The 54,048-nt window shown below is 66.0% G+C and carries 57 protein-coding genes and 2 tRNA genes (1 of these 59 only partly in view); 31 read left to right on the top strand and 28 right to left on the bottom strand.

The window, feature by feature from the left end; all coding sequences use genetic code 11:
- The first annotated feature begins 79 nt into the window (after window positions 1-79).
- On the top strand, window positions 80-1,684 hold the full coding sequence (locus tag ACF66B_RS12850) for a phosphoenolpyruvate carboxykinase (RefSeq protein WP_111429297.1): 1,605 nt from the start codon (window positions 80-82) through the stop codon (window positions 1,682-1,684).
- Window positions 1,685-1,751: 67 nt separating this feature from the next.
- Here ACF66B_RS12850 and ACF66B_RS12845 read toward each other — a convergent pair whose 3' ends face one another.
- Entirely contained in the window at window positions 1,752-2,777 is a 1,026-nt protein-coding gene (locus ACF66B_RS12845) for a GGDEF domain-containing protein (protein WP_111429298.1), read from the bottom strand.
- Between the two features lie 118 nt (window positions 2,778-2,895).
- Window positions 2,896-3,675, bottom strand: coding sequence for a sulfite exporter TauE/SafE family protein (locus ACF66B_RS12840; protein WP_111429299.1), 780 nt, complete (start codon window positions 3,673-3,675; stop codon window positions 2,896-2,898).
- Between the two features lie 247 nt (window positions 3,676-3,922).
- On the opposite strand from ACF66B_RS12840, the gene ACF66B_RS12835 reads away from it, so the two are divergent.
- From ACF66B_RS12835 to ACF66B_RS12820, 4 genes are all read left to right on the top strand, one after another.
- Entirely contained in the window at window positions 3,923-5,617 is a 1,695-nt protein-coding gene (locus ACF66B_RS12835) for an acyl-CoA dehydrogenase family protein (RefSeq protein ID WP_111429300.1), read from the top strand.
- Between the two features lie 95 nt (window positions 5,618-5,712).
- Window positions 5,713-7,380, top strand: coding sequence for an energy-dependent translational throttle protein EttA (gene ettA, locus ACF66B_RS12830; protein ID WP_111429301.1), 1,668 nt, complete (start codon window positions 5,713-5,715; stop codon window positions 7,378-7,380).
- Window positions 7,381-7,636: 256 nt separating this feature from the next.
- A complete protein-coding gene (locus ACF66B_RS12825) occupies window positions 7,637-8,218 on the top strand; it encodes a carbonic anhydrase (protein ID WP_111429302.1) in 582 nt (193 codons plus the stop codon).
- Window positions 8,219-8,515: 297 nt separating this feature from the next.
- Window positions 8,516-9,046, top strand: a complete 531-nt coding sequence (locus ACF66B_RS12820; protein WP_111429303.1) for a lipocalin family protein — start codon at window positions 8,516-8,518, stop codon at window positions 9,044-9,046.
- A gap of 34 nt (window positions 9,047-9,080) precedes the next feature.
- Here the strand turns inward: ACF66B_RS12820 and ACF66B_RS12815 are convergent, their stop codons facing one another.
- A complete protein-coding gene (locus ACF66B_RS12815) occupies window positions 9,081-9,413 on the bottom strand; it encodes a nuclear transport factor 2 family protein (RefSeq protein ID WP_111429304.1) in 333 nt (110 codons plus the stop codon).
- A gap of 160 nt (window positions 9,414-9,573) precedes the next feature.
- On the opposite strand from ACF66B_RS12815, the gene cutA reads away from it, so the two are divergent.
- Window positions 9,574-9,894 (top strand): divalent-cation tolerance protein CutA, encoded by a 321-nt coding sequence (gene cutA / locus ACF66B_RS12810; RefSeq protein ID WP_111429305.1) that lies wholly within the window; start codon window positions 9,574-9,576, stop codon window positions 9,892-9,894.
- A gap of 603 nt (window positions 9,895-10,497) precedes the next feature.
- Complete coding sequence (locus ACF66B_RS12805; protein ID WP_111429306.1) at window positions 10,498-10,707, top strand: cold-shock protein; 210 nt, start codon at window positions 10,498-10,500, stop codon at window positions 10,705-10,707.
- A gap of 465 nt (window positions 10,708-11,172) precedes the next feature.
- Here the strand turns inward: ACF66B_RS12805 and ACF66B_RS12800 are convergent, their stop codons facing one another.
- From ACF66B_RS12800 to ACF66B_RS12790, 3 genes are all read right to left on the bottom strand, one after another.
- On the bottom strand, window positions 11,173-11,505 hold the full coding sequence (locus ACF66B_RS12800) for a BrnA antitoxin family protein (protein ID WP_111429307.1): 333 nt from the start codon (window positions 11,503-11,505) through the stop codon (window positions 11,173-11,175).
- 131 nt (window positions 11,506-11,636) lie between these two features.
- The gene (locus tag ACF66B_RS12795) at window positions 11,637-12,449 is read right to left on the bottom strand and encodes an SDR family oxidoreductase (RefSeq protein WP_111429308.1); all 813 of its coding nucleotides are present in this window, start codon (window positions 12,447-12,449) and stop codon (window positions 11,637-11,639) included.
- 31 nt (window positions 12,450-12,480) lie between these two features.
- A complete protein-coding gene (locus tag ACF66B_RS12790) occupies window positions 12,481-12,777 on the bottom strand; it encodes an I78 family peptidase inhibitor (RefSeq protein ID WP_162683211.1) in 297 nt (98 codons plus the stop codon).
- A gap of 399 nt (window positions 12,778-13,176) precedes the next feature.
- Between ACF66B_RS12790 and ACF66B_RS12785 the strand changes: the two genes are divergently transcribed.
- Genes ACF66B_RS12785 through ACF66B_RS12775 form a run of 3 tightly spaced genes read left to right on the top strand, consistent with a single transcriptional unit; the run spans window position 13,177 to window position 16,223 of the window.
- Window positions 13,177-13,443, top strand: a complete 267-nt coding sequence (locus ACF66B_RS12785) for a hypothetical protein (RefSeq protein WP_392662820.1) — start codon at window positions 13,177-13,179, stop codon at window positions 13,441-13,443.
- The gene (locus tag ACF66B_RS12780; RefSeq protein WP_162683212.1) at window positions 13,440-14,948 is read left to right on the top strand and encodes a sulfotransferase; all 1,509 of its coding nucleotides are present in this window, start codon (window positions 13,440-13,442) and stop codon (window positions 14,946-14,948) included. The genes ACF66B_RS12785 and ACF66B_RS12780 overlap by 4 nt, the downstream gene beginning before the upstream one ends.
- Window positions 14,949-16,223 carry an arylsulfotransferase family protein gene (locus ACF66B_RS12775; protein ID WP_111429311.1) on the top strand — a complete coding sequence of 425 codons (1,275 nt, stop codon included), beginning with the start codon at window positions 14,949-14,951 and terminating at the stop codon, window positions 16,221-16,223. It begins immediately after the preceding gene.
- Between the two features lie 228 nt (window positions 16,224-16,451).
- On the opposite strand, the gene atpC is transcribed toward ACF66B_RS12775, so the two are convergent.
- From atpC to ACF66B_RS12745, 6 genes are all read right to left on the bottom strand, one after another.
- The gene (atpC, locus tag ACF66B_RS12770; RefSeq protein WP_111429312.1) at window positions 16,452-16,850 is read right to left on the bottom strand and encodes an ATP synthase F1 subunit epsilon; all 399 of its coding nucleotides are present in this window, start codon (window positions 16,848-16,850) and stop codon (window positions 16,452-16,454) included.
- 13 nt (window positions 16,851-16,863) lie between these two features.
- Complete coding sequence (gene atpD, locus ACF66B_RS12765) at window positions 16,864-18,291, bottom strand: F0F1 ATP synthase subunit beta (protein WP_111429313.1); 1,428 nt, start codon at window positions 18,289-18,291, stop codon at window positions 16,864-16,866.
- A 19-nt stretch (window positions 18,292-18,310) separates the two neighbouring features.
- Window positions 18,311-19,186: a F0F1 ATP synthase subunit gamma gene (locus ACF66B_RS12760; RefSeq protein ID WP_111429314.1), complete on the bottom strand. Its 876-nt coding sequence runs from the start codon at window positions 19,184-19,186 to the stop codon at window positions 18,311-18,313.
- Window positions 19,187-19,214: 28 nt separating this feature from the next.
- On the bottom strand, window positions 19,215-20,753 hold the full coding sequence (gene atpA, locus ACF66B_RS12755; protein ID WP_111429315.1) for a F0F1 ATP synthase subunit alpha: 1,539 nt from the start codon (window positions 20,751-20,753) through the stop codon (window positions 19,215-19,217).
- Window positions 20,753-21,313 (bottom strand): F0F1 ATP synthase subunit delta, encoded by a 561-nt coding sequence (locus ACF66B_RS12750; RefSeq protein WP_111429529.1) that lies wholly within the window; start codon window positions 21,311-21,313, stop codon window positions 20,753-20,755. Before ACF66B_RS12750 ends, atpA begins: the two co-directional genes overlap by 1 nt.
- 237 nt (window positions 21,314-21,550) lie before the next feature.
- Window positions 21,551-22,414: a methyltransferase domain-containing protein gene (locus ACF66B_RS12745; RefSeq protein WP_111429316.1), complete on the bottom strand. Its 864-nt coding sequence runs from the start codon at window positions 22,412-22,414 to the stop codon at window positions 21,551-21,553.
- 69 nt (window positions 22,415-22,483) lie between these two features.
- Here ACF66B_RS12745 and gloB point away from each other — a divergent pair, with 69 nt between their 5' ends.
- Window positions 22,484-23,251: a hydroxyacylglutathione hydrolase gene (gloB, locus tag ACF66B_RS12740; RefSeq protein WP_111429317.1), complete on the top strand. Its 768-nt coding sequence runs from the start codon at window positions 22,484-22,486 to the stop codon at window positions 23,249-23,251.
- A gap of 197 nt (window positions 23,252-23,448) precedes the next feature.
- The gene (gene clpA, locus ACF66B_RS12735) at window positions 23,449-25,773 is read left to right on the top strand and encodes an ATP-dependent Clp protease ATP-binding subunit ClpA (protein ID WP_111429318.1); all 2,325 of its coding nucleotides are present in this window, start codon (window positions 23,449-23,451) and stop codon (window positions 25,771-25,773) included.
- Between the two features lie 93 nt (window positions 25,774-25,866).
- Here the strand turns inward: clpA and ACF66B_RS12730 are convergent, their stop codons facing one another.
- From ACF66B_RS12730 to ACF66B_RS12720, 3 genes are all read right to left on the bottom strand, one after another.
- Window positions 25,867-26,451 (bottom strand): hypothetical protein, encoded by a 585-nt coding sequence (locus tag ACF66B_RS12730; RefSeq protein ID WP_162683213.1) that lies wholly within the window; start codon window positions 26,449-26,451, stop codon window positions 25,867-25,869.
- Window positions 26,452-27,219: 768 nt separating this feature from the next.
- The gene (locus ACF66B_RS12725) at window positions 27,220-27,831 is read right to left on the bottom strand and encodes a glutathione S-transferase (protein ID WP_111429320.1); all 612 of its coding nucleotides are present in this window, start codon (window positions 27,829-27,831) and stop codon (window positions 27,220-27,222) included.
- Between the two features lie 2 nt (window positions 27,832-27,833).
- Window positions 27,834-28,133, bottom strand: coding sequence for a hypothetical protein (locus ACF66B_RS12720; RefSeq protein ID WP_111429321.1), 300 nt, complete (start codon window positions 28,131-28,133; stop codon window positions 27,834-27,836).
- 205 nt (window positions 28,134-28,338) lie between these two features.
- Here ACF66B_RS12720 and ACF66B_RS12715 point away from each other — a divergent pair, with 205 nt between their 5' ends.
- Window positions 28,339-28,479, top strand: a complete 141-nt coding sequence (locus tag ACF66B_RS12715) for an entericidin A/B family lipoprotein (RefSeq protein ID WP_111429322.1) — start codon at window positions 28,339-28,341, stop codon at window positions 28,477-28,479.
- Between the two features lie 22 nt (window positions 28,480-28,501).
- Here ACF66B_RS12715 and ACF66B_RS12710 read toward each other — a convergent pair whose 3' ends face one another.
- Window positions 28,502-29,761 carry an Nramp family divalent metal transporter gene (locus ACF66B_RS12710; protein WP_392662812.1) on the bottom strand — a complete coding sequence of 420 codons (1,260 nt, stop codon included), beginning with the start codon at window positions 29,759-29,761 and terminating at the stop codon, window positions 28,502-28,504.
- Window positions 29,762-29,963: 202 nt separating this feature from the next.
- Here ACF66B_RS12710 and mntR point away from each other — a divergent pair, with 202 nt between their 5' ends.
- The gene (mntR, locus tag ACF66B_RS12705; RefSeq protein WP_392662810.1) at window positions 29,964-30,413 is read left to right on the top strand and encodes a manganese-binding transcriptional regulator MntR; all 450 of its coding nucleotides are present in this window, start codon (window positions 29,964-29,966) and stop codon (window positions 30,411-30,413) included.
- Window positions 30,414-30,588: 175 nt separating this feature from the next.
- Window positions 30,589-30,729 carry an entericidin A/B family lipoprotein gene (locus ACF66B_RS12700; protein WP_111429325.1) on the top strand — a complete coding sequence of 47 codons (141 nt, stop codon included), beginning with the start codon at window positions 30,589-30,591 and terminating at the stop codon, window positions 30,727-30,729.
- Window positions 30,730-30,750: 21 nt separating this feature from the next.
- Here ACF66B_RS12700 and mtaB read toward each other — a convergent pair whose 3' ends face one another.
- Both mtaB and dapF read right to left on the bottom strand, forming a co-directional pair.
- A complete protein-coding gene (gene mtaB / locus ACF66B_RS12695) occupies window positions 30,751-32,004 on the bottom strand; it encodes a tRNA (N(6)-L-threonylcarbamoyladenosine(37)-C(2))-methylthiotransferase MtaB (RefSeq protein ID WP_111429326.1) in 1,254 nt (417 codons plus the stop codon).
- On the bottom strand, window positions 32,001-32,852 hold the full coding sequence (gene dapF, locus ACF66B_RS12690; protein WP_111429327.1) for a diaminopimelate epimerase: 852 nt from the start codon (window positions 32,850-32,852) through the stop codon (window positions 32,001-32,003). The genes mtaB and dapF overlap by 4 nt, the downstream gene beginning before the upstream one ends.
- 103 nt (window positions 32,853-32,955) lie before the next feature.
- On the opposite strand from dapF, the gene ACF66B_RS12685 reads away from it, so the two are divergent.
- Window positions 32,956-33,031 (top strand) — tRNA-Lys (locus tag ACF66B_RS12685).
- A 28-nt stretch (window positions 33,032-33,059) separates the two neighbouring features.
- Window positions 33,060-33,134 (top strand) — tRNA-Lys (locus tag ACF66B_RS12680).
- A gap of 140 nt (window positions 33,135-33,274) precedes the next feature.
- Here ACF66B_RS12680 and ACF66B_RS12675 read toward each other — a convergent pair.
- Window positions 33,275-33,694, bottom strand: a complete 420-nt coding sequence (locus ACF66B_RS12675; RefSeq protein WP_111429328.1) for a DUF779 domain-containing protein — start codon at window positions 33,692-33,694, stop codon at window positions 33,275-33,277.
- A gap of 103 nt (window positions 33,695-33,797) precedes the next feature.
- Between ACF66B_RS12675 and ACF66B_RS12670 the strand changes: the two genes are divergently transcribed.
- Entirely contained in the window at window positions 33,798-34,397 is a 600-nt protein-coding gene (locus tag ACF66B_RS12670; RefSeq protein WP_111429329.1) for a cyclase family protein, read from the top strand.
- Window positions 34,390-34,932, top strand: coding sequence for an AAA family ATPase (locus tag ACF66B_RS12665; RefSeq protein ID WP_111429330.1), 543 nt, complete (start codon window positions 34,390-34,392; stop codon window positions 34,930-34,932). Before ACF66B_RS12670 ends, ACF66B_RS12665 begins: the two co-directional genes overlap by 8 nt.
- 7 nt (window positions 34,933-34,939) lie before the next feature.
- On the opposite strand, the gene ACF66B_RS12660 is transcribed toward ACF66B_RS12665, so the two are convergent.
- Together ACF66B_RS12660 and adh are read right to left on the bottom strand one after the other, a co-directional pair.
- Window positions 34,940-35,422, bottom strand: a complete 483-nt coding sequence (locus ACF66B_RS12660) for a DUF2127 domain-containing protein (protein ID WP_111429331.1) — start codon at window positions 35,420-35,422, stop codon at window positions 34,940-34,942.
- A gap of 393 nt (window positions 35,423-35,815) precedes the next feature.
- Window positions 35,816-37,348, bottom strand: coding sequence for an aldehyde dehydrogenase (adh, locus tag ACF66B_RS12655; RefSeq protein ID WP_111429332.1), 1,533 nt, complete (start codon window positions 37,346-37,348; stop codon window positions 35,816-35,818).
- Window positions 37,349-37,819: 471 nt separating this feature from the next.
- Here adh and ACF66B_RS12650 point away from each other — a divergent pair, with 471 nt between their 5' ends.
- The 4 genes from ACF66B_RS12650 to ACF66B_RS12635 all read left to right on the top strand — a co-directional run bounded on the left by ACF66B_RS12650 (window position 37,820) and on the right by ACF66B_RS12635 (window position 40,753).
- Window positions 37,820-38,101, top strand: a complete 282-nt coding sequence (locus tag ACF66B_RS12650; RefSeq protein ID WP_111429333.1) for a ribbon-helix-helix domain-containing protein — start codon at window positions 37,820-37,822, stop codon at window positions 38,099-38,101.
- Between the two features lie 90 nt (window positions 38,102-38,191).
- Complete coding sequence (locus ACF66B_RS12645) at window positions 38,192-38,587, top strand: VOC family protein (protein WP_111429334.1); 396 nt, start codon at window positions 38,192-38,194, stop codon at window positions 38,585-38,587.
- 50 nt (window positions 38,588-38,637) lie between these two features.
- On the top strand, window positions 38,638-39,162 hold the full coding sequence (locus ACF66B_RS12640) for a Twin-arginine translocation pathway signal (protein ID WP_111429335.1): 525 nt from the start codon (window positions 38,638-38,640) through the stop codon (window positions 39,160-39,162).
- Window positions 39,163-39,181: 19 nt separating this feature from the next.
- Window positions 39,182-40,753, top strand: coding sequence for a GMC family oxidoreductase (locus tag ACF66B_RS12635; protein WP_111429336.1), 1,572 nt, complete (start codon window positions 39,182-39,184; stop codon window positions 40,751-40,753).
- 12 nt (window positions 40,754-40,765) lie between these two features.
- Here ACF66B_RS12635 and ACF66B_RS12630 read toward each other — a convergent pair whose 3' ends face one another.
- Complete coding sequence (locus tag ACF66B_RS12630) at window positions 40,766-41,941, bottom strand: MalY/PatB family protein (RefSeq protein ID WP_111429337.1); 1,176 nt, start codon at window positions 41,939-41,941, stop codon at window positions 40,766-40,768.
- A gap of 108 nt (window positions 41,942-42,049) precedes the next feature.
- Between ACF66B_RS12630 and def the strand changes: the two genes are divergently transcribed.
- Complete coding sequence (gene def, locus ACF66B_RS12625) at window positions 42,050-42,568, top strand: peptide deformylase (RefSeq protein WP_111429338.1); 519 nt, start codon at window positions 42,050-42,052, stop codon at window positions 42,566-42,568.
- 68 nt (window positions 42,569-42,636) lie between these two features.
- Complete coding sequence (gene fmt, locus ACF66B_RS12620; RefSeq protein ID WP_111429339.1) at window positions 42,637-43,545, top strand: methionyl-tRNA formyltransferase; 909 nt, start codon at window positions 42,637-42,639, stop codon at window positions 43,543-43,545.
- Here the strand turns inward: fmt and ACF66B_RS12615 are convergent.
- The 5 genes from ACF66B_RS12615 to ACF66B_RS12595 form a co-directional block, all read right to left on the bottom strand.
- Window positions 43,538-44,170: a trimeric intracellular cation channel family protein gene (locus ACF66B_RS12615; RefSeq protein ID WP_111429340.1), complete on the bottom strand. Its 633-nt coding sequence runs from the start codon at window positions 44,168-44,170 to the stop codon at window positions 43,538-43,540. The genes fmt and ACF66B_RS12615 overlap by 8 nt on opposite strands.
- Window positions 44,167-44,649, bottom strand: a complete 483-nt coding sequence (gene rnhA / locus ACF66B_RS12610; RefSeq protein ID WP_111429341.1) for a ribonuclease HI — start codon at window positions 44,647-44,649, stop codon at window positions 44,167-44,169. The genes ACF66B_RS12615 and rnhA overlap by 4 nt, the downstream gene beginning before the upstream one ends.
- Window positions 44,650-44,993: 344 nt before the next feature.
- Window positions 44,994-45,941, bottom strand: a complete 948-nt coding sequence (ispH, locus tag ACF66B_RS12605; protein ID WP_111429342.1) for a 4-hydroxy-3-methylbut-2-enyl diphosphate reductase — start codon at window positions 45,939-45,941, stop codon at window positions 44,994-44,996.
- A gap of 87 nt (window positions 45,942-46,028) precedes the next feature.
- Complete coding sequence (locus ACF66B_RS12600; protein WP_111429343.1) at window positions 46,029-46,652, bottom strand: uracil-DNA glycosylase; 624 nt, start codon at window positions 46,650-46,652, stop codon at window positions 46,029-46,031.
- Window positions 46,649-47,215: an NYN domain-containing protein gene (locus tag ACF66B_RS12595; RefSeq protein WP_111429344.1), complete on the bottom strand. Its 567-nt coding sequence runs from the start codon at window positions 47,213-47,215 to the stop codon at window positions 46,649-46,651. The genes ACF66B_RS12600 and ACF66B_RS12595 overlap by 4 nt, the downstream gene beginning before the upstream one ends.
- Before the next feature lie 116 nt (window positions 47,216-47,331).
- On the opposite strand from ACF66B_RS12595, the gene folK reads away from it, so the two are divergent.
- The 5 genes from folK to ACF66B_RS12570 all read left to right on the top strand — a co-directional run bounded on the left by folK (window position 47,332) and on the right by ACF66B_RS12570 (window position 52,094).
- On the top strand, window positions 47,332-47,910 hold the full coding sequence (gene folK / locus ACF66B_RS12590; protein ID WP_111429345.1) for a 2-amino-4-hydroxy-6-hydroxymethyldihydropteridine diphosphokinase: 579 nt from the start codon (window positions 47,332-47,334) through the stop codon (window positions 47,908-47,910).
- Window positions 47,911-47,996: 86 nt separating this feature from the next.
- On the top strand, window positions 47,997-48,347 hold the full coding sequence (gene rpoZ / locus ACF66B_RS12585) for a DNA-directed RNA polymerase subunit omega (protein ID WP_111429346.1): 351 nt from the start codon (window positions 47,997-47,999) through the stop codon (window positions 48,345-48,347).
- 56 nt (window positions 48,348-48,403) lie between these two features.
- Complete coding sequence (locus ACF66B_RS12580) at window positions 48,404-50,551, top strand: bifunctional (p)ppGpp synthetase/guanosine-3',5'-bis(diphosphate) 3'-pyrophosphohydrolase (protein ID WP_111429530.1); 2,148 nt, start codon at window positions 48,404-48,406, stop codon at window positions 50,549-50,551.
- Window positions 50,552-50,598: 47 nt separating this feature from the next.
- Window positions 50,599-51,300, top strand: a complete 702-nt coding sequence (locus ACF66B_RS12575; RefSeq protein WP_111429347.1) for a DUF2062 domain-containing protein — start codon at window positions 50,599-50,601, stop codon at window positions 51,298-51,300.
- An 11-nt stretch (window positions 51,301-51,311) separates the two neighbouring features.
- On the top strand, window positions 51,312-52,094 hold the full coding sequence (locus ACF66B_RS12570) for a pyridoxine 5'-phosphate synthase (protein WP_111429348.1): 783 nt from the start codon (window positions 51,312-51,314) through the stop codon (window positions 52,092-52,094).
- 3 nt (window positions 52,095-52,097) lie between these two features.
- Here the strand turns inward: ACF66B_RS12570 and ACF66B_RS12565 are convergent, their stop codons facing one another.
- The gene (locus ACF66B_RS12565) at window positions 52,098-52,727 is read right to left on the bottom strand and encodes a LysE family translocator (protein ID WP_111429349.1); all 630 of its coding nucleotides are present in this window, start codon (window positions 52,725-52,727) and stop codon (window positions 52,098-52,100) included.
- Between the two features lie 181 nt (window positions 52,728-52,908).
- Between ACF66B_RS12565 and ACF66B_RS12560 the strand changes: the two genes are divergently transcribed.
- Window positions 52,909-54,048 carry the 5' portion of a pyruvate kinase gene (locus tag ACF66B_RS12560; RefSeq protein ID WP_392662799.1) on the top strand. Its footprint extends 348 nt past the window's final position, so 1,140 of the gene's 1,488 nt are visible here — the first part of the coding sequence; it begins with the start codon at window positions 52,909-52,911; the stop codon falls past the right edge of the window.

Below are 54,048 nucleotides of genomic sequence, written 5' to 3'. Positions count from 1 at the left end.
GGGACGGTCGTAGCATTTTTGCGGCAGGTCATCCCGGTAGCGGTGCTGACGACAGACATATCAGGAGTTGGGAGACACAATGGCAACGACGATGGTCAACCCGGAGATGACGCTCGAAGCAACGGGATTTCCCGGCGTCTCCAAGGTGCACTACAATCTGCTCGAACCGGCCCTCGTGACGGAAGCCGTCCGCCGCGGCGAAGGTGAGCTCGGCCGCGGGGGCGCGATGCTCGTCTCCACCGGCAAGCACACCGGCCGCTCGCCCAAGGACAAGTTCGTTGTCCGCGAACCCTCCGTCGAGGACAAGGTCTGGTGGGAAAACAACACCCCCATGGCCCCGGAGAGCTTCGCAGCCCTCAAGGCCGACATGCTCGAGCACATCAAGGGTGACGAGCTCTTCGTCGAGGATCTCTACGCCGGCGCCGATCCGACCTATCGGCTCAACGTGCGCATGATCACCGAGCTTGCCTGGCACGGCCTCTTCATCCGTCACCTGCTGCGCCGTCCGGAGCTCTCCGAGCTCGCGACCTTCGTGCCGGAATTCACCGTGCTCAACTGCCCGAGCTTCAAGGCCGACCCGGCCAAGCACGGCTGCCGCACCGAGACCGTCATCGCGATCTCCTTCGAGCAGAAGCTCGTCCTGATCGGCGGCACCGCCTATGCGGGCGAGAACAAGAAGTCGATCTTCTCGATCATGAACTTCCTGCTGCCCGAAAAGAACGTGATGCCGATGCACTGCTCGGCCAACCACGCCCGTGGCGATGCCGATGACGTCGCGATCTTCTTCGGCCTTTCCGGCACCGGCAAGACCACGCTGTCGGCCGACCCGAACCGGATCCTGATCGGCGATGACGAGCACGGCTGGTCCGACACCGGCGCCTTCAACTTCGAAGGCGGCTGCTACGCGAAGACCATCAACCTCTCCGCCGAAGCCGAGCCGGAAATCTTCGCCACCACCACCCAGTTCGCGACCGTGGTCGAGAACATGGTCTACGACCCGGTGACCTTCCAGCTCGACTACGACGACGACAGCCTGACCGCCAACATGCGCTGCGCCTATCCGCTGCACGCGATTTCCAACGCCTCCGACACGGCGATGGGCGGCATCCCGAAGAACATCATCATGCTGACCTGCGACGCCTTCGGGGTTCTGCCTCCGATCGCGAAGCTCTCGCCGGCACAGGCGATGTATCACTTCCTCTCGGGCTTCACCTCCAAGGTGGCCGGCACCGAGCGCGGCATCACCGAACCGCAGCCGACCTTCTCGACCTGCTTCGGCGCCCCCTTCATGCCCCGCCGCCCCGAGGCATACGGCGCGCTGCTGCGCGACAAGATCGCCGAACACGGCGCGACCTGCTGGCTGGTCAACACCGGCTGGTCCGGCGGCGCCTACGGCACCGGCCGCCGCATGCCGATCAAGGCCACCCGCGCGCTGCTGACCGCCGCGCTCGACGGCTCGCTCGCCAAGGCCGAGTTCCGCGTCGATCCGAACTTCGGCTTCGAGGTTCCGGTCGCCGTCCATGACGTCGACACGGAGCTGCTCGATCCCCGCGCCACATGGGCCGACAAGGCCGCCTACGACGCGCAGGCCGCCAAGCTCGTCTCGATGTTCTCCGAGAACTTCGCCCAGTACGAGCCCTATGTCGGCGCCGACGTGATCGCCGCGGCGCTCAAGGCCGCCTGAGCCTGACAAGACCTCGCCCCCATCGGCCGCTTGGCCGGTGGGGGCTTTCCCACTCCCCTCGCCCGCACTATCCGGCGAACGTCACGACCGCCCGGTCGCCACCCTCCGCCTTTGCAATCCTGAGCGCGTGCCGCACCTCCGCGAGCGCCGCCTCGAAGCAGAACGGCCCGAGATCCGCCGGCGGAACCATCAGCACCCCCGCGCTCACCGTGACCGAAGACTCCTCCTCCGCGGCCAGCGGAAGGCGTGCGGCGGAGACGCTTTCGCGCAGCCGCCGGGCAATCGCCAGCGCCTGGTGCCGCGTGACCTCCGAGAACACCGCGAGAAACACCCCGCCATCGAGCCGCCCGAGCACGTCATGCGCGCGGCAGGACCGTGCGAGCTGCTGCGCGACACTGCGGATCACCGCCTCGCCCGCCGCCTCCCCGCGCCCCGCCGCAAGCGCCTCCAGCCCGTCGATCTCGAGCAGGATCATCGCCGCCCCGGTGATGCCCGACCTGGCCCGGATGATGAGCCGCCCCGCCTGGGCGATCAGCGCCGTGCGACAGGCAAGCCCGGTCAGCGGATCGGGCCGCGCCGGCCGCTCGAGCCCGGGGCAGGCCTCCGAAAGCGCCGCCTGCAACTGTGCCGCCTCACCCGCATGGCGCCGCGCCTCGAGCTGATCCATCACCACCCCCGCCGCGAGGGTGAATTTCTCGCAGAGCGCCGCGGTAAGGCGCACCGAACGGCGGTCCATCCCGGCAATCACCCCGATCGCATGCCCCTCGGGCGTCAGGAGAGGTGCCGCAACCGCGACCCTGAGCCCCGCCGCCCCGGCGGGATCGGGTTCGGCAATGAGCCGCGGACAGTCCTGCGTCACCACGTCGGCGACGCGCATCACCGCATCGCCCAGCTGCACCGCATCGGCGCCATGCGCCGCCTTGACCCAGACCCGGTCGGCATCGACGAAGGCGACCACCGTCACCGGCATCGCAAGGAACCCTGCGGCCAGCTCGGCCAGGCGGTCGAAAACCGGTTCCGCGGGCGTGTCCAGAATGTCATAGCGGCGCAGCGCCGCCAGACGCAGATAATCCTCCCGGCCATCCAGAGCCATGATTCCCCTCTCCCCCGATGCGTGCTTCGCAAGCCCGGTCAATCTGGCGCGCCAGCGTTAAGTTTTCGCCAAGGAGACGCCGCGGAAGCGCGGCAAATTCGACCGAAATGCGCGTCGTTCAGCCGCCGAGCGCGCGGCGCAGCAGGTTGAGGCCCGCGACCATGAGCACCACCAGCGTCACCCGCCGGAACAGCTCCTGGTCGAGCCGGTCCTGCACCCGATAGCCGAGCAGCATCGCGGCAAACGTCGGCAGGACCAGCAGCATCGAGACCGGCAACGTCACCGGATTGAGCACGCCAGACTTGAGATGCGCCACGATCAGCACCACCGAGCCCAGCAGGAAGGAGATCGACTGGCTGCGCACCATCTCGACCTTCGGCACCCGCCGCGAGAGCAGATACATCACGATGGGCGGCCCCCAGACGCCGGAAATCCCGCCGAAGAACCCCGCCACCAGCCCGGTCGCCAGCTCCACCAGCCGGACGTGGTGCTCGGGCAGGTGCGGCGCCCAGCCGAGAAGCTGGCTGACCCCGAAGGCGGTGATCGTGACCCCGAGCAGCGCGAAGAAGAAGGCATCGGGCAGCGCCACCACCAACTGGGCCGCGAGCGCAATCGTGATGCCGAGCACGAGGTTGAGCCGCCAGAACCGCAGGAGGCTCGCAAGGGCCGCGCGCGGCCCGTTCCTCAGCGCCTGTGCGAGGTTCGAGGCCAGGGTCGGTACGATCAGCAGCGCCAGCGCCACCTGAAAGGGCAGGAAAGAGGCCATGAGGCTCAGCGCGATGAGCGGCAGGGCAAAGCCCACGACGCCCTTGGTAAAGCCGCCCGCGGCAAGGGCCGCCACTGCGCCGATGAGCGCAAGCCCGCCATGGGCCTCCATGAATCCCTCGAGCCCCGTCATGCGTGTCCCTCCAGCCGTCTTTTGTCCGGACTCTTCGCAGAGACGGCATCGTGCGGCAATCGCCGCTTTGCAACATTGCGCTGCGGTGGCGCGATGCTAATAATCTTCCGATTGACACCTTCGTTCTATTGCTTTCTTGCGCGATAATTGACAATGACGGCGCAGCAACCCAGCGTATGCGCGCGTGCAATATCCGATTCGGCGGTGCACAATGGGAGTCACCGCCCAACCGAAAGGCTCTCAGTTCATGAACCAGGCTGCCCGAACCCTGTCGTCCGAAACGCCGGTGCTGGCGGATATCCTTCCCGCCTGCGAAGAAGCTGTGACTGCCGCGAAGACCCTGCTCGCCGCGGCGGGCAAGGCGCTCGGCGTGAAGCTCTCGACCGGCGGGCGGATCTCCAACAAGGCGCTCGAGGCGGACCAGTCGGCAGCTCATGCGCTGTCCTGGATCGCGACCTATGTCGAAAGCCTGAAGGAAATGGCCTCCTGGGCGAAGGCGCTCGAGGCCGAGGGCCGGCTCGGCGAGATGGAGAGCCTCATCCTTCAGATCGCCTTCGGCGAATATCTCTGCCAGCTCCAGGGCGGCATCCCGATGTCCCAGGGCGAAATGGCCCGCCCGCAAGTGCTTGGCGTCGCCGCCGAAGATATCGCGGCCTTCATGACGCCCGCGGTGGTCATGCTCGCGTCCCTCGGCAACACCGATGCCGCGCGCAAGCGCCTCGTCGAGCTCATGATCGAGCAGGATGGCGCGGCGACCTTCGGCGCCACCGGGCTCGACGAGGAATACGAGATGATCCGCGACCAGTTCCGGCGCTTCGCCGAGGACAAGGTCGTGCCCTTCGCCCATGAATGGCACCTGAAGGACGAGCTCATCCCGCTCTCGATCCTCGAGGAGATGGGCGAGCTCGGCGTCTTCGGCCTCACCATCCCCGAGGAATACGGCGGGTTCGGCATGTCGAAGACGGCGATGTGCGTGGTCTCCGAGGAGCTCTCGCGCGGCTATATCGGCGTGGGCTCCCTCGGCACCCGCTCCGAGATCGCCGCCGAGCTCATCCTCTGCGGCGGCACGGAGGAGCAGAAGCAGGAATGGCTGCCGAAGATCGCCTCGGCCGAGATTCTGCCGACCGCCGTCTTCACCGAGCCCAACACCGGCTCCGACCTCGGAAGCCTCCGCACCCGCGCCGTGAAGTCAGGCGATGAATATGTCGTCACCGGCAACAAGACATGGATCACCCACGCGGCCCGCGCCGATGTGATGACGCTCCTCGTCCGCACCGATCCCGCGACCGACAACTATGCCGGCCTCTCGATGTTCCTCGCCCCGAAGCTTCGCGGCACCGAAGAGACCGCCTTCCCGACCGAAGGCATGACCGGCGGCGAGATCGAGGTGCTCGGCTACCGCGGCATGAAGGAATACGAGCTCGGCTTCGACGGCTTCAAGGTGCCGGCGGCGAACCTGCTCGGCGGCGTCGAGGGCCAGGGCTTCAAGCAGCTCATGCAGACCTTCGAGAGCGCCCGCATCCAGACCGCCGCGCGCGCCATCGGCGTTGCGCAGTGCGCGATGGAGCTCGGCATGCGCTACGCGCAGGACCGCAAGCAGTTCGGCAAGGCGCTGATCCACTTCCCGCGCGTCTACTCCAAGCTCGCGATGATGGCGGTGGAGATCATGATCGCCCGCCAGCTCACCTATTTCTCCGCCCGCGAGAAGGACGAGGACCGGCGCTGCGACCTCGAGGCCGGCATGGCCAAGCTCCTCGGCGCCCGCATCGCCTGGGCCTGCGCCGACAATGCGCTGCAGATCCACGGCGGCAACGGTTTCGCCCTCGAATACCAGGTGAGCCGCGTGCTCTGCGACGCGCGCATCCTCAACATCTTCGAAGGCGCCGCCGAGATCCAGGCCCAGGTCATCGCCCGCCGCCTGCTCGAACAGGCCGCCGCCTGAGCCCGCGCCCGGCCCCGCGCCGGGCCCCATCCCTTGCGCCCTCGGCCCGTTCCAGCTAGGGACGGGCCGAGATCCCCTTTCGAGCGAGTATTCCGATGGCCACGCCCCAATACGTCTACCACATGGACGGCCTCTCCAAGACCTATCCGGGCGGCAAGAAATGCTTCGAGAACATCCGCCTCTCGTTCCTGCCCGGCGTGAAGATCGGCGTCGTCGGCGTCAACGGCGCGGGTAAGTCGACGCTTCTGCGCATCATGTCCGGCCAGGACAAGGAGTTCCAGGGCGAGGCCTGGGCCGCCAAGGGCGTGACCGTCGGCTACCTGTCCCAGGAGCCCAAGCTCGACGACGCCAAGACCGTGCGCGAGAACGTCATGGAAGGCGTTGCCGCCAAGCGCGGGCTCATCGACCGGTTCAACGAGGTCGCCATGAAGGTCGCCGAGGATTACTCGGACGAGCTCATGGAGGAGATGACCGAGCTCCAGGACAAGATTGACGCCCAGAACCTCTGGGATCTCGACGCCCAGGTCGACATCGCCATGGAAGCGCTGCGCTGCCCGCCCGACGACGCGGATACCGCCAAGCTCTCGGGCGGCGAGCGCCGCCGCGTCGCCCTCTGCAAGCTGCTCCTCGAAGCGCCCGACATGCTGCTCCTCGACGAGCCGACGAACCATCTCGACGCCGAGACCATCGCCTGGCTCCAGAAACACCTGATCGAATACAAGGGCACGATCCTGATCGTGACCCACGACCGCTATTTCCTCGATGACATCACCGGCTGGATCCTCGAGCTCGACCGCGGCCGCGGCATTCCCTACGAGGGCAACTACTCCGCCTGGCTCGAACAGAAGGCCAAGCGGCTGGAGCATGAAGCCCGCGAGGACAAGGCGCGCCAGAAGACGCTTTCGCGGGAACTCGAATGGATCCGCCAGGGCGCCAAGGCCCGCCAGGCCAAGCAGAAGGCGCGCATCAACGCCTATAACGAGCTCGCCTCGAAATCCGAGCGCGAGAAGATCACCACGGCCCAGATCGTCATCCCGAACGGCCCCCGCCTCGGCTCCCGCGTGATCGACGTCGAGAACCTCTCGAAGCACTACGGCGACCGCCAGCTCATCGAGGATCTCACCTTCGCCCTGCCCCCGGGCGGCATCGTCGGCGTGATCGGCCCGAACGGCGCCGGCAAGTCCACGCTCTTCCGCATGCTCACCGGTCAGGAAACCCCCGACACCGGCACGATCGAGCTCGGCGACACCGTGGAGCTCTCCTATGTTGACCAGTCCCGCGACGCGCTCGATGCGAACAAGACCGTCTGGGAAGAGATCTCCGACGGGCTCGACGTCATCAAGCTCGGCGATGCGGAGGTGAACTCCCGCGCCTATTGCGGCGCCTTCAACTTCAAGGGCGGCGACCAGCAGAAGAAGGTGGGCCTCCTTTCGGGCGGCGAGCGCAACCGCGTCCACCTCGCAAAGCTCCTGCGCGCCGGCGGCAACGTCCTCCTCCTCGACGAGCCGACCAACGACCTCGACGTCGAGACCCTGCGCGCCCTCGAGGACGCCCTCGTCGATTTCGCCGGCTGCGCCGTGGTCATCAGCCACGACCGCTTCTTCCTCGACCGCATCTGCACCCACATCCTCGCCTTCGAGGGCGACGCGCATGTGGAGTGGTTCGAGGGCAACTTCGAGGATTACGAAGCCGACAAGATCCGCCGCCTCGGCCCGGACGCGGTGGAGCCGAAGCGGATCAAATACAAGAAGTTCGCGCGGTAGATCGCGTACACGATCTCAGCGCTGCGTTGCCACCCTGCACGATTTGACCCGCGGCAGGCGCTTCCGCGCCCGCCCGGGCAACCACTGACCGGTTCCAGCCGAACGAGGGCATCTCCACGCTCCGCGGCCGCCGCGCATATCGCTCCGCCCCGAAGTTCGCCCCCTCCCGTCTGGCCAGTCTTGATCCGCCACCCCGATTTGCGCCACCTTCCGACCAAGCGGCCCCACCAGAAACCGCCGCGCCGGGAGGACCACCATGACCATCAAATCGGACGTCGAATCCGCCAATGCCGCCTATGCCGAAAGCTTCGGCGACAAGGCCGACCTCGCCCTACCGCCCGCGCGCGGCTTCCTGATCCTCACCTGCATGGATGCCCGCCTGGACCCGGCGAAATACGCCGGCCTCGCCGAGGGCGACGCCCATGTCGTGCGCAACGCCGGCGGGCGGGCAACCGACGATGCGATCCGCTCGATGGTCATCAGCCACAAGCTGCTCGGCACGCGCGAATGGTTCGTCATCCACCACACCGATTGCGGCATGCTGTTCTTCGACGATGGCCTGATGGGCGACCTGCTGGCCGGATCGCTGGAGACCGCCGAACTCACCCCGGAGGGCTTCCGCAACCGCTCCGAGCCCGGCGGCTCGACGGAAGGACGCTTCGTCAAGTGGCACACGATCGCCGACCAGGAGGCATCGGTGCTCGAGGACGTCACCCGCATCCGCCACCATCCGCTGGTGAACCCCGCGATCCCGATCTACGGCTATGTCTATGACGTCAAGACCGGCCGGATGAACGAGATCGCCGCCGCGACCGGAGCGGGCCGGCCCAGAAGCTGACCGCGCCGCGGGTCCGGGTTGCCCGCGCCAATCGAACGTGTGGCAGCTTCAGCTCGAGGCGGCCGTCCGGCTGGCGCGCGAAAACCGTGGGGGGTAGTCCGCTCCGGAGCTGATCGCCCCCGGCCTCCTCTCTTCCCACGGCAAGCCGGCGCGCGGGGCCGCCCTCCGCATCGCCGCTCTTTCGGGTCTGCGACCCACTGCCGCGCAGCGAAAGCTCCTTCCGCCCCCCCGGAACCATCGCCTTCGCCGTGGCGTTCCGGCTATGATGCCCCGCCATCACTCGGGAGCCCGTTGCCCATGCGTTCCGTCCTCATCGCCCTCTGTGGCGCCCTCGCGGCCTGCACCGGCAGCAGCTACCGCGACACCGGAACACCGATTGTCGCGCAGAGCGACTTCCAGCCGGAGCGCTACCTCGGCCTCTGGTATGAAATCGCCCGCTACCCGGTGTTCTTCGAGAAGGGTTGCACCGCCACCACCGCGGAATACGGCCGGATCGACGCCGAAACGATCAGCGTCCTGAACACCTGCCGGAAGGACACGCCCGACGGCCCGGCGGAAACCGCCGCCGGCAAGGCGAGCATCGTCGGCCCCGGCAAGCTCAAGGTGAAATTCGACCGCGTGCCCTTCGTCCGCGGCGATTACTGGGTGCTCTGGGTCGACGAGAGCTACCAGACCGCCGTGGTCGGCGTGCCCTCCGGCAGCGCCGGCTGGATCCTCGCCCGCACCCCCACGATCGACGCCGCCCGCCGGGCAAAGGCCGAAGCCGTGCTGGAAGCGAACGGCTACGATCCCTCCCGCCTCTACGACGTGCCGCAAGCCGCCAAGTGAGCCGGCCCGCCCGACGCCGGGCGAGCACCCCGGATCACGTCGCGAGTGGCGTTGCCCCGGTCTCGACCCGGTTGATCTTGCCGTCCTTCAGCGAGCAGGCCATGAGCACCGCCTCGCGCGTCCCGTCGGGATAGTCATTGATGGAATGCACGACGAGGATGTCGCTGTTCTCGTAGAGGCAGCGCCGCTCCCCCATCACCGTCCCGTGGGAGGCCGCCATCTTGCGAATCAGCTCCGAAAACTGCGCCTTGTCGAGCTCCGTCCCGGACTTGTGCCGCACGAAGACCGCATCATCGCTGTAGAGATCAAGGTAGGCGTCCATATCCATGCCCGATATTGCCGCATTCATCTTCTCGAAGATCGCCATTTTTCTCCCCCTCCCTTGAGGAGGCCCGAGTATCCGCCTGAAATACGGCCCACGCAACTTTTCCGGAATGCACCACAACTCGCGCGACAAGGGTTGATGACAGCAATCGCGCCGGAGGGTAGCGTCCCTCCGCCACCGCCGAAGGAGGCCCGATTGCCCCATGACCCTGATCGATGTCTGGATCAACTGCCCCGATGCCGCGACCGCCCGCCGGATCGCCGCCGCCCTCATCGAGCGGCGCCTTGCCGCGGCGGTCAACATCTTCCCCCCGGTCGAGAGCCTCTATCACTGGAAGGGTGCAATCGAATCGGCCCGCGAAATCCCGCTCCGCGCCAAGACCCGCGCCGACCTCTTCGCACCGCTGGCCGCTGCCGCCCGCGCCCTGCATCCCTATGAAACGCCCGGCATCCACGCGGTGCCCGCCGTCGCCGTGACACCCGACTATCTCGCCTGGGCCTGCGCCGAGACGGAATCGCCCTGAGACGGTCGGAGGCCGGTTTCCCCGGCAACCCTCCGCGAGGCGCCCGACTCACCCCACCACATGACAGGGTTCCGGATGATCGAGCGAGGCCCGTCTCGGCATGGCAACCGGTCCCCTCCCCGCGCAGCGCCCGCCCTGGGAGCGCGAGGAAAGCGAAGGCTGCCACTTCCGCGTCACACGTGTCAGCATCTGACAGCCGCTGTGGGAAGAGCGGCAGAACTGGCCGAGACTAGGCAAGAGTTCCACATTCCTGCCGGGAGTATCCACATGGAGTGCGCCCCCCCAGCCGACCGCAACTGCGGCGGTGTTCTCTGCCTTGACCAATACCCGCGTCCGAAGCTCGGGACGATGCTGTCGTTTACACATAAGGCAAGGCGAATACATGAATCGGTTCCAATTCTTTTCATAAATATTTCTTGGTTGCCCCCCGGCGGAGGTTGATCACGCCACTTGCAAAACTCCGGAAGTCGGTGCATATGAAATCCTGCGACGTTACCAAAATTCGGCCACTGTCTCCTATTCGGCTTCAGTCACGCGATTTTGCTCTGACCTTAGCCAGGCTGCCGCAGGTCCGCGGGCAGCACCACAAGAGGAGAATGCACGATGGCCACCGGCACCGTGAAATGGTTCAACGCCACCAAAGGCTTCGGCTTCATCGCCCCTGAGGGTGGTTCCAAGGACGTTTTCGTCCACATCTCGGCGGTTGAGCGCTCTGGCCTCACCGGCCTCAAGGACAATCAGAAGGTCTCCTTCGATATGGAAACCGGCCGCGACGGTCGTCAGTCCGCGTCGAACCTGACCCTGATCGACTGAGCCTCCCGCCAGGGATTGCTTCCGAATCAGAAAAGGCCCGCAATTCGCGGGCCTTTTTCATGTCCGGGCTGATGGGCGCCTGACTTTTTCTGAGCCAGGCGCCTCTGCTTCTGATCTCGCCCGGGCGGTATGATCTTGCGACGGATCACGGTTCAGGCCCTTCCGGCCTCAACAGCCGTCACGCATTCTGCGGTTCCAGCAAACGAGCCTTCTGCTCAGAGCATCGCCCAATCGGTGAATCGCCATCCCTTCGGCGGTTCCGGCCTCCTGTCGCGCTTTTCGCGCTCCGGGACGGGGTTGCGGGGCGACGTGCGGGTCATGATCCTTCTCCGGGTTGTGTCCGAGGCCCCTTCTGGCCCCGGCTCCACGTGTCCCCGTCTTGCGGGGGACAGCGGGAAAACACCTCAGACCGCCGCAGAGTTCCAGACACGTTTCCGCGTGCGGCCGTGATCCGCCGCAGGAGGCTCATATCGGATCGCCCTTCCAGTCGTGGCTCGCCCGCCCCTCGATCTCGCGCGAGACCACGCAAAGCATGTAGGCCCGCAGCACCGCGTTCATCCGCGCCTGATAACCCGGCCCGTACGAGCGAAACCAGCGCGCGACATCCGCGTCAAAGGCCGCGGTGATCCGCACCTTCTTCTGGCGCGCGGGCATGTCGCGCTCGATGTGATACCACGCATCCGGGATATGCCGGTCCTTGAGCCGGCTCTGCCGCAGCCATGTCTCGAGCTCGTCGAGCTCCATCATCAGCTGCGTATAGCTGCGCTCCTCGCGCCTCGTCCGCTTGCGCTCGGTCATCCGGGTCCGTCCTCGTTTCGGAAAGCCGGAGCCAGTCTGGCACGCAAAGGTTAAGTCCGGCTTTTGCCGAAAACCATGCATATGGCGCGTGCATGCCCTGTGCATGGGTTGTGCATCCGCGGTGGCGGCCCTCAGCCCGCCGTTGCCTCCAGCGGATCGAGCAGCATCCGCCCGCCGTCCACGGTCAGGATCTGCCCGGTCGTGAAGCGCGAGGCGGGTGAGGCGAGAAACAGGATCGATTCCCCGATTTCGCTGAATTCCCCGAGCCTTCCGAGCGGCACGACCTCACGGATCGCATCCGGAAGATCATCGACCTCGGGCATCGACTTGCCAAGCGAGTTGCCATAGATCCCGCCCGCCGCCACCGCATTCACCCGGATCCCGAAATCCGAAAGCGCCACCGCAAGACTCCGCGTCACCTGATCCAACGCCGCCGCCCCAACCGCGAAGGCAAGGAAGCGCGGCAGGCTGCGCTGGCCGAGAATCGAGCTGAGATTGATGATCGCCCGATCCGCCCGATCGGCGCCCTCCTCCTTGGCAAACCGGACCATCCGCTTCGCCGCCACCTGGCTAAGCCTCAGTGTTGAAACGACATTTTGTTCCAGTATCTCCTCGATCCTGTCTTCCGCCGGATCGAGAGGGTCGCCGGTCACAAGCAGCCGCGCCGCGTTGACGAGCACATGGAGATTGTCGTTCGCATCGAGCGTCTCGGCCATGAGGTTGGTCATGGTCAGCTTTTCGCGCAGATCGCCGCAGAAGGCTCGCGCCGAGCCGTCGAACCCAAGGCCGTTGACGCTGTCGACCTCGGCATCAAGCTTCTCTTCATCATGATCGGCCATGATGACCGAAGCCCCGGCCTTCACGAACAGCCGCGCCGCGGCAAGCCCGATGCCATTGGCAGCCCCGGTGACGATGACGGACTTTCCCTGAAGGTCATTTGCCATCGCCTAGCCCCGCGGCCCGGCCCGCCCGAGATCAGCCACAATAGACATCCTTGATGGTGTCATCCGTGCCGATGGTGATGTTGAGCCGATCGCCGATGAACTCCTCCGTCACCGCAGCACCGGGGAAGAGCACCCGGGCATCCTTCGGGAGATCGGCGTCGTTGAGGACAGTCACCCGCTGGCCGACCATCTTCTCGTACGGCGCGGCGTTGCACGTGTCGGAGCCTGAAGCCAGAGGAGCTTCGACGGTCTCCGTCTTGATCGAACTCGTGCAGGCGGCAAGGGCAGCAAACAGCCCTACTCCGAGCGCGCGGGGAAGAAGCAGCATGTGGGAACCTCCGGTCTTCATATCGCAGAAGGCAACCATGTGCGGCGCAGCTCGGTCAAGCGAAAGCAACGGCACTACGGCAACCCTGTTAACATACCCGGCCTGGCACGATGGAGCGGCCTTCTCCGGATCCGCATCAATACAGGATTTTCATTCCGGAACAAACGCTTGCGGGCGCCACAACCGCAGGGGAAGCACCACATGTCGGCGGAGGGACGCTCATGAATTTGAACACCCGCGCCACCGCCGCCAATTTCATTATTAAAGGAAGCGCATCCGGCGCGACGATTCGATGGCACACCATCGATGAATTGTTCGGGGCTTGAGCGGCATTACTGCAAGACGCCGTAAAGTTCCATGTCGTGTCGGCTTCGACTCCTTTTGGGAGAAACCTGTTATATGGAGATTACCATGTGGCAACCGTTCCGCATGCGACTTAACCTGTTCTGCATTCCGGCAGCCGCCCTCGTGGCGTTCTTCCTTGCCAGTGTACCCGATGCAGCGCAGGCGTACGTGGGGCCCGGCGCCGGGCTGACCGCCATTGGCAGCGTGCTCGCGCTCCTCGCCGCCGTCGGCCTCGCGATCGTTGGCTTCATCTGGTATCCGCTGAAACGTCTTTTCAAGCGCAGCTCCACCCCCGCCGTCGGTGAGGGAGAGCGGAAGTGACATTGCTTGCGCTGATTGCCGGCTGCCTTGCCTTCATCGCCGTTCTGCGCGTCACGAATGCGGTCGCGGTGACCGGTCAGGCTGCGAGAACGGCCCAGCAGGCCGCTGCAGTCATGCAGTCGCGCGAGCTCTCCGACGATGAGAAGGAGGCGCATGTGCGCAGGGCCTCCGCGCATCTCCTTCGCAGCTTCGCCGGCATCACCCTGATCGGCGCCGCCGCTCTGCTGGCGCCGGCCGCAATCCTCTGGGGCGGGCAGTCGCTCGGGATTCTCCGAATGGAGGAGGCGCTCGAGATGGCGCTGGGTTGGCCGTTCCTGCTTGGCACGACGGCCTTCGCGCTCGGCGGATGGGGCGTAGCCCGCGCGCTGCGCACCTCCGATGAAGCCGTGTCGGCAGACCAGCGGACCGGCCCCGCAGGCGTTCCCTACGGCGCTGTCGACCGCGCCTTGCACAGCTTTGCCTTCCGCAATCCGGACCTGCAGAAGAACCTCGCGGACATGGAAACGCGGCTCTATCGGCGTTCCATTGATCCGGAACGCACCAGAAAGCCGGTCTTCGTGACATCACTGCCGCGTGCAGGTACCACCGTGATGCTCGACATGCTGGCAAAGCTCCCCGAGTTCGCCTCGGCGACCTACCGGCACATGCCGTTCACCCTGACGCCGCTGCTCTGGGGCCACATCACCGGCGCGATGCAGCGCAAGGCAGAGGTGAGCGAGAGAGCCCATGGCGACGGGATCGAGATCGGTTTCGACAGCCCGGAAGCCTTCGAGGAGATGGCCTGGCTTGCCTTCTGGCAGGATCACTATCACGACGACCGCATCGTTCCCTGGAAAGCAGATGAGAGCCACCCGGAGTTCGAGGCATTCTTCCGCCAGCACATGGCAAAGATCGTCGCGAGCCGCGCCGGTGGCGGCGCAACCCGCTACCTCTCGAAGAACAATGCCAATATCGCGCGCCTGCCGCTGCTCGAGCGACTGGTTCCGGACGCGACAATCGTCGTGCCGGTCCGCAACCCCTGGGCCCATGCCGCCTCGCTCCAGCGGCAGCATCTGCGGTTTCTCAAGCTCCATGACGAGGATACGTTCGCGCGCGCCTACATGGAGGGTCTTGGCCACTTCGAGTTTGGCAGAGCCTTGAAGCCGATCGCCTTTTCCTCCACCGCCCATGACATCGCGGCGGCCGGCGAGCTCGAGTTCTGGCTTCGTTACTGGGTCGATGCCTACCAGACCGTGCTCGAAACGGCGGGGCCTCAGGTGATCTTTGTTGATCATGATGCGCTCTGCCGCGCGCCGGGATCTGTCCTGCCCGCGCTCGCCGACGCTCTCGATATCGACACCGCCAAACTGCTGGCCGCCGGCCAGGGGCTGCGCGCCCAGAGTTCGGTAGCTGTGCCGAAGGCGCCCGCCGAGCTCATTGCCCATGCACAGGCGCTCCACGGCGAGCTCGTCGCCCTTTCCGTCCATCCGCGTGACGCGGAACCGAAGAGACTTGTGAGCCTCTAGATGAAAGACCGTCTTCCCGCCATTTCCTTCGTTACCTCCGCGGTGGTTCTCGCCTCGGTCTATGGCATCTTTGCGCAGCGTCAGGGCTGGTTCCCCGCGCCGCAGATCGCTCAGGCCGAAGACACCATTCGCGACGTGAAAGCCAACTGGAAGAACGACCTTGCGCTTGAGCCGACCCGGCATCTCGTCACGGCCCATAACCGCGGCCGGGACGAGAACGATCAAGGATATGCGCTCCACCTTCCCGATGCGGTCGCCCCCGGCTACACGCTGGTCGCCGGGCTCTCGAAGGATCAGGACAGCTCCGCCTTTTCGGTCGAGCTCTATGACGAAGAGGGCCAGCATCGCCACAGCTGGCCGGTCGACTACTCCAAGCTCGATCCGGAGGGTCTGAAACCGCTCAACGTGATGTTGCACGGGATGGAAATCTTTCCCGATGGGTCGATCGCAGTCACCTTCGATGCCGGCAACGCGATCGCGCGGCTCAACGCGTGCGGCGATCCGATGTGGGTCGTGAAGGGCGGCTATCACCACGCGATCACGCGCGACGGCAAGGGCGGGCTCTGGGCCTGGCGCAACAACGAGATCGTGCGGCTCGACGAGGAGACGGGCGAGATCATCAAGACGCTCTCTCTCGAGAACGACATCGTCAAGGCCGACGGCGGACAGGAAGGCGTCTTCCTCGTCCGCAGCTTCGCCGCAGGCGAGGACAAGCCCCTCTCTCTCGCCTCGGACCCGTTCCATGCAAATGATGTGGAGCCGCTGCGCGCCGAGATGGCAGATGCATTTCCCCAGTTCGAGGAGGGCGATCTGCTGATCAGCCTTCGGGAGATCAATCTGCTTGCGGTGGTCGCCCCTGATACCGGCGCATTGCGCTGGTGGCAGACTGGGCCCTGGCTCAAGCAGCACGATCCGGATTTCCAGCCCGATGGCACGATCGCGGTGTTCGACAATGCGACCGGCTCCGGCGCGTCGCGGATCCTTCGCATCGATCCGGTCACGCGTGATGTCACCACCGTGTTTGCCGGGACCACGGATGCACCGTTCTCCAGCTGGCAGCGCGGCAAGCAGCAGATGTTGCCGAACGGCAATGTTCTGGTGACCGAAGCCCAGCACGGACGGGTGTTTGAGGCAACGCCCGACGGCCAAATTGCCTGGGAGCGCGACATGGTCTGGGATGCGGAGCGCAACCTGATCGTGACAGAGGCGCGGCATGTTCCGGAGGACTTCTTCGGAGATACGCTTCCGGCCTGCGGCACATCCAAGGCAATGTAAGCAGCCGCCGCGGCGAGACACCGCGCGCAGCGAGATCGAGACGACGACGACCCAGGCTTGCCGAGCCTGGGCCGTCGTCGTTGTGGCGGCGGCGCCGACACCCCTCCGACGATCTGGCTCGCCTCTTCCTGGGAGACCAAGCGAGAAACGAAAACGGCCCCGAAAGACGGGGCCGTGTCGTTATTGAAAGGTCCGCTGTCCGCCTTCTCCGGGCGGACGCGATCCTTATTACATGCCGAGCTGCGCCTTCAGGGCAGCAACGTCGCGAACGCGCTGGGACGCCGCCATCTTCATGTCTTCCGGCGCATCACGCAGCGCCAGATCGGCGTCGGCGCTGAGAGCCTCCATCATTTCGGCGCTGAAGTCACCGCGCGGAACGGCCTGCTCGGCGAGGATCGACGCCGCGGTGGGCGAGATCTCGGCAAAGCCACCGGTGACGACATATTCCGCCGTCTCGCTGGCCGCGTTCACCTTCACCACACCCGGACGGAGCGTGGTGAGCAGCGGCGAGTGCTCGGGCATGGCGGTCAGGTCGCCTTCCATGCCCGGGATCTGCACGCTGGTGGCTGCCACGGAGGCGAGCTTGCGCTCCGGGCTCACCAGTTCGAACTGCATCGTGTCAGCCATTGCGTTGCTCCGCTCAGGCCGCTTCCGCGGCCATCTTCTCGGCCTTGGCGATCACTTCGTCGATGCCGCCGACCATGTAGAACGCCGCTTCCGGCAGGTGATCGAACTCGCCCTCGACGACGCGCTTGAAGCTGTCGATCGTGACATCGAGCGGAACCTGCACCCCGGGCGAACCGGTGAAGACTTCAGCCACGTCGAACGGCTGGGACAGGAATCGCTGGATCTTGCGGGCACGCGACACGGTGAGCTTGTCCTCTTCCGAGAGCTCGTCCATCCCGAGGATCGCGATGATATCCTGAAGCGACTTGTAGCGCTGAAGGATTCCCTGCACGTCGCGGGCGACCTGGTAATGTTCTTCGCCGATCACCATCGGATCGAGGAGGCGCGAGGTGGAGTCAAGCGGGTCCACCGCCGGATAGATCCCGAGCTCGGAAATCGCACGCGAAAGCACGGTGGTCGCATCGAGATGCGCAAACGAGGTCGCCGGGGCCGGGTCGGTGAGGTCGTCGGCGGGAACGTAGATCGCCTGAACCGAGGTGATCGAGCCATTGCGCGTCGAGGTAATGCGCTCCTGCAGAGCGCCCATGTCCGTGGCAAGCGTCGGCTGATAGCCCACGGCCGAAGGAATACGGCCGAGAAGCGCGGACACTTCCGAACCCGCCTGCGTGAAGCGGAAAATGTTGTCGACAAAGAACAGCACGTCGGTGCCGGACTGGTCGCGGAACTGCTCGGCCATGGTGAGGCCGGTCAGCGCGACGCGGGCACGCGCCCCCGGCGGCTCGTTCATCTGACCATAGACCAGCGCCACTTTCGACTTGGTCAGGTCGTCGGCATTGATGACGCCCGATTCGATGAACTCGTGATAGAGGTCGTTGCCCTCGCGGGTCCGCTCACCGACGCCAGCGAACACGGAATAGCCCGAGTGCACCTTCGCGATGTTGTTGATGAGCTCCTGGATGAGCACCGTCTTGCCCACGCCGGCACCGCCGAAGAGACCGATCTTGCCGCCCTTCGAGTAGGGCGCAAGCAGGTCGATCACCTTGATGCCGGTTACGAGGATCTCGCTTTCGGTGGACTGCTCGCTGAAATCGGGCGCTTCGGCATGGATCGGGCGGAGCGTATCAGAGCTGACCGGCCCCTTTTCGTCCACCGGCTCGCCAACCACGTTCACGATGCGGCCCAACGTGGCGTCACCAACCGGAACCGAGATCGGTCCCCCAGTATCGGTGACCGTTGCGCCCCGCACGAGACCGTCGGTGCCGTCCATCGCGATCGCGCGAACGGTCGATTCGCCCAGATGCTGGGCGACCTCGAGCACGAGGCGCCTGCCCTGGTTGTCGGTTATAAGGGCGTTCAGGATCTCGGGGAGCTCCCCTTCGAACTGCACATCGACCACAGCGCCGATGACCTGAGTGATCTTTCCGACAGCATTATCTGCCATTGCAATGGTCTCCGTATCCTTAGAGCGCCTCGGCGCCCGCAATAATCTCGATGAGTTCCGTGGTGATCGCTGCCTGGCGCGAACGGTTGTACTGGATCGTCAGGCGATCGATCATGTCGCCAGCATTGCGCGTGGCGTTGTCCATGGCGCTCATCCGGGCGCCCTGTTCCGAGGCGGCATTCTCGAGGAGAGCCGTGAAGATCTGCGTTGCGATTCCGCGCGGCAGCAGCTCAGCAAGGATGGCCCCTTCTTCAGGCTCGTAGTCGTACTGTGCTCCGCCAGCAGCACCTTCGGTTGCCTCGAATTCCGCCGGGATGAGCTGGCGGGCCGTGGGCACCTGGGTGATGACGTTCTCGAAGCGGTTGTAGAAGATCGTGCAGACATCATAGTCACCCGCGTTGAAGCGGTTGAGCAGATTGTGTGCGATATCGACGGCGTTGGTGTAGCCGATCCGGCGCACATCCGACAGGTCGACATGCTCGACGATCAGGTTTCCGTAATCGCGGCGAAGCTGCTCGCGGCCCTTCTTGCCAACCGTCAGGATCTTGACGTCCTTCCCCTCGGCCAGAAGACGCGCCAGATGGGCTCTGGCAAGCTTCACGATCGATGAGTTGAAGCCCCCGCAGAGACCGCGTTCTGCGGTCGCAACCACCAGAAGGTGCTTTTCCGACTGGCCTGTGCCCGTGAGCAGCCGCGGCGCGGACGGGCTGCTGGCCACACCCGCCGCGAGATTGCCCAGAACAGCCTCCATCCGCTCGGCGTAGGGCCGAGCGGCTTCGGCCGCCTCCTGGGCGCGGCGGAGCTTGGCCGCCGCGACCATCTGCATGGCCTTGGTGATCTTTCGCGTGGACTTGACGCTCTCGATCCGGATTTTTAGGTCCTTAAGGCTCGGCATGAGCGGCCCCCCTTCCTATCGGATCGAATTAAGCGAACGTCTTGGCGAAACCGTCGATGGCGGCAACGATCTCCTTCTCGAGATCACCGGCAACCTTCTGATCTTCCTTGCGGATCTTCTCCAGAAGCGCGGCATCGCTGCTGCGGATATGGGCAAGCAGGCCGCGCTCGAACCGACCGACATCACGCACCGGCAGCTTGTCCAGGTAACCGTGGGTGCCGGCGTAGATCACGATGACCTGCTCGGCATTGGTCAGCGGCGAATACTGCGGCTGCTTCAGCAGCTCGACCAGACGCGCGCCACGATTGAGCAAACGCTGGGTCGCCGCGTCGAGATCCGAACCGAACTGAGCGAAGGCCGCCATTTCACGATACTGCGCCAGCTCGAGCTTGATCGAGCCCGCGACCGATTTCATCGCCTTGGTCTGGGCCGAAGAGCCCACGCGGCTCACCGAGAGACCGACGTTCACCGCCGGGCGAATACCCTGATAGAAGAGCTCGCTCTCGAGGAAGATCTGGCCGTCTGTGATCGAGATCACGTTGGTCGGAATATAGGCCGACACGTCGCCTGCCTGCGTCTCGATGATCGGGAGCGCGGTCAGCGAACCGGCGCCGTGATCTTCGTTGAGCTTCGCGGCGCGCTCGAGGAGCCGGGAGTGGAGGTAGAACACGTCGCCCGGATAGGCTTCACGCCCCGGCGGACGGCGGAGAAGGAGCGACATCTGGCGGTAGGCCACCGCCTGTTTCGACAGGTCATCATAAATGATGAGGCCGTGCATGCCATTGTCGCGGAAGTACTCCGCCATCGCGCAGGCCGAGTAGGGCGCGAGGTACTGCATCGGCGCCGGCTCGGACGCGGTCGCGGCAACCACGATCGAGTAGTCGATCGCGCCGGTTTCCTCGAGCTTGCGGACAAGCTGCGCGACGGTCGAACGCTTCTGCCCGACAGCCACGTAGACGCAGTAGAGCTTCTTGCTCTCGTCGTCGCCTGCAGCCTCGTTGTAGACTTTCTGGTTCAGGATCGCGTCGAGCGCCACGGCGGTCTTGCCGGTCTGGCGGTCGCCGATGATGAGCTCACGCTGGCCGCGGCCGATCGGGATGAGTGCGTCGATCGCCTTGAGGCCGGTCGCCATGGGCTCGTGCACGGATTTGCGCGGGATGATGCCCGGCGCCTTCACGTCGGAGATGCGGCGTTCGGATGTATCGATCGGACCCTTGCCGTCGATCGGATTGCCGAGCGCGTCGACGACGCGGCCGAGCAGGCCCTTGCCAACCGGCACGTCCACGATCGAACGGGTGCGCTTGACAACGTCGCCTTCCTTGATGTCGCGGTCGGAGCCGAAGATCACGACGCCGACGTTGTCCACCTCGAGGTTCAGCGTCATGCCACGAATGCCGCCGGGAAATTCGACCATCTCGCCGGCCTGCACGTTGTCCAGACCGTGCACGCGGGCGATACCGTCGCCGACGGAGAGCACGCGGCCAACTTCGGCGACCTCGGCTTCCTGTCCGAAATTCTTGATCTGCTCCTTGAGAATCGCGGAGATTTCAGCGGCTTGGATCGTCATTATCCGACCTCTTTCATGACATTCTGCAGACTGGCGAGCTTGGCGCGGACCGACGTATCGATCATCTTGGAGCCGACTTTGACCACAAGACCGCCGATCAGGCTCTCGTCCACCTTTACATTGAGCCGGATGTCACTGCCGACACTGCCCTTGAGGGCGGCGGCAAGTGCATCCGTCTGTTCAGGGCTGAGTTCGCGGGCGGTGGTGACATCCGCCTGAACTTCGCCGCGATCCGCGGCGATCATCGCCTTGATCTGAGCGATCAGTTCCGGAAGCACGAAAAGCCGCCGGTTCTTTGCCATGAGGCCGAGGGTGTTGCCGACCTCGGCGCCGATGCCCATCTTCGCGACAAGCGCACGCAGGGCATAGCCCAGATCTTCGCGGGAATAGATGGGAGAGGAGATCAGTTTCCTGAGATCCGCACTCTCGGCGAGGGCAGCTTCCAGCGCCTGCAGGTCAGACTCGACCGTCGGGAGGGAATTGCCTTCCTTGGCAAGCTCAAAAAGGGCAGTGGCGTATCGCCCGGCTACCCCTGAGGTCAAAGATGCTGAGCTGGACACATACACCCCTTCGCAGTTTCACCCCACGGACGAATGTCCGACCGGCATAATTTGTTGGAATGACGGCGCTCCCCGCTCCGCCAAATTCGGCGCGGTGATAGCAGAGGCATTGCTGCAAGGCAATACGCCTGCCCCACGGAAGTGATAAGATTCACCCCACAAATACGCAATTATCGTACCCTGAGCCGTCCGCGCCGCACATCCGGCAGCGCCGCCGGGAAGACCGGTAGAATCGCCTCAGGCAAGATGCTCCGAGACCACCGTGCGGCGCATGGGGCTGCCGCGTTCGTCCAGCCCTCGCCGGTGTCGCTCGAGGCACGGCCTGGCGGGCTGTACCGCACTGCGTCGCATGTTCGAAACCGGCCGCGGAGGAGCACCCGCAAGCCCCTCGAGCACCTCGAGCGGGCCAGGCACAACGACACGCGTGCCATTCTGCGGGCGCGCGAAGACCTGCTTGCTGGCTTCGACGAGCAACGCGCCAGCCATCAGCCGAGGGTCGTAGCGCCGGCCAATACGCTCCCAGAGCCCGGAGGTCCTGAGCCAGAACTTGCGATGGGAGGGAGGCCAATACAGGGCCGCAGCATGGCGGCCCGCTTCGAAACGGTGCTTGTCGAGCTGTGCCTCGATCTGGCCCAAGGTGTAGGGTCGGCCGTTGCCGAAGGGCGTGACATCACGCCTTGCCCAGAGGCCGGCGCGATTGGGCACGACGAAGATCACCTGCCCGCCTGGCGCGAGCACGCGCCAGATCTCCGCAAGCAGGTCGACCGGCCGCTCGCTCGTCTCGAAACCGTGGGCGACGACGAGCCGGTCGATACTGCCCGCAGGGACCGGCCAGTGCGTTTCCTCCACCAGCGCGGAAACGTTGGGTGCGCCGCTCGGCCAGGGCATTACACCCTGCTGTGCCGGCATCAGGCTGATGACCCGCCGGGCTTCCCCGAGAAAGGGTCGCAGAAGGGGTGCGGCAAAGCCGAAGCCCGCAACCTGCATGTCATGCACGTCGGACCAGAAGGCGCGCAGCGCTTCCTGCAGTGCGCGTTGCGCCGCACGGCCGAGCCGCGTGCGGTAGTAAAAGGTCCGAAGGTCGAGAACATCCTGATACATTGCGCGATCCTAGCCGATCGGAGAGACTTGCGCCAATGGTTCGCCGGACCAGCGAAGGAGAGTTCTGACATGCCGCTTGAAATCGTCACCGTCCCCTGTCTCGCCGACAATTATGCCTATCTGTTGCGCGACGCAGCAACCGGCAAGGTCGCGCTCGTCGATGCGCCGGAAGCCGCCCCGATCCGGGCCGCCCTCGAGGCGCGCGGCTGGGGGCTCGACCTCGTTCTCGTGACCCATCACCATGCCGATCACGTCAACGGCGTCGATGCCCTGCGCAAGACCTTCGGCGCGAAGGTTGCGGGCGCGGCGGCGGATGCCGCCCGCCTTCCGGAGCTCGATATCGCGCTGCACGAGGGCGACACGATTGCCGTCGGCGACAGCACTGGCAGCGTGCTCGACGTCTCCGGACACACCGTCGGCCACATAGCCTTCTATTTTCCCGAATCCGGCGCCCTCTTCTCGGCCGACAGTCTCATGGCGCTCGGATGCGGCCGCCTCTTCGAAGGCAGCCCCGAGCAGATGTGGCAGAGCCTCACGAAGATGGCGGCCCTGCCCGGCGACACGCTGGTCTACTCCGGGCACGAATACGCCGCATCGAACGCCCGCTTTGCCCTTGCCATCGACCCGGAGAATCCGGCGTTGCAGAAGCGGGCGGACGAGATTAACCTCAAGGTAAAGGAAGGCACACCAACCGTGCCCGTGCGTCTGGACCTCGAACAGGCGACCAATCCGTTTCTCCGTGCGTCAGACCCAGACCTGAAGGCCAAACTTGGCCTTTCCGATCAACAGGATGCACAAGTTTTTGCCGAGATCCGCAGACGCAAGGACTCTTTCTGAGCAATCGTGAAAAATTGTGCAGATTTAAAGCATGGCCCCGATAAATCTTTTTGTCGCAAGCGAGCGCTGAGGCATAATCGGGACTTGAAGTGAGTGGATTACAACCGAAGTTTAACTGGTATCCGCGTAGGATCGGAGCATCCTACCCGTAGGCCGGTACCCCAGACCGGCGGGTCTAGACCGGAAGGACGCAGAGAATGCCCTCTTTCTCCAGTACTCTCGAAGCCGCAATTCACAACGCCCTTGGCCATGCCAACCAGCGCAAGCATGAACTCGCGACACTGGAGCATCTGCTGCTGGCCCTTCTGGACGAGCCGGACGCAGCGCGCGTCATGAAAGCCTGCGGGGTGGAAATAGAAGCCCTGCGAAAGACGATCGTGGCCTTCCTCGACGAGGAACTCGACGCGCTCGTCTCCGATATCGAGGGCTCGGAAGCCGCACCCACGACCGGCTTCCAGCGGGTGATCCAGCGCGCCGCCATCCATGTTCAGAGCTCAGGCCGCTCAGAAGTCACCGGCGCGAACGTGTTGGTTGCGATCTTCGCCGAGCGCGAAAGCCACGCCGCTTACTTCCTGCAGGAGCAGGACATGACCCGCTATGACGCGGTCAATTACATCAGCCACGGCGTCGCCAAGGACCCGTCCTACGGTGAGGCCCGCCCCGTGAAGGGGGCAGAAAGCGCGGAGGAACCCAAAACGCAGCCCCAGTCGAGCAAGGATGCCGAAGAGACGGCGCTCCAGAAATACTGTGTGGATCTCAACGAGAAGGCCGAGCAGGGCGACGTCGATCCGCTGATCGGCCGCGAACACGAAGTCGAGCGCTGCATTCAGGTGCTCTGCCGCCGGCGCAAGAACAACCCGCTGCTGGTGGGCGACCCGGGCGTCGGCAAGACGGCGATCGCCGAAGGGCTTGCCCGCAAGATCGTCGATGGCGAAACGCCGACGGTCCTCGCCGAAACCACGATCTACTCTCTCGACATGGGCGCACTGCTCGCCGGCACCCGCTATCGCGGCGATTTCGAAGAGCGGCTGAAGGCCGTGATGAAGGAGCTCGAGTCGCATCCGAACGCGATCCTCTTCATCGACGAAATCCATACCGTGATCGGTGCAGGCGCCACCTCGGGCGGCGCGATGGACGCCTCCAACCTGCTGAAGCCCGCGCTTCAGTCGGGCACGCTCCGCTGCATGGGCTCGACGACCTACAAAGAATATCGGCAGCACTTCGAGAAGGACCGTGCGCTCTCCCGGCGGTTCCAGAAGATCGACGTCAACGAGCCGAGCGTCGATGATGCCTTCAAGATCCTCAAGGGCCTGAAGCCCTACTTCGAGGAGCATCACGACATCCGCTACACGGTCGACGCGATCCGTACTGCCGTGGACCTCTCGGCCCGCTACATTCATGACCGCAAACTCCCGGACAAGGCGATCGACGTGATCGACGAAGCCGGTGCGGCCCAGCATCTGCTGCCCGAAACGCGCCGCCGGAAGACGATCGGGACCAAGGAAATCGAGGCTGTCGTGGCCAAGATCGCCCGCATCCCGCCGAAGAACGTCTCCAAGGACGACGCCGAGGTGCTGAAGGATCTCGAAGCTTCGCTGAAGCGCGTTGTGTTCGGCCAGGACAAGGCGATCGAGGCTCTGTCCTCGGCGATCAAGCTTGCCCGTGCCGGGCTGCGCGAACCCGAGAAGCCGATCGGCAACTACCTCTTCACCGGCCCGACCGGCGTCGGCAAGACCGAGGTCGCCAAGCAGCTCGCCGATGTGCTCGGCGTCGAACTGCTACGCTTCGACATGTCGGAATACATGGAGAAGCACACGGTCAGCCGCCTCATCGGTGCGCCTCCGGGTTATGTCGGCTTCGATCAGGGCGGGCTTCTGACCGATGGTGTGGATCAGCACCCGCATTGCGTGCTGCTGCTCGACGAGATGGAGAAGGCCCATCCGGACGTCTACAACATCCTGTTGCAGGTGATGGACAATGGCCGGCTCACCGATCACAACGGCCGGACGGTGGATTTCCGCAATGTCGTGCTCATCATGACCTCGAACGCGGGTGCTGCGGAACAGGCCAAGGAAGCACTCGGCTTCGGACGCGCCCGGCGCGAAGGTGAGGACACGGCTGCCGTCGAGCGGACGTTCAGCCCAGAGTTCCGCAACCGTCTCGATGCGGTGATTCCGTTTGCGCCGCTGCCGAAGGAGATCATTCTCCGGGTTGTCGAGAAGTTCGTGCTTCAGCTCGAAGCTCAGCTTCTGGATCGCAATGTGCAGATCGAGCTCTCGCCGGAAGCAGCAGAATGGCTCGGGGATCGCGGCTACGACGACAAGATGGGGGCGCGCCCGCTGGGCCGCATCATTCAGGAGAACATCAAGAAGCCGCTCGCCGAAGAGCTTCTCTTCGGCAAGCTCACCAAGGGCGGTCTGGTCCGTGTGCTCGTCAAGGACGACGCTCTTGACCTTCAGATCGATCCGGCCGGGGCTCCGCGGCTTGCGGCAAAGAAGACTCCGCTTCTTACCGCCGAATAACAGGCCACGGACGTGGCGAAAAAATGGGGCGCCCGGTCAGGGCGTCCCTTTCTCATTTCAAGTCGTCTGCAAACAGGCTCCGCTAGAGAAGAGTTACTCCGGCGAGCGTATCCAGAGATCGAGCCGACCCGGCGCCGCATCGGGCAGAAGGTTGCCATAATCGCGGACGACAACCGATCCTTCCGGCTCACCGAGCGCCGGGGCAATCTCCCGGGCAAGAGTCTCCGCGGCCGATTTATCGCCCTCTGCATAGTAGCCGACGCGCGAAATCGCGATCCGGAAGGGAATCTCCTCCACCACCACGGAGTCATGCCCGGCAGCAGCCAGCGCGTCGAGCAATGCGCTGCGCTCCGCAGCCGGATATCCCGGGCTCAATCTCAGGCGCAGCGCCGTCTGGGATGACACTGCCGCCGGAGCGGCGGCATCGCGCGGCAACGGCGCAGACTGCGTGACGCCCCCGCCAGCAGGCTCCGACGTCACATCCGTTACATCCGTTGCATCCCCCTCCTGCGCCGGCGCCATGTCCACTTCCGCTGGAGCCTGCTCCGGTACGGGCGTGGACGACGCTGTCTCCGTGGGCTCGGGCGCAGCTGGGCCGGACAGCACAGATTCGCGCAAGTAAACCGCCGCGCCGATAATTGCCGCAGCAATCACGATGCCGGCAAAGATTGCAGGCACAAGCGATCCGCGCCGGGGAGGTGCCGAGGCAACCGGCCCGACCGTACGCAGCGTGGGGGCTTCGCTCTGGGCGGTCGTATGAGCCTCCCCCACGGCAGGTGATTGCCGCAAAGTCGCGGAGGGCTTTTGTGGCGTATCTGCGGGCCGTATCGGCCAGAACGCATCTGGATCCTCTGGCCGCCGAGGACGCGGCGGGCCACCGGCAGCAGCCACAGGGCGCACGGGTTTTGCCGGCGGCGGCACTGGCGACGACGGAGGCTCGGAGTCGCGCGCATCGCTGCGGGGCACACTCCGCCACGGCCCGGAGACCGCGCCCGCGCGGATATTGTCGCGTCGGCCCCAGTTGTTCGCCAGCTTGCCTGGCGGCTTGCGCGGCTCATCCAAGATGAGAACCCCTTACCAAACTCCGTCTGACACACACACAGGCCAGACCTCAGGTCGCGCAGGCATGATAGGACAGGAAATGCCGGTTTCGAAAGCGCCAATCGGAAGCGTCGTTAAGCAGATGGGGCGGCATGACACTAGCGCCATCCACCCGCATCCCGCGTGACAAGAACAACATACCAGTTACAGACAGAAACCAAAAAAACAGACTCCGAGTCGGCGGACGGCCTCACCACCGAACCGTTTGTCTTTCGCAGGCGCTTCCTCCATGGCCAGCACCCAATTACACGAAATACATGTCATGCATGTTACGGCAATGCAGCATCGCGCCCGCTCCGCGGCACAACGCACCCGATCGGCCTCAGGTTCCTGCTGCCGGACCTTTCAGGCCGCGGGCGGCCGGGTCGCCTGCATCGAAGGACGTTCGGCGAAGCTTGCCTCCCAACGGGCAAGCGATGGACGCCCGGATCGCCAACCCCGATCGTCATGGCGTAAGTCCAGATAGCCGAGCGCGCAGCCAATCGCGATCTGTGGCGCACCAACCGGGCCCGCAAGATGCGAGATCCAGCGCGCCTCGAGTGCATCCAGGCCGCGATTGACCTTGCCCCACTGCGCTTCGACCCAAGCCTCGGAGCGCTGCTCCGGCGGCCGGCATCGGGCCTCATAGACCATGAGCACGGCGGCCTCGGTCATCGCATGACCCGTCGCCTCAAGCGTCAGCGCCTCCCAGAGACTGGGTGGCGAGGGATAGAGCCTTGCACCGGCGAGATGATCGATATAGCGCGAGATCACGCGGCTGTCGTAGAGCGCAGGGCCATCCGGGCGCTCAAGTGTCGGGATCTTCCCCGCCGGATTCTGGCTGAGCGGCATGGTTCCCGGTTCGGTGGCCGTCCCCGACACCGTCACGATCTCGACCTGATCGATCAGGCCGGTCTCGTGGAGCGCCACCATCACCATTCGAACGAAGGGCGAGGCTGGCGAATGAAAGAGACGCATCCTCAATCCACCTTGCGAAACCGCATGCGTCCGAGGGCGGCAAGATCCACCTCGACGCCCGGCCCTCTGCGGCCGAAACGCAGCACCCGGCGAAGCCGACCATGCCCATGCACCGCCTGCTCGGCCTCGGCCCGGTGGGCATGGCTGCGGACACCTTCGGGCAGGTCGTCCAGCACGCGTTCGTGAACCGCATCCTTGGGTTCGGGGGATCGGCTGCGGGCAGCATAGAGAGCCACACCGGCCACCGCAGCATAGCGGAGCGCGGTCCATGCAAGAGGCGAAAGCGCGATCGGGGCTGGCATCGTCGTTCTCCGGCGAGACGGTTACCTCCCTAATAAGGGGACAAGACCGCTCATAATCAAGCGTCATGATCGAGCGCCTTGGCCCGCTTCGGGCTCACCGGCGTCTGTATCGGCGGATTGCGCAGACCCGGCCCGCTGGCTAATCTCTCCCCACCTGCGGCCCGGGGAGATGATCCGGCCCGCCTCGTGACAAAGAGGACAAGGCGTGATCAGACCTGCGTTTCTGGCGATACTGGCCGTTCTTTCTCTGGCAGCCTGCAATACGGTCGAAGGCATGGGCCAGGATCTCTCCGCCGCAGGGGATGCCATGACGAGCACCGCCGGAGACGTGAAGCACAAGATGTAGGTCAGGCGCGCCGGCCGAGACTTCAACCCGGCGACAGCAGGGGCAGGCTCAGGCCGAAGGTCTCGGCCAGAAGCACCGCATTCAGGGTGAGGACCACCACGGCCGCAAGGCTCGCCAGCAGGCGCAGGCCCCGTCCGATGGCGAAATCGCCCATCACATCCCGGCGCCCGGCAAAGATGATGAGCGCGATCATCGGCACCGGAAGGGCAACGCTCAGCACCACCTGGCTCATGACGAGTGCCCTCGTGGCGTCGACTCCCATTGCCACGACAACGAAAGCCGGGACCATGGTCACCAGTCGCCGCAGCCAGATCGGCACCCGCATCCGCAAGAAGCCCTGCATGATGAGCTGCCCTGCCATCGTGCCCACCACCGAGCTCGACACACCAGAGGCAATGAGAGAGACGAGAAAGACCGCCGCAGCCGCGCCGCCGAGCAGCGGCGTGAGCGTGTGATAGGCGGTCTCGATCTCGGCAACCTCGCTGTGCCCTGCATGAAACGCGCTCGCCGCCATCATCACCATGGCAATGTTGACGAGCCCGGCGACAGACAGGGCCACCACGACCTCGACGTTGGAGAAGCGCAACACCTTGCGCCGCTCGTCATCGCTGCGCACGACCGCACGGCTCTGCGTCAACCCCGAGTGAAGGTAGATGGCGTGCGGCATGACGGTTGCGCCGATGATCCCGACCGCAATCGTGAGCGCCGCCGCATCGGGCATCACTGGACGGGTCAGCCCTTGCGCAGCCTCGCCCCAGTTGATCGGCGCGATCAGGATTTCCGCGAGATAGCAGAGCCCGATCACCCCGACGAGCGCACCGATGATGAGCTCCATCGGCCTGAAGCCCTTGCCCTCGAAGAGAAGCAATCCGTAGGTGACGATCGCCGTCACGCCCATGCCCGCCATGAGCGGGAGATCAAAGAGCAGCGAGAGGCCGATGGCGCCGCCCAGAAACTCCGCAAGATCCGTCGCCATCGCCGCGATCTCGCTCACGATCCACATGACCAGGACAACCGGAGCGGCGAAATGCGCCCGGCACAGTTCCGCCAGATTCTTGCCGGTCACGATGCCGAGCCGCGCGGAAAGCGCCTGAAACAGCATTGCGATGAGATTGGCGAGCAGAACCACCCACAGGAGCGTGTAACCGTAACCTGCACCAGCCTGTATGTTCGTCGCGTAATTGCCTGGATCCATGTAGGCAACGGAGGCGACGATCGCGGGGCCAGCAAAGAGCAGCGCTGCGAAGGGCCCTCGCCGCGAACCGCCAAGCACTTCCGACATTGCCGATTGCGCCCTGACACTCAGGGAAGACTCTCCGTCCATGATACTCCACACGCCCGAACGGCCGCAAATAAACCCTAGGCTACACTTTATTGCCGTGACATAAACTCCACCGTGATGTATGTCCACGCCCAAGTTGCGGCAAGCGGCGCGAAATGATCCACGAGCCAGTCAAGGCAAGCGGGAGGCGCATATGGGCAGTATGGGCAGACAGACACTTTCGCAGGAGGCGCCGAGCGCGCCGGAGCGTTTCAGCCAGGCCCGCGCCGCTCAGGCGATGGCCGTGCTGGAAGACTATGCCGAGATGATCGACGATCTGATCGAGGAGCTCGGCGAGGCTCGGGTAACCGATATCGCGGAGCGCATGGGGGTCACACACCCGACCGCCACAAAAGCGGTTGCCCGCCTCAAGCGCGAGGGCCTCGCCGTCTCACGCCCCTATCGGGGTGTTTTCCTGACCGAGGCCGGCAGCACCCTGGCTGCGCGGGTTCGGGCGCGCCATCGCACGGTCGTCGACCTGCTGTTGGCCGTGGGCGTGCCTGCCGAAACCGCCGAACTCGATGCCGAGGGCCTGGAGCATCATGTGTCCGACACGACGCTCCGCGCCTTCGAGGCCTATCTGGCGCGCGCCGCGCGGAACGTGCCTGGCTGAAGCCGCCGGCCGCCGGGCAAAAATCTGCTGCCACGATTGCATTGCAACTTGCAGGTGCTGGACGTGTCGCCATCGCAGTACATATCCTGATCGACCCAGCGCAAAACGCCGTGGTCCGCCCTGCCGCGCGTCCAGCTCGGCTGGCGGTAAGAACAGAATCGAAAAGGAATGTCACATGAAGAAACCCGCGATACTCGCCATCGTTGCGCTGCTTGCACTCAGCGCCTGCAATACCGTCAAGGGCATGGGCGAGGACGTCTCGACAGCCGGGGACTCGATGTCGAACACGGCAGGCGAAGTCCAGAGCGACATGTGACCGGGCGGTCGCGCTTCGCGCTCAGAGCGGCTCCGCCAGCAGAAGCGCGCCATCCGTTCCCGAGATCCGCGCAGGCACGATAGCGCCCGGCGCGTGATGTCCTGAGAGCCGGGTCTGGGTGAAGCCTTCGGTGCGGCCCAGATCCGGCTTTTCCATAAGAAGCCGGACCTCACGACCCTGCATCGCCTCGAGATGGGCCGCGATTCTCTCTTCACCGACAGCACGGAGCCGTGCCGCTCGTTCCCGGATGGCGCAGCCCTCGACCTGAGGCATCCGTGCGGCAGGCGTGCCCTGCCGCGGGCTGAACGGGAAGACATGCAGCCAGGTCAGGCCGCATTCTTGAACCAGACGCACGGAATTCTCGAACGCCTCCTCCGTTTCGGTCGGAAAGCCCGCGATGATGTCGGCGCCGAAGATGACTTCCGGCCGCGCTGCGCGAATCGTTTCGCAGAAGGCAATCGCGTCTTCCCGCAGATGCCGCCGCTTCATCCGCTTCAGGATCAGATTGTCGCCATGCTGGAGCGAGAGATGCAGATGCGGCATGAGCCGCGCCGCGCTGCCGATGATTTCGACAAGCTGCGGATCGGCCTCTACCGAATCGATGGACGAGAGCCGGAGCCGCGGCAGATCGGGCACGCGCACGAGAATTTCCGCCACCAGTGACCCGAGCTTCGGAGCGCCCTCGAGATCGGCGCCCCAACTCGTAAGGTCGACACCGGTCAGCACCACCTCGTTGAAGCCCTTGCCAACGAGACGCGCCACCTGCTCCACGACTCGCCCCGCCGGCACAGAGCGCGAATTGCCGCGGCCATAGGGGATGATGCAGAAGGTGCAGCGATGGTCGCAGCCGGTCTGCACCTGAACATAGGCCCGCGCCCGCTCGCCGAGCCCGTCAACCAGCGGCGCCACGGCGCGCCGTTCGGCCATGATATCGCCGACCTCGACCGCCCCGCCCTCGTTCCGTGCGATCCGCGCCCAGGTTTCCGGTCGGAGCTTCTCGCCATTTCCGACCACCACATCCACTTCGGGCATGGCACCGAAGCGCGCGGCTTCGGTCTGCGCCGCGCAGCCTGTCACGATCAACCGTGCCTGGGGGTCTTCGCGGCGGATGCGGCGGATCTGCTGGCGCGCCTGCCGCACAGCCTCCCCCGTCACCGCACAGGTGTTGACCACGACGGCGTTGTCGAGCCCGGCATCGCGCGCGAGGTTCTGCATGACCTCGGTCTCGTAGGAATTGAGCCGGCAGCCGAATGTCCGGAAATCGGGCAGTTTCATGCGACCGCCTCCAGAAACGCGGCGTCAAGTTCACCCTCGAAGACCAGGGCCGTGGGCCCCGTCATCCAGACCCCGTCCTCACGCCAGTCTATGTGAAGCGGCCCGCCATCCAGAATGACGGTCACCGCGTGTTCCGTGAGCCCCCGCCGCGCCGTCACCACCGCACTGGCGCAGGCACCCGAACCGCAGGCCTGAGTGATCATTCCGCCCCGCTCCCAGACCCGCATGCGGATCGTCTCGCGGTCGATCACCTGGACGAACTCGACATTGGTGCGCTCGGGGAAAAGCGGATCATGCTCGAAACGCGGCCCTTCCCGTTCAAGATCGACCGCTTCGGCATCCGGGACCACGAAGACGCAATGGGGATTGCCCATTCCGGCCGCACCGGGGCGTCCCGGCAGCGGCAGGTTGTCGAGCTCCATCTCTCGTGCGAGCGGAACGCTCTGCCAGTCGAGCTGCGGTAGCCCCATGTTGACGCGGACGAGCCCTTCGCCTGCGTCCTCGGCCCGGAGCACGCCGCGGCCGGTCACGAGCTCGAGCGCCGTCGCCCCGGTCTCGTTCATCAGCAGGCGCGCGACACAGCGGGTCGCGTTGCCACAGGCCGCCGCCCTGCTTCCGTCCGAGTTCCAGAAATCGATTCGCGTCTCGCCCGCCGCGCCGACACGGATCACCACAAGCTGGTCGAAGCCTATGCCGCGATGACGATCCCCGAGCGCGCGGGCGAGCGCAGGCGTAACCGGATCGTCGCCCTTGCGCGCGTCGATCACGACAAAATCGTTGCCGAGCCCATGCATCTTCAGGAACCGAAGTCCACGGGGCCGGGAGGTGATGCGAGAATCGTCTTTCATGGGCGCTATATAGGCGAATCCCTCCGCTTGGACCATGGGGCCCAAATTCGATGAATTTGCGCTTGACCCTGTCGCGCTACCCCCTTAGGTGTCCCCGAGCTTTGGGCCCGTAGCTCAGTTGGTAGAGCAACTGACTTTTAATCAGTGGGTCACAGGTTCGAATCCTGTCGGGCTCACCAAGGCATTGACAGACTTCCGCGGAAGCGCGGGCCCGTAGCTCAGTGGTAGAGCAGTTGACTCTTAATCAATTGGTCGAAGGTTCGAATCCTTCCGGGCCCACCACCTCCTCCCAGACCTGAAATACCTTGGCAGGTATTTGCGCGCAGGCTCTTCACCGCAAACGTTTCACGTGAAGCTTTTGCTCGTGGCTCAGCCGCCGAGGCGGCCCCGCCCCGCAGGGCCAAGGCGCCCCTGCAGCGGCATCAGCCAGCGCCGTCGAGCGCGGCGAGCTCTTCTTCCGTCAGCACCCGCGAGCGGGTGAGGAAACGCTTCTCGCGCCCGTTGTCGAGGCTGAACATGCCGCCCCGCCCCGGCACCACGTCAAGGATGAGCTGGGTGTGCTTCCACACCGCGAACTGCGGCCCGGAGATCCACACCCTGGTTCCGTCGATCTCTCCAAGGCAGACATCCGTGTCGCCGACCTGAAAATCGCTCACCGGGTAGCACATCGGAGACGATCCGTCGCAGCATCCGCCCGATTGGTGAAACAGCACCTCGCCGTGATCGGCCCGGATTTCCGCGAGCAGCTGCCGCGCCGCCGCCGTGGCCGTCACCCGCGTGAAACGTTCCGTCCCGGGAAGCGGCCCATCCTCGGTCACACAGGAAATTGTGGTCTCGGTCATCGCGGCGATCCTCCCCATCTTGCCCCGGCAGCAAAGGTTGTCGGGGCGTCAAACGCAACCTAGACATTCGTGCCGAACCCGGATTCGGCCGCAGGAGACCGTCATGTCCGACTGGATCGACCTCACCCGACCGATGAATTCCGCCCTGCCCATCTACTCGGAAGGGCCTTACGCGGACCCCCCGTTCGCTACTGCGCGCTGGTCGGAAGTCGCGCGCGAAGGCTTCGAGGTATGGCAACTCTCGCTCGGAACCCAGACAGGCACCCATATCGACGCGCCGAGCCACTTCGTTTCCGGTGGGGCCTGCCTCGAGTCCCTCTCGCCTGCCGACTGCATCGGCCAGTATTTCCACCTGTCCGCCGCCGCGCTCGCCCGCGGTCATCCGCCAGACAGGTACCAGGGCGAAAGACTGCTCTTCCTCGATGCACATCCGGAGGTGGTCGCGAGCGAGGTCACGCTTCAGTCCCTTCTCGCGCTGCCCGCCCGCGTCTGGATCATGGCCGGGGCGTTGCGGATCCACAGCTCCGACCCGTTCCGACTGAACCGTGCCCTGGCGCAGGCCGGGCGGTTCCTCATCGAGGATCTCAACCCGTCCGAGCTCGCCCGCGTGCCGCCAAGAGGCGAGGCCGTTGCCCTGCCCCTCCGTCTCACCGGCGTCAGTGGTTCGCCCGTCCGTCTCCTCGTCCGGGGTCTCGATGCCTGAGAACACGCGCTTCCACGTCATCACCGGCGGTCCGGGGTCGGGAAAGAGCACGCTCCTCGCGCGCCTGGCCGACTGGGGCATTGCGCAATCCGACGAAGCCGGCCGCGCGATCATCCGCGACCAGAGCGCGATCGACGGCCCCGCCTTGCCCTGGCGGGACCGCGCGCTCTTCGCCGAACTCATGCTCTCCCGCGAGCTGCACTCCTACCGCGCTGCGGCAGCCTCTTCCGGCCCCGTGATTTTCGACCGCGGCATTCCCGACGTGATCGGCTACCTCCGGCTCGAAGGCCTTCCGGTCCCGCCCCATCTCCTGCGTGCTGCGGAGAGCTTCCGCTACAATGCCCGCGTCTTTTTCGCGCCGCACTGGCCGGAGATCTATCGAAACGACGCCGAGCGGCGGCAGGATCCCGAAACTGCGCGCCGGACCTGCGAGGCGATGATCGCGGTCTATGCCGACTGCGGCTACCGGATCGTCGAGCTGCCGTGTGCGCCCGTCGAGGTCCGTGCCGAATTCATCTGCAAGGCCCTTGCGTGAGGCCCGCTCAATCGACCGGTCGGTGGCGCCGCAGGAGCCGCCACTCGTGCCAGATCAGCACCATGACGACGAGATCGAAGATGGTAAGCAGGATCAGCCCGAGGGAATGGGTATAGCTGTAGCGGTAGAGCTGATAGGCGATGAACCCCGCCATTGCGACGAGCGAGGCCGGATAGGCGACGAGCTTTTCCCGCAGCAGCCCGACCACGAGCACGACCTTTATCAGCCCGTGGCTGACGAGATACCAGGCGTAGAAGGACTCGGTCGCCCCCGTAAGCCCCTGCGCCGCTGCCAGAAGATGCGTGGCGACGAAATCGCGCGGATCCTCCACCAGCTCCTCCCGGGTGAGGCGGTTCACCAGAGCGAGGATCTGCTGCGTGCTCACGAAATAGAAGAGCAGCCCGCCGGCGATCTCGATCAGCGCATGCAGCCCCTTGAGGATCACGCTCACGCGAAAGACCTGATGGATGCGGTTTTCTGAAAATTCCATGATGATGACCTGTGGCCGGGCAAGGGAGCGCGGCCCCCTCTTTCGCAGGTACCGCGCCCATCGTCGATGCCCCGGCTGCACGATACAGCGCTCTGCCGAGGCAGGGCGCGAGCGTCGGCCCCGCCGTCAATCCGCCCGGTAGATCGCCGAAGCGCGCCCAGAGCATGGAATCCGCCCGCACGACATCACTGAACGCCCCCTCGCCCGGATGGTCGAGGAGTCCGAAAAGCGTCCCGAAGAAAGCATGTTCCTCGAGCACACCCTCCGGCGTGCCGGATGGACAGACGGATCGCGCCGGCTGCAGACCCGGCGATCTTCAGGCACACCCTGCCGCACGAAAAAGGCCCGCCGCAGATACTGCGGCGGGCCGGATGTCGCGCGGGGCGCGAGAGATCAGAAGAAGCCGAGCTTCGAGGTCGAGTAGCTCACCAGCATGTTCTTGGTCTGCTGGTAGTGGTCCAGCATCATGCGGTGGGTTTCGCGGCCGATGCCCGACTGCTTGTAGCCACCGAAGGCCGCGTGGGCCGGGTAGGCGTGGTAGCAGTTGGTCCAGACGCGGCCGGCCTGGATCGCGCGGCCGAAGCGGTAGCAGGTGTTGACGTTGCGGCTCCAGACACCGGCGCCGAGGCCGTAGAGCGTGTCATTGGCGATGGAGAGCGCTTCGTCGGCATCCTTGAAGGTCGTGACCGAGAGGACCGGGCCGAAGATCTCTTCCTGGAAGATCCGCATCTTGTTGTGGCCGCGGAAGACCGTCGGCTTCACGTAGTAGCCGCCCGCAAGATCGCCTTCGAAGGTGTTCTTGCCGCCACCGGTCAGAAGCTCGGCGCCTTCCTGCTTGCCGATGTCGATGTAGGAGAGGATCTTCTCGAGCTGTTCGGAAGAGGCCTGAGCACCGATCATCGTCGCGGCGTTGCGCGGGTCGCCCTGGACGATCGCCTCGGTCCGGGCAATGGCGCGCTCGATGAAGCGGTCGTAGATGCTTTCATGGATGAGCGCGCGCGAGGGGCAGGTGCAGACCTCGCCCTGGTTGAGCGCGAACATCACGAAGCCTTCGATCGCCTTGTCGAAGAAATCGTCATCCTCGGCCGCGACGTCCTCGAAGAAGATGTTCGGGGACTTGCCGCCGAGCTCCAGCGTCACCGGGATCAGGTTCTGCGAGGCATACTGCATGATGAGCCGGCCGGTCGTGGTCTCGCCGGTGAAGGCGATCTTCGCGATCCGCGGGCTGGAGGCGAGCGGCTTGCCCGCTTCGAGACCGAAGCCGTTCACGATGTTGAGCACGCCCGGGGGCAGCAGGTCGCCGATGAGGTCGGCCCAGAGCATGATGCCGGCAGGCGTCTGCTCGGCAGGCTTCATCACCACGCAGTTGCCGGCCGCAATCGCGGGCGCAAGCTTCCAGGCCGCCATCAGAAGCGGGAAGTTCCACGGGATGATCTGGCCCACGACACCGAGGGGCTCGTGGAAGTGATAGGCGATCATGTCATCGTCGATTTCGCCCATCGAGCCTTCCTGGGCCCGGATGCAGCTGGCGAAATAGCGGAAATGGTCGATGGCGAGCGGCACGTCGGCGGCCATGGTCTCGCGGATCGGCTTGCCGTTGTCCCAGGTTTCGGCCAGCGCCAGAAGCTCGAGGTTGGCTTCCATGCGGTCGGCGATCTTCAGCAGGCAGCGGGCACGCTCGGCAGGCGAGGTCTTGCCCCACTTTTCGCGGGCGGCATGGGCGGCGTCGAGCGCGTCATTGATGTCGCTCTCGTCCGAACGGGCGATCTCGCCGATCGACATGCCGGTCACGGGCGAGGTGTTCTCGAAGTAACGGCCGGCGTTCGGCGCCTTGAACGTGCCGCCGATGAAGTTGTCGTAGCGCTTGCGGAACGGGCAAGCGGTGGCGGAATCGGCATCCGACTTGATGAGTTCTTCGGTGGACATAAATCCTCCCCCTATGTGTTGACGGCCAAAATCGGCCGCTGGAGCATGATGAGACGGGCCCGCTTCCGGAGACCGGATCGGACGGCGGTTCTTGGTGTGACGCGCCCCGTTCAATCAGCCGGGATTGCGCCTCGGGATCGTGGTTCAGTCTGCTGGTGGGCCGGGATCGGGCCTGGGCTCTGCCTCCGTGGCCTCTGCCGCGCCGCCTTGGCACCGTGCGTCGGCCAGTTCGTCGAGAACCCTCATGTCCGATCTCCTCCTGGGACCTTCCGATGGGCGCTGCCCACGACGGGGTTTATGGCACAGCCAAACGAATTCCTCATTTGCACCATGGTCGTACACCCAAGGTAGAGCCCCGCGCGGGCCGGCCCGGCAGCGGTTAGGGAGACTGTCCCAAATGGCTTGCCGCGCACGCGCGATGGCGCTTTACTGTGTCCAGGCCGAAAACGATGCGGTCAGGGAGGAAACATCATGTGCAGGATCTTTGCCGGTCAGGACCCTGACCGCTATGCACTGGTAACGCGCCGGATGCGGCTGAACGGCCAGAGCACCAGCGTGCGGCTGGAAAAATCGTTCTGGCGCATTCTCGATGGCATCGCCGCGGAAGAGGGACTCACCACGCCCGCCTTCGTCTCGAAGCTCCATTCCGAGGTGCTGCTGATCCATGGCGAGCCCGACAATTTCACCTCTCTCCTCCGCTGCACCTGCCTCGTCTATCTCGAAAGCCAGACCAACCTGATGGCCGCCGAATAGACCAAAGGCTGGCAGTACCGGGATACTACCAGCCGCGCCACCTTCAGGAGCTAACCTTTCCTCCCAAGATCAGAGCGATGAGGAGGGAAGATGGCGAAGGCCATTCACAGCATGATTCGCGTGCTAGACGAGGCGCGCTCGGTGGCATTCTACGAGAAGGCTTTCGGCCTCACGGTGGCGGACCGGCTCGACTTCGACGATTTCACGCTTGTCTACATGAGCAACCCGGAGTCGATCTTCGAGGTCGAACTCACGATCAACAAGGGCCGTACGGAACCCTACGACCTCGGCGACGGCTACGGGCATCTTGCCGTTTCCGTCGATGATGTCGTGGCCGAGCATGCCCGCTTCGAGGCGGAAGGGCTCGCCCCCCGCAAGCTCGTGGACTTCAAGAATGACGGCGCGCTGGTGGCGAAGTTCTTCTTCGTCGCGGATCCGGACGGCTACCAGATCGAGGTGCTTCAGCGGCAGGGCCGCTTCCAGTGACGGAAACGGGCCCGGAGAGGCCCGGACCGAAAGACCATAGGGAGGATACCATGAATAGCCAGACCAGCCGGGAGGGATTGACCCGGCGACAGCTCCTGTCGCGCAGCGCAGCCGTTGGAGCAAGCTTCGTCGTCGGTGCAGGCTTCGTCGCCGGCGCCGACGCCGCCTGGGCCCTCGAGACCCAGGCCCTCAGCCCCGAGTCCATGGCGGCGCTGATCCAGCTCGCCCGCGACATCTATCCCCACGACCGCATCCCGGACGAGAACTACGTGATCGCCGTCAAGGTCTATGACACCGCCGATGCCGCTCCGGCGATCGAGGCGGGCATCGCAGCCCTCGACGCCGTCGCCCAGGGCCGCGGCTACCCCAGCTATCTCGGCACGCCCTGGGAACGCGACCGCGTCGCGATCCTGCGCGAGATGGAGCTCAGCCCCTTCTTCCAGTCCATCCGCGGCGGGCTCGTGACCGGGCTCTACAACCAGAAGGCCGTCTGGCCGCTCTTCGGCTACGAGGGCGAGTCCTATTCCGAAGGTGGCTACCTCCACCGCGGCTTCGACGACATCAACTGGCTCTGAGCGCGGGGGAGAGAGAAAGATGACTGCACCCTTTGATCTGAGCGACGACAGTGTCGTCGTGATCGTCGGCACCGGTGCCGGCGGCGGTGTCCTCGCCAACGAGCTGGCCCAGAAGGGCGTCTCGGTCGTGGCGCTCGAGGCAGGCGGACGGTACCTGCCCGAAGACTACATCAACGACGAGTGGGAAAGCTTCGGGCAGCTCGCCTGGGTCGAGCCCCGCACCACCAGCGGCGACTGGCGCGTTGCGCGCGATTTCCCGAACCTTCCGGCCTGGATCGTGAAGGCGGTGGGCGGCACCTCGATCCACTGGGCGGGCGCCTCGCTCCGCATCCAGGACCACGAGTTCCGCGCCCGGACCGAGTACGGCAACGTGTCCGGCGCCAACCTGCTCGACTGGCCGCTGACCCGCGCCGAGCTCGATCCCTGGTATGACAAGGCCGAGAAGAAGCTGGGCGTCACCCGCACCAACGACCTGCCGGGCCTTCCGGGCAACAACAACTTCAAGGTCTTCGAGGCCGGCGCCAAGGCGATCGGCTATACCCAGGTCAACACCGGCCACATGGCGATCAACTCCGTCGAGTACGACGGCCGCATGGCCTGCCAGCAGACCGGCTTCTGCTTTCAGGGCTGCAAATGGGGCGCCAAGTGGTCTTCGGCCTACACCGACATTCCGCGCGGTGAGGCGACCGGAAATCTCGAGGTGCGTGCGAACTGCCACGTGCTCCGCATCGAGCACAACGAGCAGGGCCTCGTGAACGCGGTGGTCTACTCCGATGCCGACGGCAACGAGCAGCGCCAGAGCGCACGCATGGTCTGCGTCGCCGGGAACTCGATCGAGAGCCCGCGGCTCCTGCTCAACTCCGCTTCCTCGATGTTCCCCGACGGGCTCGCCAACTCCTCGGGCCAGGTGGGCCGCAACTACATGCGCCACACCACCGGCTCGGTCTACGGCGTCTTCGACAAGCCGGTGCGGATGTGGCGCGGCACTGTGATGGCCGGGATCATCCAGGACGAGGCGCATAACGACCCGTCGCGCGGCTTCGTCGGCGGCTACGAGATGGAGACGCTCTCGCTCGGCCTGCCGTTCATGGCCGCCTTCCTCGATCCGGGCGGATGGGGCCGCGAGTTCACGTCGGCGCTCGACAGCTACGAGAACATGGCCGGGCTCTGGATCGTCGGCGAGGACATGCCGCAGGAGACCAACCGCGTCACCCTCAACACCGAGGTGACCGATGCCTTCGGCATGCCGGTCGCGAACGTCAACTTCGACGATCACCCGAACGACATCGCGATGCGCAACTATGCCTACATGAAGGGGATGGAGATGTATGACGCGGTGGGCGCGACCCGCACCTTCCCAACGCCGCCCTACCCCTCCACGCACAACCTCGGCACCAACCGCATGTCCGAGAACCCGCGCGATGGCGTGGTGAACAAGTTCGGCCAGAGCCACGACATTCCGAACCTCTACGTCTCGGACGGCTCGCAGTTCACCACCGGTGCCGCCGAGAACCCGACCCTCACGATCGTCGCCCTCGCCATACGGCAGGCCGATCACATCGCGGGCGAGCTCTCGAAGGGCAACCTCTGAGGCGCAGGCCTTCTACTGCAGGTCGCCGAAGGCGGCCTGCAGACGCCCGACGGCTTCCTCGACCCGGCTGCGCTGGGTGCCGAGATTGAAGCGCATGAACCCCGCCCCGCCCGTGCCGAACACCGGCCCGTCATTGGCCGCGATGCGGGCATCCTTGCGGATCCGCGCGGTAAGCTCGGGCGGCTCCATGCCGGTGCCGCGGAAATCGACCCAGGCGAGATAGGTCGCCTCGAGCGGCATCATCGAAACGCCGGGGATCGCATCGACCCCTTGCTTGAAGACCCGTGCGTTCTCCGCGAGATAGGCGCAAAGCGCGTCGCACCAGGCATCGCCGCCGGAATAGGCCGCCGTCACCATCACCGCGCCCAGCCGGTTGACCGAGGTGCCGGTCGCGCGGTGCGCGACGTCGAACCTCTCGCGCAGGGCCTTGTCGGGAATGATGACATTGCCCGTCAGCCCGCCTGCGATGTTGAAGACCTTGGTCGCCGCGGTCAGCATGATCAGACGGCCGAGATGCTCCGGCGCGGCAAGCGGCATCGGCATGTGACGCGCGCCCGGCATCACGATGTCGTGGTGGATCTCGTCGGAAACCAGCAGGAGATCGCGCTCGGCGCAGAACTCCGCCACCGCGCGCAGCTCCTCCGGCGTCCAGATCCGCCCGCCGGGATTGTGCGGCGAGCAGAAGACCAGCATCTTCTCGTCACCCTTGAGCGAGGCGGCAAGCGCCTCGAGATCCAGCTGGAAGCGTCCGTCGGCATCGAGGCGCAGGGGCGACTCGTGGATCCGCATTCCGTTCGCCTTCAGGATCTTGGCGAAGGCATGGTAGACCGGCGTGAAGAGGATCACGCCGTCGCCGGGCTGGAGATAGGCCCGGAGACAGATGGCGAGCCCGGCCACGATGCCATGCACGGTTGCGATCTGCTCGGACGCGACGGTCCAGCCGTGGCGGCGCTCCATCCAGCCGATGATCGCGTCCTTGTAGGGCTTCTCATCGCCGAAATAGCCGTGCACCCCGTGATCCGCGAGCCGATGCAGCGCGTCGTTCACCACCTGCGGCGCGCGGAAATCCATGTCGGCCACCCACATCGCCAACCCGTCCTCGGCCGAAACGCCGAACCCGGGCCCCATGTCGTCCCACTTGGCGCAGGAGGTGCCGTGGCGGTCTATCACTTCATCGAAATCGAACATGAGTGCTCCTCGCGCCGGTCCAGGCGCCCGCTGGTCAAATCGGTCGGCGCCATGGGTGCGGCTCCGCTCTGTCTTGTCAAGTCTCCGGCCATATCCTAGATGGCTCACATGACGACACGCCCGATCCTCATCATTCCCGAGCCCCGCCTGCGGAAGGTCGCAGACCCGGTTCCGGCTATCGACGACAGCATCCGTGCCCTGACGCAGGACATGCTCGAAACGATGTATGACGCGCCGGGCATCGGCCTTGCCGCGCCCCAGATCGGCGTGATGAAGCGCGTCTTCGTCATGGATTGCGCCGGGCAGGACGATCCGCCGAACCCGATGGAGATCATCAATCCCGAAATCCTCTGGCGCTCGGAAGAGCTCGAAACCAGCGAGGAAGGCTGCCTCTCGATCCCCGAGATCTACGAGGAAGTGACCCGGCCGGAGCGGGTGCGGCTCCGCTGGCTCGGGCTCGACGGCGAGATCCACGAGCAGGAGTTCGGCGAACGCTGGGCGGTCTGCATCCAGCACGAGATGGACCATCTCGACGGCAAGCTCTTCATCGACTACCTCGGCCCGGTGAAACGGCGGATGATCATGTCGAAGATGAAGAAGCTCAAGAAGGAACGCGCGCGGGCCTGAGCCCCGGCGCGGTGTCCCGTCTTCTGCCTGGCCACCGCCGCCGGGATGACACTCTGCGGGGGACGCACATGCGCCTGATCTTCATGGGAACGCCCGATTTCTCGGTTGCCGCGCTCGATGCGCTCGTCGCGGCGGGCCACGAGATCCTCTGCGTCTATTCCCAGCCGCCCCGCCCCGCGGGCCGCGGCAAGAAGCCCCGCCCGAGCCCGGTCCAGGCCCGCGCCGAAGCGCTCGGCCTGCCCGTGCGGCACCCGGTCTCGCTCAAGGGGGCGGAGGCGCAGGCCGACTTTGCCGCGCTCGGGGCCGATCTCGCGGTGGTGGTCGCCTATGGCCTCATCCTGCCGCAGGCGGTGCTCGATGCGCCCGCGCGCGGTTGCCTCAACATCCATGCCTCGCTGCTGCCGCGCTGGCGGGGGGCGGCGCCGATCCAGCGGGCGATCATGGCGGGCGATGCCGAGACCGGGGTCTGCATCATGCAGATGGAGGCAGGTCTCGATACCGGCCCCGTCCTGCTGCGCGGGAGCCTTGCGATCGGACCGGAGGATACCGCCGGAGACCTGCATGACCGGCTTGCCGGGCTCGGGGCGACGCTCATCGTTGCGGCGCTCGCGGAGCTCGACGGGCTTCGGCCCGAAGCCCAGCCGGAGGCGGGCGTGACCTATGCCGCCAAGATCGACAAGGCCGAGGCGAAGATCGACTGGAGCCGGAGCGCGGCCGAGATCGACCGGCAGATCCGCGGGCTCTCGCCCTTTCCCGGCGCCTGGGCGGAGATCGGCGGCGAGCGGGTGAAGCTGCTCCTGAGCACGGTCGCGGACGGATCCGGCCCGGCGGGAACCGTGCTCGACGACGACCTCAGGGTCGCCTGCGGCACGGGGGCGCTGCGGCTGCTCCGGCTTCAGCGCGCGGGCAAGGGGGCGATGGCCGCGAGGGACTTCCTGCGCGGCTTCCCGGTTGCCGCCGGGGACCGCCTCACTTGAGGCGGGTGCGTCGCGGGGTGCTGCGGTAGACCGGCAGGCGCCAGCCGAAGGCAAGGCTTCCGGCCCGGAGCAGGAAGGTCACCACCGCACAGATGAAGACCGAAAGCAGGGCCGAGCCGGTGAGGCCGAGCGCGAGCACGCCGGTGAGCGCACCCGCGAAGGCGGCTGTGACATAGACCTCGCCCTGTTTCAGGACCAGCGGCACCTCGTTGCAGACCACGTCGCGCATGAGCCCGCCGAGACAGCCGGTCATCACCCCCATCACCAGCTCGATCGGCCAGGAGGCGCCGAGATTGCGGGCGGTGAGCGCCCCGGCCGAGACGGCGATGGCGAGCGCCACGGCATCGAGCCAGAGCAGCGGGCGGTAGCGCGATTCGAGGAGATGGGCGCCGAGGTAGACCATCCCGGCGGCGATGCAGACGATGACGAGATAGACCGGGTTTGCGACCCAGAACACCGCATCCCGGCCCAGGATCACGTCGCGCACGGTGCCGCCGCCGATGCCGGTGAGGGCGGCGACGAAGAGAAAGCCCACGATGTCGAGCTGGGCACGGCTCGCGACGAGGCCGCCGGTGAGGGCGAAGACGAAGACGGCGGCGAAATCGAGGAACTGGGCGAGGGTCACGGCTGCGCCCCCTGAGCCGACTTCCGCGCGGGCTTGAAGGGCGCCATGCCGGCGCGGGCGAGCTCGTCGGCGCGCTCGTTCTCGGCATGGCCCGCGTGGCCCTTGATCCATTTCCAGGTCACTTCGTGCCGGCCCTGGGCCTCGTCGAGGCGGCGCCAGAGATCCTCGTTCTTCACCGGCTTCTTCGCCGCGGTCTTCCAGCCGTTCTTCTTCCAGCCGTGGATCCAGCGGGTGACGCCATCGCGGACATAGACGCTGTCGGTCACGATGGTGATGGGGGTCGCGCGGCCGAGCGCCTCGAGGGCGGAGATCGCGGCCATGAGCTCCATGCGGTTGTTGGTGGTCTGGGCCTCGCCCCCCGAGAGCTCGCGGGATTTCAGCACCGTCTCGCCGTCGCGGGCGAGGAGGAGCACTCCCCAGCCGCCGGGGCCGGGATTTCCGGAGCAGGCGCCGTCGGTATAGGCGAAATAATCGGGCATGGGTCTCGGGCCTCGCGCGGTCGGGGTCGGGGCCCGGTGATAGCCTCTGGGCTCTGCGGCGGAAAGCCCCGGAGGCGGGGAAAGACGGCGGCCGTCCCGGCGTGAAAATGGGGCGTTTCACCGTGAAAATCGAAAAACGCCGCTGAAATCATTGGATTTTCGTAGTTAACATATCATGAATCGGCCCTCCGGGGCGGAGGCCCGATCCGGCGGGCCGGCTCGATCCTGCCGGGCGGTTCGAATGCCGGCACTGCGCCTCTCGCCGCGATCCGGCGCGGCGATACCCGGAAGCGGGATCGTTCGGGGGGGCACGCCGGTGGCGCCGGGCCGCAGGTGGCCCCGCGTCAGGCCGGGACGCGGAGGACGCGGGGGACCTTGAACTCGATGTCTTCGGTCGCGGTCTCGACCTGGCGCTCGGTCACGTCGTAGCGGGACCGGAAGGCCTCGATCACCTCCTCGACCAGCACCTCGGGGGCCGAGGCCCCGGCCGTGATGCCGACGGCGCGGATGCCTTCGAGCGCGCGCCAGTCGATATCGGCGGCCCGCTGGACGAGCTGGGCGTAGCGGCAGCCCTCGCGGCTGCCGACCTCGACGAGGCGCTTGGAATTCGAGGAATTGGGCGCGCCGATCACCAGAAGCGCGTCGATCAGCGGCGCCATCGCCTTCACCGCCTCCTGGCGGTTGGTGGTGGCGTAGCAGATGTCTTCCTTGTGCGGCCCGATGATCGCGGGGAAGCGGGCGCGGAGCGCGGCGACCACGGCGGCGGTGTCATCGACGCTGAGCGTCGTCTGGGTGATGTAGGCGAGCCGCGCCGGATCGCGGGGCGCGAGATGGGCGACATCGCCGGGTGTCTCGACCAGCATCACCTCACCCTCGGGGAGCTGGCCCATGGTGCCGATCACCTCCGGGTGGCCGGCATGGCCGATCATCACCATCTGGAGGCCGTTCTCGTGATGGCGCTCGGCCTCGATATGGACCTTGGAGACCAGCGGGCAGGTCGCATCGACATAGAGCATGTGCCGCCGCTCGGCCTCGGCGGGCACCGATTTCGGCACGCCATGGGCGGAGAAGATCACCGGCCGGTCGGGCGGGCACTGGTCGAGCTCCTCGACGAAGACCGCGCCCTTGTCGCGCAGCCCGTCCACCACGAAGCGGTTGTGAACGATCTCGTGGCGCACGTAGACCGGCGCGCCCCATTTCTCGAGCGCCATCTCGACGATCTTGATGGCGCGGTCGACACCGGCGCAGAAGCCCCGGGGGGCGGCGAGATAGAGGTCGAGCGGTTCTGGCATGGCTTCCCTACATGGGCTCGTCCGGAGGGCCGTCGCGGGCCCCCGGGGCAATCTTCACTCCGGGCCGATGGCCCGCACATCCGTTCCTCAGGCGGCGTCAATATAACGGCGCAGCGCCGCGATGACAGCCTCGAACATCGGTTTGCTCAGGCGGCCCGTGTTCACGTTGTAGCGCGAGACATGGTAGCTGTCGAAGACCGCATGGCCGGCGACCCGGTGCCGGGCGCCATGGGCGAAGGGATGGGCGCCGGCGCGCGCGCCGAGCGCCGCGATCAGGCTTTCATGCGCGACGCGGCCGAGGCAGAGGATGGCGCAGAGGCGCGGCAGGGCGGCGATGCGCGCGGCGAGATGGCCGCGGCAGGTGCGGATCTCCGCCGCCGTCGGCCGGTTGCCGGGCGGCAGGCAGCGCACCGCGTTGCTCACCATGCAATCGTGAAGCTCGGGCGGGTCGCCCTCCCGCGCAAAGCCCGCCGCGGCGAGGGCCGGAAAGAGCAGGCTGCCGGAGGCATCGCCGACGAACGGCAGGCCGGTGCGGTTGGCGCCCGCGAGGCCGGGGGCGAGGCCCAGCACGAGGAGCCGCGCCGACGGGCTCCCGAAGGAGGCCACCGCGCCGTTGAACCAGCCGGGATGCGCCGCGCGGATCGCGCGGCGATGTGCGACGAGCCGGGGGCAGAGATCACAGCCGGGCAAAGGCTCCGGCGGCAGGCTCAATCGTTGTCGTTGTTCTGATGTGATCCGCTGTCGCCCCGCGGCGGGCGGCCGATGACTTCGCGCAATTCGTCGAGCTCGATGAAATTGTCGCTCTGGCGGCGCAGTTCATCGGCGATCATCGGCGGATTGGTGCGGATCGTGGAAACAACCGATACGCGAACGCCCTGACGCTGCAGCGATTCTACCAGCGGGCGAAAATCGCCGTCGCCGGAGAAGAGCACGATATGATCGACATGGGGGGCGATTTCCATGGCATCGACCGCAAGCTCGATATCCATGTTGCCCTTCACCTTGCGCCGGCCGCTTGAATCGGTGAATTCCTTGGCCGGTTTGGTGACCATCGAAAAGCCGTTGTAGTGCAGCCAGTCAACGAGCGGACGAATGGGCGAATATTCTTCCGTCTCGAGCAACGCCGTATAGTAGAAGGCACGCAACAGCTTGCCGCGGCGCATGAATTCCGTACGCAGCAGCTTGTAGTCGATGTCGAAGCCCAGTGCGCGTGCAGCCGCATACAAATTGGCGCCGTCGATGAACAACGCGAGTCGTTCGTCACGGTAGAACATGCGCCAACTCCCTTTTTTCCCTGTGGTGTGGGGCAGAGAGCACAGGGGAACCCCCCGCGCTCGGCCGAAGCGCGTTATAGGCTTCCATGCCGACAAGGGAAAGGTAAATCGTGTACATGCATAACACGATTGACAGTACAGGTCTTCACCTCATCGCACTCGGAGCAAATCTGCCCACCGAGCGCGGCACGCCGCAGGACACGCTGGAGGCGGCAGTGATCGCACTCGGAGCGGCAGGGCTCGCGCTCGCGGCCCGGAGCCCCTGGTATGCGACGCCGGCCTTTCCCGCCGGATCGGGCCCCGATTTCGTCAATGGCGCGGTCGCCGTGCGCGCGGCCCTGGCGCCGGAGCGGGTTCTCGCGGTGCTTCACGATGTCGAGGCGCGGCTGGGGCGGGAGCGGCCGCACCGCTGGGCGCCGCGGGTCTGCGATCTCGACCTCATTGCCTCGGACGGCGCGGTGCTGCCGGATGCGGAGACCTGGCGGCACTGGGCCGGGCTTCCGCCCGAACGGCAGCAGGCGGAGGCGCCGGGGGCGCTGGTCCTGCCGCACCCGCGGCTTCAGGAGCGCGGTTTCGTGCTCCGGCCGCTCGCCGATATCGCGCCGGGCTGGCGGCATCCGGTTCTGGGGCGGACGGTGCGGGAGATGCTGGAGGCGCTGCCGGCGGATGAAATTGCCACGATCCGGCAGATTTGACTTGCCTTCCAAGGGAGGGGCTTGCGCAGGACCGGCGCAGGCTCTAGAAGGACCCTTTCCGAAACCGGAACCGATGGGAGATCGCGATGGCCCGCGTAACCGTTGAAGATTGCGTAGACAAGGTGCCGAACCGTTTCGAGCTCGTCATGCTGGCCGCCCATCGGGCGCGCTCGCTGGCTGCCGGTGCGCCGCTGACCGTCGATCGCGACAACGACAAGAACCCGGTCGTCGCCTTGCGCGAGATCGCGGATGAAACGCTGACCGCGGATGCGCTCCGCGAATCGGCGATCGAGAGCTTCCAGCGCCAGATCGAGGTCGACGAGCCCGAGGAAGATGTCATGACCCTGCTGGCCGGCAATGCCGACGCCCCGGCGGAGGACGACATGTCCGAGGAGCGTCTGCTGCGCGCGCTGATGGAAGCCCAGGGCGAAAGCTGAGCCCGCCACCGCCCTCCACTGTGGCCGCGATGCACATTCCGGCCGCGGTGGGCGGGATCATCCCGGCCGAAACCCTCACGGCGCTCGTCGCCGGCTACAATCCCGAGAGTGATTCGGGGCTGATCGCCGCCGCCTACGAATATGGCCTCCGGATGCACGAGGGGCAGTTCCGCTCGAGCGGCGAGCCCTATTTCAGCCACCCCGTCGCGGTCGCCATGCTGCTCGCCGAGCAGCGGCTCGATGACGCGACGATCATCACCGCCCTTCTGCACGACACGATCGAGGACACCGGCTCGACCTACAGCGAGATCGCGCTGCGCTTCGGCGACGAGATCGCGCAGCTGGTCGACGGGGTGACGAAGCTCACCAATCTCGAGCTCTCCTCCGGCCAGAACGCGCAGGCCGAGAATTTCCGCAAGCTGCTGATGGCGATGTCGAAGGACGTGCGCGTGCTGCTCGTCAAGCTCGCGGACCGGCTGCACAACATGCGCACGATCCGGCATCTCAAGGTCGAGAAGCAGCAGCGCAAGGCGCGCGAGACCATGGACATCTTCGCCCCCCTCGCCGGGCGGATGGGGATGCAGTGGATGCGCGACGAGCTCGAGGACATCTCCTTCCGCATCCTCAACCCGGAGGCGCGGAAGTCGATCATCCGGCGTTTCGTCACCCTGCGGCGCGAGACCGGCGACGTGATCCCGAAGATCACCGACGACATCCGCACCGTGCTCGCGCAGGCCAAGGTCGAGGCGGAGGTGTTCGGGCGCGAGAAGAAGCCCTATTCGATCTGGCGCAAGATGGAGGAGAAGGGCGAGAGCTTCTCGCGGCTCTCCGACATCTACGGCTTCCGCATCATCACCACGAGCGCGATCGACTGCTATATCGCGCTCGGCGCGGTCCACAAGCGGTGGGCGGCGGTGCCGGGGCGGTTCAAGGACTATATCTCCTCGCCGAAGTCGAACGGCTACCGCTCGATCCACACCACGGTCTCGGGGCGCGACGGCAAGCAGGTCGAGGTGCAGATCCGCACCCAGCAGATGCATTCGGTGGCCGAGACGGGCGTGGCCGCGCACTGGTCCTACCGCGACGGCGAGCGGTTCGAGAACCCGTTTGCGGTCGATCCGTTCCGCTGGCTCTCCACCATCACCGAGCGCTTCGAGAACGCCGAGGACAGCGATGATTTCCTCGAGCATGTGAAGCTCGAGATGTTCACCGACCAGGTGTTCTGCTTCACGCCGAAGGGCGAGGTGGTGAAGCTGCCGAAGGGCGCGACCCCGATCGATTTCGCCTATGCGATCCACACGCGGATCGGCGACAGCTGCGTCGGCGCCAAGGTCGACGGCCAGCGGGTGCCGCTCTGGACCAAGCTCAAGAACGGCCAGTCGGTGGCGATCATCCGCGCCGAGGGCCAGCGGCCGCAGCCGACCTGGGAAGACATGGTGGTCACCGGCCGGGCGAAATCCGCGATCCGCCGCTCGCTCCGGGGCGAGCAGCGCGCGACGCAGGTCCGGCTCGGGCGCGAGATCGCGCGCGTCGCGCTCGAACGCGTCGGCAAGAAGGCGACCGACAAGGCGCTGGCGACGGCCGCCAAGCGCATGGGATTCGACGAGCCCGACGACGTGCTCGCGCGGCTCGGCGCCGCGGAGGTCACCGGCAAGGAGCTGGTGGCGGCGCTTTATCCCGAGCTCGTGCGCGATGCGGGCAAGCCCGACCACCGCGAGCTGTCCGGGCCGATCGTCATCGGCCTCGGCTCCGGCCAGGAGGCCCGCCCCGCCCCGTGTTGCAGCCCGATTCCGGGCGAGCGCATCGTCGGCATCGCGGTGCGCGGCAAGGGCGTGATGATCCATGCCATCGACTGCGCCGAACTGGTGAACTTCGAGGAGCAGCCCGACCGCTGGATCGACCTCCGCTGGGCCGAATCGCATGCGACCGCCGACCGTGGCGTGCAGATCGAGATGGTCATGGCGAACGACACCGGCGTTCTCGGGCGCATCTGCACCCTGATCGGCGAACAGCGCGCAAATATCACGAATATCAACTTCACCGACAGGAAACCGGATTTCTACCGGATGATTGTTGATATCGAGGTGCGCGATATGGAACATCTTACCCATGTGCTGACGGCGATCGATGCGGATTCCGACATCGCGGAGGTGCGCAGGTATCGTTCGGTCTCGCCGACGGTGCAGCCCACCACCTCCGGTTAGGGTTTTCGTGAGAGGATGCGCGCCGAGACGGAAAGGCATCCGGGATCATGGTATTCAAGAGACGAGACAAGCCACCGCTCCTGAGCCGGCTCCGGGAGATGATGTTGCCGCAGAAGGGGTGGCATCGCGGCATCGAATACCTCAGCCACAGGGTCAAGCGCCTGCCCGACACGCCGCACCGGATCGCGCTCGGGGTCGCCTGCGGGGTCTATGTCTCGTTCACGCCGTTCTTCGGGCTGCATTTCGTGATCGCGGCCGCGCTGGCAAAGCTCCTGCGCTGCAACATTCTCGCCTCCCTGATCGGCACCGCCTTCGGCAACCCCGTCACCTTTCCCTTCATCGCCTCGGCCGCGCTCAGCGTCGGGCGGCGGATCCTCGGCTATGGCGTGACGGGGCGGGATTTCGGCCGGGTCTATGACGCGTTCAACCAGTTCTTCGCCGGGCTCTGGCAGAGCGTGCTGTCGCTCTTCGGCCATGGCGAGGCGCAGTGGGGCCGGCTCACGATCTTTCTCCGCGACGTGTTCTGGCCCTATTGCGTGGGGGGCATCCTGCCCGGCCTCGCGGCGGCGACGGCCTGCTATTTCCTCTGCCGCCCGGTGATCGCGGCCTACCAGACCCGGCGGCGCGCGAAGCTGCTCGCCCGCATCAAGGCACAGCGGGCGGCGGACCCATCGAGGGGTGAGGGCAGTGACGGCGCGGACGGGAGCTCCTATATTGGCCCGCGCAACAACAAGAGCGCCACGAACTGAAAGCCTGACCAATGCCAGAGACCAAGCCGCTCGGACGCCTCCGCCTGGGGGTGAACATCGATCATGTCGCGACGGTGCGCAACGCGCGCGGCGGGCCCTGGCCCGATCCGGTGCGGGCGGCGCGGATGGCGGAAGCGGCGGGCGCCGACGGGATCACCGCGCATCTGCGCGAGGACCGGCGCCACATCACCGATGCCGATATCGATGCGCTCAGCCGCGAGATCCGGCTGCCGCTCAATCTCGAGATGGCCGCGACCGCCGAGATGCAGGCCATCGCCCTCCGGCACCGGCCCCATGCGGTCTGCCTCGTGCCCGAGCGGCGGCAGGAGCGCACCACCGAGGGCGGGCTCGAGGTGGCGCGCGAGGAAAACCGGCTGGCGCATTTCATCGCGCCGCTGCGCGATGCGGGCATCCGGGTCTCGATCTTCATCGCCGCCGACCAGCGGCAGATCGAGGCCGCGCACCGGATCGGCGCGCCGGTGATCGAGCTCCACACCGGGGCCTATTGCGAGCATGACATCGCCGGCGACATCGCGGCGCGGGATGCGGAATGCGCGCGCCTGGGCGAGATGGCGGCCTTCGCGAGCGAGCTCGGGCTCGAGGTTCATGCCGGCCACGGGCTCACCTTCGAGAACGTGAAGCCGATCGCGGCCTTCCCGGAGGTGATGGAGCTCAACATCGGCCATTTTCTCATCGGCGAGGCGATCTTCTCCGGCCTCGACAGCGCGATCCGGCGGATGCGGGCGCTGATGGACGAGGCCCGGCGCGCGGCCTTCGGCGAGGGCGCGGCCTGAGGCTCAGGCCGCCCGGCGCAGGGTTGCGGTGGCAAGGCCCATCGCGACGAGCGCGGTGCCGCCCGCGCGCGTGAGCCAGGCGATGACCGCGGGCCGCTCGAACTGCCGGCGCAGGCGGGCGGCGAGCAGCGCGTAGGCAAAGACATTCGCGGTGGCGAGGCACACGAAGGTCGCGACCAGGATCGCCATCTGCGGCAGGAGCGGCCGGGCGGGATCGAGGAACTGCGGCGCGAAGGCGATGAAGAAGGCGATGGATTTCGGGTTGAGCGCGGTGACGGCGGCCGCGTGGCCGAAGACGTGGCGCGCGGCGACCGGCGGCGCCTCGGCCGGGGTGAGCGGCCCGCTGCTGCCCGCGCTGCGGAAAAGCTTCACCCCGAGCCAGACGAGATAGACGGCGCCGCCCCATTTGAGCAGAGTGAAGAGTGTGGCGGAGGTGAGCACCAGCGCCCCGAGCCCCGCGAGCGAGGCGGTCATCGCGATGAAATCGCCGAGGGCGACGCCCGCCGCGGTCGCCACCGCCACCCGGCGGCCCTGGCTCAGCGCATAGCTCAGCACCAGGAGCACGGTCGGGCCGGGGATGAGCAGGAGCGCGGTCGATGCCGCAACGAAGGCAAGCCAGAGCTGAAGATCCATGGGGCGCGATTCCTCTCGGTCGGCAGGTGCGTCCGCATGGAGCACCCATTCCGGGCGCCCTGCAAGCGGTGCGATGCGGGGCTGTCATGAAAAGGTCGTGGAACCGTGACAGGGGGAGGCGGCGCCCGGCCCCGTGCGCCGCGTCGCGTGCGGAGGGCCCGCCGGGCTGAAGGAGACTGACATGACCCTGCCCGGCAAGGCCGAGATGCCCGAGCGGCCCGAGCGGCTTCTGGAGGAGCTGCTGGCGCTCCGCGACGAGATCACCGGAACCGCGGACACGCTGATCGCCCGCTTCGAGGCGGTCGGCGCCCGGATCACGCCCGAGGTGGTCAATCTGGCGCATTATCTCGTCATCCGGCATCACGATCTCAGGCCGCTGCAGCGGGCGCTGATGTGGCGCGGGCTGTCCTCCATGGGGCGGCTGGAGAGCCGGGTGCTGCCGACGCTCGATGCGATCGCGGCAAGCCTTGCCGCGCTTTGCGGGCGGGTCAGCCCGCACCCGGCGCCGACGGAGGCGGCCTTCTTCACCGGCGAGGCGCGGCTCGAGGCGGCGACGGATGCGCTGTTCGGCGCACCGCCCCTGCGCCGCCGCTGCCGGGTGATGGTGACGCTGCCCTCCGAGGCGGCGGGCGACGCGGCCTTCGTGCTGGGGCTTGCGCGCGCCGGCATGGATGTTGCGCGCATCAACTGCGCCCATGACGATGCCGCCGCCTGGCGGTCGATGACCGCCCATGTGCGGGCCGCGGCGGACGCCGAGGGACGCGAGATCAGGATCCTGATGGATGTCGCCGGGCCGAAGATCCGCACCGAGGCGGTCCAGGGCCCGAAGGACCGGATGAAGATCCTTGCCGGCGAGGCGCTGCGGCTGGTGGCCGCGGGCCGGCCGCGGGTGTCGGAGGAGGTGCCGTTCTCGGCCTCGGTCTCGCTGCCGGAGATGGTGACGCGGCTCGTGCCGGGAGACCGGCTCCGCTACGACGACGGCAAGCTCGAGGGTGTGGTCGAGAGCCTCGGCGACGGCGAGGCGGTGATCCGGGTGCGCCATACCAAGACCGGCGGCACCAAGCTCAAGCCCGAGAAGGGCATCAACCTGCCCGACACCGCCCTCGGCCTCTCGCCGCTCACCGCGAAGGACGAGGGCGATCTCGCCACGGTCGTCGAATGCGCCGACATGATCGGCTATTCCTTCGTGAGCCGGGCCGAGGACATCGACCTGCTCGAGGAGGTGCTGGCGCGCTTCGGCGCGGCGGGCTCGCCGCTCGGGCTGGTGGCCAAGATCGAGCGGCCGGAGGCGGTGAAGAACCTGCCCGATCTCATCGCCCGC

This window comes from Amaricoccus sp. B4 (assembly GCF_043226085.1).
GTDB lineage: Bacteria > Pseudomonadota > Alphaproteobacteria > Rhodobacterales > Rhodobacteraceae > Amaricoccus.
This window is presented reverse-complemented; position numbering and strand designations above follow the sequence as displayed.

Excerpts from the sequence above, each read along its gene's own strand:
- ACF66B_RS12850 (WP_111429297.1), top strand. The coding sequence starts at position 80 with ATGGCAACGACGATGGTCAACCCGGAGATGACGCTCGAAGCAACGGGA.
- ACF66B_RS12845 (WP_111429298.1), bottom strand. The coding sequence starts at position 2,777 with ATGGCTCTGGATGGCCGGGAGGATTATCTGCGTCTGGCGGCGCTGCGC.
- ACF66B_RS12840 (WP_111429299.1), bottom strand. The coding sequence starts at position 3,675 with ATGACGGGGCTCGAGGGATTCATGGAGGCCCATGGCGGGCTTGCGCTC.
- ACF66B_RS12835 (WP_111429300.1), top strand. The coding sequence starts at position 3,923 with ATGAACCAGGCTGCCCGAACCCTGTCGTCCGAAACGCCGGTGCTGGCG.
- ettA (WP_111429301.1), top strand. The coding sequence starts at position 5,713 with ATGGCCACGCCCCAATACGTCTACCACATGGACGGCCTCTCCAAGACC.
- ACF66B_RS12825 (WP_111429302.1), top strand. The coding sequence starts at position 7,637 with ATGACCATCAAATCGGACGTCGAATCCGCCAATGCCGCCTATGCCGAA.
- ACF66B_RS12820 (WP_111429303.1), top strand. The coding sequence starts at position 8,516 with ATGCGTTCCGTCCTCATCGCCCTCTGTGGCGCCCTCGCGGCCTGCACC.
- ACF66B_RS12815 (WP_111429304.1), bottom strand. The coding sequence starts at position 9,413 with ATGGCGATCTTCGAGAAGATGAATGCGGCAATATCGGGCATGGATATG.
- cutA (WP_111429305.1), top strand. The coding sequence starts at position 9,574 with ATGACCCTGATCGATGTCTGGATCAACTGCCCCGATGCCGCGACCGCC.
- ACF66B_RS12805 (WP_111429306.1), top strand. The coding sequence starts at position 10,498 with ATGGCCACCGGCACCGTGAAATGGTTCAACGCCACCAAAGGCTTCGGC.
- ACF66B_RS12800 (WP_111429307.1), bottom strand. The coding sequence starts at position 11,505 with ATGACCGAGCGCAAGCGGACGAGGCGCGAGGAGCGCAGCTATACGCAG.
- ACF66B_RS12795 (WP_111429308.1), bottom strand. The coding sequence starts at position 12,449 with ATGGCAAATGACCTTCAGGGAAAGTCCGTCATCGTCACCGGGGCTGCC.
- ACF66B_RS12790 (WP_162683211.1), bottom strand. The coding sequence starts at position 12,777 with ATGCTGCTTCTTCCCCGCGCGCTCGGAGTAGGGCTGTTTGCTGCCCTT.
- ACF66B_RS12785 (WP_392662820.1), top strand. The coding sequence starts at position 13,177 with ATGGAGATTACCATGTGGCAACCGTTCCGCATGCGACTTAACCTGTTC.
- ACF66B_RS12775 (WP_111429311.1), top strand. The coding sequence starts at position 14,949 with ATGAAAGACCGTCTTCCCGCCATTTCCTTCGTTACCTCCGCGGTGGTT.
- atpC (WP_111429312.1), bottom strand. The coding sequence starts at position 16,850 with ATGGCTGACACGATGCAGTTCGAACTGGTGAGCCCGGAGCGCAAGCTC.
- atpD (WP_111429313.1), bottom strand. The coding sequence starts at position 18,291 with ATGGCAGATAATGCTGTCGGAAAGATCACTCAGGTCATCGGCGCTGTG.
- ACF66B_RS12760 (WP_111429314.1), bottom strand. The coding sequence starts at position 19,186 with ATGCCGAGCCTTAAGGACCTAAAAATCCGGATCGAGAGCGTCAAGTCC.
- atpA (WP_111429315.1), bottom strand. The coding sequence starts at position 20,753 with ATGACGATCCAAGCCGCTGAAATCTCCGCGATTCTCAAGGAGCAGATC.
- ACF66B_RS12745 (WP_111429316.1), bottom strand. The coding sequence starts at position 22,414 with ATGTATCAGGATGTTCTCGACCTTCGGACCTTTTACTACCGCACGCGG.
- gloB (WP_111429317.1), top strand. The coding sequence starts at position 22,484 with ATGCCGCTTGAAATCGTCACCGTCCCCTGTCTCGCCGACAATTATGCC.
- clpA (WP_111429318.1), top strand. The coding sequence starts at position 23,449 with ATGCCCTCTTTCTCCAGTACTCTCGAAGCCGCAATTCACAACGCCCTT.
- ACF66B_RS12725 (WP_111429320.1), bottom strand. The coding sequence starts at position 27,831 with ATGCGTCTCTTTCATTCGCCAGCCTCGCCCTTCGTTCGAATGGTGATG.
- ACF66B_RS12720 (WP_111429321.1), bottom strand. The coding sequence starts at position 28,133 with ATGCCAGCCCCGATCGCGCTTTCGCCTCTTGCATGGACCGCGCTCCGC.
- ACF66B_RS12710 (WP_392662812.1), bottom strand. The coding sequence starts at position 29,761 with ATGTCGGAAGTGCTTGGCGGTTCGCGGCGAGGGCCCTTCGCAGCGCTG.
- mntR (WP_392662810.1), top strand. The coding sequence starts at position 29,964 with ATGGGCAGACAGACACTTTCGCAGGAGGCGCCGAGCGCGCCGGAGCGT.
- ACF66B_RS12700 (WP_111429325.1), top strand. The coding sequence starts at position 30,589 with ATGAAGAAACCCGCGATACTCGCCATCGTTGCGCTGCTTGCACTCAGC.
- mtaB (WP_111429326.1), bottom strand. The coding sequence starts at position 32,004 with ATGAAACTGCCCGATTTCCGGACATTCGGCTGCCGGCTCAATTCCTAC.
- dapF (WP_111429327.1), bottom strand. The coding sequence starts at position 32,852 with ATGAAAGACGATTCTCGCATCACCTCCCGGCCCCGTGGACTTCGGTTC.
- ACF66B_RS12675 (WP_111429328.1), bottom strand. The coding sequence starts at position 33,694 with ATGACCGAGACCACAATTTCCTGTGTGACCGAGGATGGGCCGCTTCCC.
- ACF66B_RS12670 (WP_111429329.1), top strand. The coding sequence starts at position 33,798 with ATGTCCGACTGGATCGACCTCACCCGACCGATGAATTCCGCCCTGCCC.
- ACF66B_RS12665 (WP_111429330.1), top strand. The coding sequence starts at position 34,390 with ATGCCTGAGAACACGCGCTTCCACGTCATCACCGGCGGTCCGGGGTCG.
- ACF66B_RS12660 (WP_111429331.1), bottom strand. The coding sequence starts at position 35,422 with ATGGAATTTTCAGAAAACCGCATCCATCAGGTCTTTCGCGTGAGCGTG.
- adh (WP_111429332.1), bottom strand. The coding sequence starts at position 37,348 with ATGTCCACCGAAGAACTCATCAAGTCGGATGCCGATTCCGCCACCGCT.
- ACF66B_RS12650 (WP_111429333.1), top strand. The coding sequence starts at position 37,820 with ATGTGCAGGATCTTTGCCGGTCAGGACCCTGACCGCTATGCACTGGTA.
- ACF66B_RS12645 (WP_111429334.1), top strand. The coding sequence starts at position 38,192 with ATGGCGAAGGCCATTCACAGCATGATTCGCGTGCTAGACGAGGCGCGC.
- ACF66B_RS12640 (WP_111429335.1), top strand. The coding sequence starts at position 38,638 with ATGAATAGCCAGACCAGCCGGGAGGGATTGACCCGGCGACAGCTCCTG.
- ACF66B_RS12635 (WP_111429336.1), top strand. The coding sequence starts at position 39,182 with ATGACTGCACCCTTTGATCTGAGCGACGACAGTGTCGTCGTGATCGTC.
- ACF66B_RS12630 (WP_111429337.1), bottom strand. The coding sequence starts at position 41,941 with ATGTTCGATTTCGATGAAGTGATAGACCGCCACGGCACCTCCTGCGCC.
- def (WP_111429338.1), top strand. The coding sequence starts at position 42,050 with ATGACGACACGCCCGATCCTCATCATTCCCGAGCCCCGCCTGCGGAAG.
- fmt (WP_111429339.1), top strand. The coding sequence starts at position 42,637 with ATGCGCCTGATCTTCATGGGAACGCCCGATTTCTCGGTTGCCGCGCTC.
- rnhA (WP_111429341.1), bottom strand. The coding sequence starts at position 44,649 with ATGCCCGATTATTTCGCCTATACCGACGGCGCCTGCTCCGGAAATCCC.
- ispH (WP_111429342.1), bottom strand. The coding sequence starts at position 45,941 with ATGCCAGAACCGCTCGACCTCTATCTCGCCGCCCCCCGGGGCTTCTGC.
- ACF66B_RS12595 (WP_111429344.1), bottom strand. The coding sequence starts at position 47,215 with ATGTTCTACCGTGACGAACGACTCGCGTTGTTCATCGACGGCGCCAAT.
- folK (WP_111429345.1), top strand. The coding sequence starts at position 47,332 with ATGCATAACACGATTGACAGTACAGGTCTTCACCTCATCGCACTCGGA.
- rpoZ (WP_111429346.1), top strand. The coding sequence starts at position 47,997 with ATGGCCCGCGTAACCGTTGAAGATTGCGTAGACAAGGTGCCGAACCGT.
- ACF66B_RS12575 (WP_111429347.1), top strand. The coding sequence starts at position 50,599 with ATGGTATTCAAGAGACGAGACAAGCCACCGCTCCTGAGCCGGCTCCGG.
- ACF66B_RS12570 (WP_111429348.1), top strand. The coding sequence starts at position 51,312 with ATGCCAGAGACCAAGCCGCTCGGACGCCTCCGCCTGGGGGTGAACATC.
- ACF66B_RS12565 (WP_111429349.1), bottom strand. The coding sequence starts at position 52,727 with ATGGATCTTCAGCTCTGGCTTGCCTTCGTTGCGGCATCGACCGCGCTC.